The organism is Sphingomonas sp. CCH21-G11, assembly GCF_001555965.1.
In the GTDB taxonomy this organism is placed as follows: domain Bacteria; phylum Pseudomonadota; class Alphaproteobacteria; order Sphingomonadales; family Sphingomonadaceae; genus Sphingomonas.
The window spans coordinates 114,858-172,528 of record NZ_LSHX01000024.1 but is presented as its reverse complement, the minus strand read 5'-3'; the positions used below and the strand labels follow the sequence as shown (position 1 = coordinate 172,528).

General features: G+C 66.7%; 48 protein-coding genes (2 of these 48 cut by a window edge). 29 read left to right on the top strand and 19 right to left on the bottom strand.

The genetic code is table 11. From position 1 onward, the window contains the following. The 3 genes from rfbA to rfbB form a co-directional block, all read left to right on the top strand. Positions 1-39: the 3' portion of a glucose-1-phosphate thymidylyltransferase RfbA gene (rfbA, locus tag AX676_RS05835; RefSeq protein WP_066480583.1), read on the top strand. Its footprint begins 846 nt before the window's first position; the window shows 39 of its 885 coding nt (coding positions 847-885); the start codon falls outside the window, past its left edge; its stop codon occupies positions 37-39. Further along, positions 36-581, top strand: a complete 546-nt coding sequence (rfbC, locus tag AX676_RS05830; protein WP_066480286.1) for a dTDP-4-dehydrorhamnose 3,5-epimerase — start codon at positions 36-38, stop codon at positions 579-581. Before rfbA ends, rfbC begins: the two co-directional genes overlap by 4 nt. Positions 582-681: 100 nt before the next feature. Next, entirely contained in the window at positions 682-1,749 is a 1,068-nt protein-coding gene (gene rfbB, locus AX676_RS05825) for a dTDP-glucose 4,6-dehydratase (protein ID WP_066480288.1), read from the top strand. A 30-nt stretch (positions 1,750-1,779) separates the two neighbouring features. Here the strand turns inward: rfbB and AX676_RS05820 are convergent, their stop codons facing one another. After that, positions 1,780-3,015: a cell wall hydrolase gene (locus AX676_RS05820; protein ID WP_066480289.1), complete on the bottom strand. Its 1,236-nt coding sequence runs from the start codon at positions 3,013-3,015 to the stop codon at positions 1,780-1,782. Continuing rightward, positions 2,955-3,449 (bottom strand): Rap1a/Tai family immunity protein, encoded by a 495-nt coding sequence (locus AX676_RS17690; RefSeq protein WP_066480290.1) that lies wholly within the window; start codon positions 3,447-3,449, stop codon positions 2,955-2,957. Before AX676_RS17690 ends, AX676_RS05820 begins: the two co-directional genes overlap by 61 nt. Positions 3,450-3,924: 475 nt before the next feature. On the opposite strand from AX676_RS17690, the gene AX676_RS05810 reads away from it, so the two are divergent. Then, positions 3,925-4,614, top strand: coding sequence for a sugar transferase (locus AX676_RS05810; protein ID WP_066544194.1), 690 nt, complete (start codon positions 3,925-3,927; stop codon positions 4,612-4,614). A 409-nt stretch (positions 4,615-5,023) separates the two neighbouring features. Here the strand turns inward: AX676_RS05810 and AX676_RS05805 are convergent, their stop codons facing one another. Next, positions 5,024-6,556 carry a hypothetical protein gene (locus AX676_RS05805; protein WP_066480291.1) on the bottom strand — a complete coding sequence of 511 codons (1,533 nt, stop codon included), beginning with the start codon at positions 6,554-6,556 and terminating at the stop codon, positions 5,024-5,026. Continuing rightward, entirely contained in the window at positions 6,553-6,993 is a 441-nt protein-coding gene (locus AX676_RS05800; protein ID WP_066480292.1) for a hypothetical protein, read from the bottom strand. The genes AX676_RS05805 and AX676_RS05800 overlap by 4 nt, the downstream gene beginning before the upstream one ends. Before the next feature lie 383 nt (positions 6,994-7,376). On the opposite strand from AX676_RS05800, the gene AX676_RS05795 reads away from it, so the two are divergent. From AX676_RS05795 to AX676_RS05785, 3 genes are all read left to right on the top strand, one after another. Further along, complete coding sequence (locus AX676_RS05795) at positions 7,377-11,048, top strand: glycosyl hydrolase (protein ID WP_066544179.1); 3,672 nt, start codon at positions 7,377-7,379, stop codon at positions 11,046-11,048. Between the two features lie 186 nt (positions 11,049-11,234). Beyond that, the gene (locus AX676_RS05790) at positions 11,235-12,500 is read left to right on the top strand and encodes a lipopolysaccharide biosynthesis protein (RefSeq protein ID WP_066480296.1); all 1,266 of its coding nucleotides are present in this window, start codon (positions 11,235-11,237) and stop codon (positions 12,498-12,500) included. Then, positions 12,497-13,735, top strand: a complete 1,239-nt coding sequence (locus AX676_RS05785; RefSeq protein ID WP_066480298.1) for a hypothetical protein — start codon at positions 12,497-12,499, stop codon at positions 13,733-13,735. The genes AX676_RS05790 and AX676_RS05785 overlap by 4 nt, the downstream gene beginning before the upstream one ends. Here the strand turns inward: AX676_RS05785 and AX676_RS05780 are convergent. Together AX676_RS05780 and AX676_RS05775 are read right to left on the bottom strand one after the other, a co-directional pair. Continuing rightward, positions 13,716-14,774 (bottom strand): acyltransferase family protein, encoded by a 1,059-nt coding sequence (locus AX676_RS05780; RefSeq protein WP_066480300.1) that lies wholly within the window; start codon positions 14,772-14,774, stop codon positions 13,716-13,718. The two genes, AX676_RS05785 and AX676_RS05780, sit on opposite strands and share 20 nt — an antisense overlap. A 210-nt stretch (positions 14,775-14,984) precedes the next feature. After that, on the bottom strand, positions 14,985-16,349 hold the full coding sequence (locus tag AX676_RS05775) for a hypothetical protein (RefSeq protein ID WP_066644515.1): 1,365 nt from the start codon (positions 16,347-16,349) through the stop codon (positions 14,985-14,987). A gap of 184 nt (positions 16,350-16,533) precedes the next feature. Here AX676_RS05775 and AX676_RS05770 point away from each other — a divergent pair, with 184 nt between their 5' ends. Together AX676_RS05770 and AX676_RS05765 are read left to right on the top strand one after the other, a co-directional pair. Beyond that, positions 16,534-17,622 (top strand): alginate lyase family protein, encoded by a 1,089-nt coding sequence (locus AX676_RS05770; protein WP_066480304.1) that lies wholly within the window; start codon positions 16,534-16,536, stop codon positions 17,620-17,622. 2 nt (positions 17,623-17,624) lie between these two features. Continuing rightward, on the top strand, positions 17,625-19,346 hold the full coding sequence (locus AX676_RS05765; protein ID WP_082730925.1) for a heparinase II/III family protein: 1,722 nt from the start codon (positions 17,625-17,627) through the stop codon (positions 19,344-19,346). A gap of 29 nt (positions 19,347-19,375) precedes the next feature. Here AX676_RS05765 and AX676_RS05760 read toward each other — a convergent pair whose 3' ends face one another. Next, positions 19,376-20,476: an acyltransferase family protein gene (locus AX676_RS05760; RefSeq protein ID WP_066480307.1), complete on the bottom strand. Its 1,101-nt coding sequence runs from the start codon at positions 20,474-20,476 to the stop codon at positions 19,376-19,378. Positions 20,477-20,595: 119 nt separating this feature from the next. On the opposite strand from AX676_RS05760, the gene AX676_RS05755 reads away from it, so the two are divergent. From AX676_RS05755 to AX676_RS05715, 9 genes are read left to right on the top strand one after another with little or no spacing between them, the layout of a single operon-like run. After that, the gene (locus AX676_RS05755; RefSeq protein WP_066480308.1) at positions 20,596-21,489 is read left to right on the top strand and encodes a glycosyltransferase family 2 protein; all 894 of its coding nucleotides are present in this window, start codon (positions 20,596-20,598) and stop codon (positions 21,487-21,489) included. Positions 21,490-21,511: 22 nt separating this feature from the next. Then, entirely contained in the window at positions 21,512-22,705 is a 1,194-nt protein-coding gene (locus tag AX676_RS05750) for a hypothetical protein (RefSeq protein ID WP_066480309.1), read from the top strand. A 10-nt stretch (positions 22,706-22,715) separates the two neighbouring features. Then, complete coding sequence (locus tag AX676_RS05745) at positions 22,716-23,588, top strand: hypothetical protein (protein ID WP_066544175.1); 873 nt, start codon at positions 22,716-22,718, stop codon at positions 23,586-23,588. Continuing rightward, positions 23,585-24,811 carry a glycosyltransferase gene (locus tag AX676_RS05740; RefSeq protein WP_066480311.1) on the top strand — a complete coding sequence of 409 codons (1,227 nt, stop codon included), beginning with the start codon at positions 23,585-23,587 and terminating at the stop codon, positions 24,809-24,811. Before AX676_RS05745 ends, AX676_RS05740 begins: the two co-directional genes overlap by 4 nt. Next, positions 24,808-25,695 (top strand): glycoside hydrolase family 16 protein, encoded by an 888-nt coding sequence (locus AX676_RS05735; RefSeq protein WP_066480312.1) that lies wholly within the window; start codon positions 24,808-24,810, stop codon positions 25,693-25,695. Before AX676_RS05740 ends, AX676_RS05735 begins: the two co-directional genes overlap by 4 nt. A gap of 21 nt (positions 25,696-25,716) precedes the next feature. Next, on the top strand, positions 25,717-26,928 hold the full coding sequence (locus AX676_RS05730; protein ID WP_197417058.1) for an acyltransferase family protein: 1,212 nt from the start codon (positions 25,717-25,719) through the stop codon (positions 26,926-26,928). Between the two features lies 1 nt (position 26,929). Then, positions 26,930-28,216 carry an O-antigen ligase family protein gene (locus tag AX676_RS05725; RefSeq protein ID WP_066480315.1) on the top strand — a complete coding sequence of 429 codons (1,287 nt, stop codon included), beginning with the start codon at positions 26,930-26,932 and terminating at the stop codon, positions 28,214-28,216. A 58-nt stretch (positions 28,217-28,274) separates the two neighbouring features. Further along, positions 28,275-29,114, top strand: coding sequence for an aldo/keto reductase (locus AX676_RS05720; RefSeq protein WP_066480317.1), 840 nt, complete (start codon positions 28,275-28,277; stop codon positions 29,112-29,114). 24 nt (positions 29,115-29,138) lie between these two features. Next, a complete protein-coding gene (locus AX676_RS05715; protein ID WP_066480319.1) occupies positions 29,139-30,818 on the top strand; it encodes an FAD-dependent oxidoreductase in 1,680 nt (559 codons plus the stop codon). A 37-nt stretch (positions 30,819-30,855) separates the two neighbouring features. Here the strand turns inward: AX676_RS05715 and AX676_RS05710 are convergent, their stop codons facing one another. Further along, entirely contained in the window at positions 30,856-31,986 is a 1,131-nt protein-coding gene (locus AX676_RS05710) for a glycosyltransferase (RefSeq protein WP_066480320.1), read from the bottom strand. Between the two features lie 314 nt (positions 31,987-32,300). Here AX676_RS05710 and AX676_RS05705 point away from each other — a divergent pair, with 314 nt between their 5' ends. From AX676_RS05705 to AX676_RS17685, 6 genes are all read left to right on the top strand, one after another. Next, positions 32,301-32,879, top strand: coding sequence for a transglutaminase-like cysteine peptidase (locus tag AX676_RS05705; protein ID WP_066480323.1), 579 nt, complete (start codon positions 32,301-32,303; stop codon positions 32,877-32,879). A gap of 86 nt (positions 32,880-32,965) precedes the next feature. Further along, entirely contained in the window at positions 32,966-33,514 is a 549-nt protein-coding gene (locus tag AX676_RS05700; RefSeq protein ID WP_231726019.1) for a polysaccharide biosynthesis/export family protein, read from the top strand. A gap of 90 nt (positions 33,515-33,604) precedes the next feature. Further along, positions 33,605-34,027, top strand: a complete 423-nt coding sequence (locus AX676_RS18025) for a hypothetical protein (RefSeq protein WP_066480327.1) — start codon at positions 33,605-33,607, stop codon at positions 34,025-34,027. Positions 34,028-34,079: 52 nt separating this feature from the next. Further along, positions 34,080-35,408 carry an outer membrane beta-barrel protein gene (locus AX676_RS05690; protein ID WP_066666985.1) on the top strand — a complete coding sequence of 443 codons (1,329 nt, stop codon included), beginning with the start codon at positions 34,080-34,082 and terminating at the stop codon, positions 35,406-35,408. A gap of 41 nt (positions 35,409-35,449) precedes the next feature. Continuing rightward, positions 35,450-37,597 carry a GumC family protein gene (locus AX676_RS05685; protein WP_066480329.1) on the top strand — a complete coding sequence of 716 codons (2,148 nt, stop codon included), beginning with the start codon at positions 35,450-35,452 and terminating at the stop codon, positions 37,595-37,597. A 68-nt stretch (positions 37,598-37,665) separates the two neighbouring features. Further along, the gene (locus tag AX676_RS17685) at positions 37,666-38,397 is read left to right on the top strand and encodes a hypothetical protein (RefSeq protein WP_082731329.1); all 732 of its coding nucleotides are present in this window, start codon (positions 37,666-37,668) and stop codon (positions 38,395-38,397) included. Here AX676_RS17685 and AX676_RS05680 read toward each other — a convergent pair. Next, a complete protein-coding gene (locus tag AX676_RS05680) occupies positions 38,303-39,697 on the bottom strand; it encodes an O-antigen ligase family protein (RefSeq protein WP_082730921.1) in 1,395 nt (464 codons plus the stop codon). The two genes, AX676_RS17685 and AX676_RS05680, sit on opposite strands and share 95 nt — an antisense overlap. 345 nt (positions 39,698-40,042) lie before the next feature. Between AX676_RS05680 and AX676_RS05675 the strand changes: the two genes are divergently transcribed. Then, positions 40,043-41,197 (top strand): glycosyltransferase, encoded by a 1,155-nt coding sequence (locus AX676_RS05675; protein ID WP_066480332.1) that lies wholly within the window; start codon positions 40,043-40,045, stop codon positions 41,195-41,197. 18 nt (positions 41,198-41,215) lie between these two features. On the opposite strand, the gene AX676_RS05670 is transcribed toward AX676_RS05675, so the two are convergent. Continuing rightward, positions 41,216-41,689 (bottom strand): hypothetical protein, encoded by a 474-nt coding sequence (locus AX676_RS05670; RefSeq protein ID WP_156437748.1) that lies wholly within the window; start codon positions 41,687-41,689, stop codon positions 41,216-41,218. A gap of 254 nt (positions 41,690-41,943) precedes the next feature. On the opposite strand from AX676_RS05670, the gene AX676_RS05665 reads away from it, so the two are divergent. After that, complete coding sequence (locus AX676_RS05665; protein WP_066480335.1) at positions 41,944-43,245, top strand: UDP-glucose dehydrogenase family protein; 1,302 nt, start codon at positions 41,944-41,946, stop codon at positions 43,243-43,245. Then, on the top strand, positions 43,242-44,228 hold the full coding sequence (locus AX676_RS05660) for an NAD-dependent epimerase/dehydratase family protein (RefSeq protein WP_066480336.1): 987 nt from the start codon (positions 43,242-43,244) through the stop codon (positions 44,226-44,228). Before AX676_RS05665 ends, AX676_RS05660 begins: the two co-directional genes overlap by 4 nt. 433 nt (positions 44,229-44,661) lie before the next feature. On the opposite strand, the gene AX676_RS05655 is transcribed toward AX676_RS05660, so the two are convergent. Continuing rightward, on the bottom strand, positions 44,662-45,828 hold the full coding sequence (locus AX676_RS05655) for a saccharopine dehydrogenase family protein (protein WP_066480337.1): 1,167 nt from the start codon (positions 45,826-45,828) through the stop codon (positions 44,662-44,664). 10 nt (positions 45,829-45,838) lie between these two features. Next, positions 45,839-47,707, bottom strand: a complete 1,869-nt coding sequence (locus tag AX676_RS05650) for an ABC transporter transmembrane domain-containing protein (protein WP_082730929.1) — start codon at positions 47,705-47,707, stop codon at positions 45,839-45,841. A gap of 166 nt (positions 47,708-47,873) precedes the next feature. On the opposite strand from AX676_RS05650, the gene AX676_RS05645 reads away from it, so the two are divergent. Beyond that, on the top strand, positions 47,874-49,106 hold the full coding sequence (locus AX676_RS05645) for a polyhydroxyalkanoate depolymerase (RefSeq protein WP_066480339.1): 1,233 nt from the start codon (positions 47,874-47,876) through the stop codon (positions 49,104-49,106). A gap of 30 nt (positions 49,107-49,136) precedes the next feature. On the opposite strand, the gene AX676_RS05640 is transcribed toward AX676_RS05645, so the two are convergent. The 5 genes from AX676_RS05640 to AX676_RS05620 form a co-directional block, all read right to left on the bottom strand. Further along, entirely contained in the window at positions 49,137-49,505 is a 369-nt protein-coding gene (locus tag AX676_RS05640) for a YkvA family protein (protein ID WP_066480341.1), read from the bottom strand. Positions 49,506-49,573: 68 nt separating this feature from the next. Continuing rightward, the gene (locus tag AX676_RS05635) at positions 49,574-50,059 is read right to left on the bottom strand and encodes a pyridoxamine 5'-phosphate oxidase family protein (protein ID WP_082730928.1); all 486 of its coding nucleotides are present in this window, start codon (positions 50,057-50,059) and stop codon (positions 49,574-49,576) included. Positions 50,060-50,224: 165 nt separating this feature from the next. Further along, entirely contained in the window at positions 50,225-51,403 is a 1,179-nt protein-coding gene (locus tag AX676_RS05630) for an acetyl-CoA C-acyltransferase (protein ID WP_066480342.1), read from the bottom strand. An 11-nt stretch (positions 51,404-51,414) separates the two neighbouring features. Next, the gene (locus AX676_RS05625; protein ID WP_066480343.1) at positions 51,415-51,960 is read right to left on the bottom strand and encodes a carboxymuconolactone decarboxylase family protein; all 546 of its coding nucleotides are present in this window, start codon (positions 51,958-51,960) and stop codon (positions 51,415-51,417) included. A 13-nt stretch (positions 51,961-51,973) separates the two neighbouring features. Further along, positions 51,974-52,429: a MaoC family dehydratase gene (locus AX676_RS05620; protein WP_197417056.1), complete on the bottom strand. Its 456-nt coding sequence runs from the start codon at positions 52,427-52,429 to the stop codon at positions 51,974-51,976. Between the two features lie 134 nt (positions 52,430-52,563). On the opposite strand from AX676_RS05620, the gene putA reads away from it, so the two are divergent. Continuing rightward, entirely contained in the window at positions 52,564-55,674 is a 3,111-nt protein-coding gene (putA, locus tag AX676_RS05615; RefSeq protein WP_231726467.1) for a bifunctional proline dehydrogenase/L-glutamate gamma-semialdehyde dehydrogenase PutA, read from the top strand. Between the two features lie 6 nt (positions 55,675-55,680). Here the strand turns inward: putA and AX676_RS05610 are convergent, their stop codons facing one another. Both AX676_RS05610 and AX676_RS05605 read right to left on the bottom strand, forming a co-directional pair. Next, positions 55,681-56,622, bottom strand: coding sequence for a phosphatase PAP2 family protein (locus AX676_RS05610; RefSeq protein ID WP_066480349.1), 942 nt, complete (start codon positions 56,620-56,622; stop codon positions 55,681-55,683). Between the two features lie 63 nt (positions 56,623-56,685). Then, positions 56,686-57,671, bottom strand: the 3' portion of a protein-coding gene (locus AX676_RS05605) for a mechanosensitive ion channel family protein (RefSeq protein ID WP_066480350.1). Its footprint extends 202 nt past the window's final position; only the last 986 of its 1,188 coding nucleotides appear in the window; the start codon falls outside the window, past its right edge; its stop codon occupies positions 56,686-56,688.

Genomic DNA, 57,671 nt, shown 5'->3' with positions numbered 1-57,671 from the left:
CTGATGGGCCTGTTGCAGGGCAAGGCCGCGCGCGCATGAAGCGGATCGACACCGAGATCGAGGGGCTGGTGATCCTCGAGCCGAAGGTGTTCGGCGACGATCGCGGCTTCTTCATGGAAAGCTGGAACGCGCGCAGCTTTGCCGAACTCGGTCTCGATCTCGACTTCGTGCAGGACAATCACAGCCGATCGGCGCGCGGCGTGCTGCGCGGCCTGCACTTTCAGAACCCCAATCCGCAGGGCAAGCTGGTTCGTGTCGTCAACGGTTGCGTGTGGGACGTGGCGGTCGATCTGCGGCGCAGCTCGCCCACCTATGGCCGCTGGGTCGGCGTCGAGCTGTCGGCGGCGAACAAGCGCATGTTCTGGGTCCCGCCGGGCTTTGCGCACGGCTTTCTCAGCCTCGCCGACGACACCGACTTCCTCTACAAATGCACCGGCTATTACGATGCCGCGCACGAGCATTCGCTCGCCTGGGACGATCCGGACATCGCGATCGACTGGCCGCTGGGCGATATCGCGCCGCAGATTTCGGCCAAGGACCGCGCCGGGCAGCGCTTTGCCGACATCGCCGCATTCGACTGAGGCCGCGCTTGCGCACCGCCGTCGAAGCGCATTGTTTCCCGGCGTCGCCGTCCGTAAAGCAGCGGTTTCGATTGCAGGACGGCAGTAAAGGATCCGAACAATGGCCAATCTGATCGTGACGGGGGGCGCCGGTTTCATCGGGGCGAACTTCGTCCACCACTGGCGGCGGGTGTCGCCGGCGGACACGATCGTGGTGCTCGATGCGCTGACTTATGCCGGCAATCCCGCGAACATCGCCGGGCTCGACGGGGTCGAGCTGGTCCGGGGCGACATCTGCGACACCGAACTGGTCGGTCGCCTGATCGCCGATCATGCCATCGACACGATCGTGCATTTTGCCGCCGAAAGCCATGTCGACCGCTCGATCAGCGGCCCGGATGCGTTCGTCACCACCAATGTCGTGGGGACGCATAGCCTGCTCAAGGCGGCCAAGGCGGCTTGGCTCGACACCGGCACCGGGAGACCGCACCGCTTCCATCACGTCTCCACCGATGAGGTCTATGGCTCGCTCGGGCCCGACGACGCGGCGTTCAGCGAAACGACGCCCTATGCGCCCAACTCGCCCTATTCGGCGTCGAAGGCGGGCAGCGACCATTTGGTCCGCGCCTATCACCACACCTACGGGCTGGAGACGACGACCAGCAACTGTTCGAACAATTACGGCCCGTTCCAGTTTCCCGAAAAGCTCATTCCGCTATTCACGCTCAATGCGCTCGCCGGCCGCGCGCTGCCGATCTATGGCGACGGGATGAACGTGCGCGACTGGCTGCACGTCGAGGATCATTGTCGCGGGATCGAGCTGATCCTGAAGCACGGCCGGATCGGCGAGACCTACAATGTCGGTGGCGGCCAGGAACTGCCCAATCTGACGGTCGTCGAGGAAATCTGTCGCGGCATCGACGCGGCGTTCGCGGCGGATCCGTCGCTCGCGCGGCGCTTTCCCGGCGCCCCCGCCGCCCAGGGTCGCGCAACCGCCGAGCTCAAGCGGTATGTCGAGGATCGCAAGGGCCATGACCGCCGCTATGCGATCGACGAAACCAAGATCAGGTCGGAACTCGGATATGCCCCCGCGCGCGACTTTGCGCAGGGCTTTGCCGAAACCCTCGCCTGGTATCTCGGCCACGAGGACTGGTGGCAGCCGCTGGTCGCTGCCCGCGTCGCCGCCTGACGATTGCGCGCCGCTCCGGGTGCGTCCGGGTCAGGGTGCCGGCGCGGTGGACTCCGCCGTACGGTCCGCGCGTTCGTCGCGTGCGGCCTCATTCATGCCGATGACGAAGCGCCGGCCCGCAGGCTTGCGCACCGCGGGTGGCCCGGGCGCGGCGGCAGCGGCAGCGCTCGTTCCCGCTGCGCCGGGGGCGGGGCCGTCCGTCGCCACCGCCGCAGCGTCGACCGGCCCGGCCGCGCGCGATGCGGCGTCGCGATAGGCCAGGATCGGCCGGTCCGCGATCGTCGCCACCGTCGGCGTTTCCGGGGTCTCAACGGGCGCGGCCGCGGACATCGCGCTGTCGGGCATGACGCCGATCATCGGTTCGCCGCCCGCATAACGCTGGGTAAAGGCCGTCGGAGTGCCCCAAAAGCCGTTCCAGCGATAGAAGATGTGCCGACCGATGCGGATCGTCTTGGCGAGCGATGACGCCCAATAGGGCACGACATAATCGGCATGATAATGCGTCGCCAGACCGACCGGGGCGTAGACCTGGCCACGCAGCGCCGATTCGGCAACGAAGCGCGCCTGTTCCCATCGGCGCGGATCCGGCGCCCGCGCGGTCGATCCGTCACAGGTGAAGGTGAACTGGCAACCGGTCGGACGATTCGCGCCCTCATAGACGACGCCGCAGACGGTCGAGGGATAGGTTGGGTGCCGCACCCGGTTCAGCACGACCTGCGCGACCGCCTGCTGCCCGCCCAGCGGCTCGTTCCCCGCCTCGTAATAGATCGCCGCGGTCAGGCATCCGACCGACCGGTCCCAATCCGGGCTGCCCGACGCGACGACGAGCGCTGGGGCGGACGGGTTCGGGCCCTTGGCGAACGGGATGCGGGCATTCTCGTCCAACGCTTCCTCGACCGTCAGCTTGCGTAGCGCGGCGGGATCGGACGGCGGCGCCACGGGCGCGATCGGCGGCACGTCGATCACGGTACCGGGTCGCTGCCTGGGCAGGGCCGATGATTCCAGCGCGCGCATGACGAAATAGACATCGGCCGCCGCGAAAATGAGCAGGGCGGCGAGCGCAACGGCCAGAATGAGGTTGCGCCGGTTCCGCCGGCGACGATGCGCCGCGATGTCGATCGCGGGCAAGGGGCGCGGCGACCGGATCGCGGCTGCGTCGCGCCCGCCATCGTGGGGGGCAAGGTCGATTCCGGGCTGCACGATCGTCATCGCGATGCCGGTGCCGGTTGCGCGACGACCGGCGGTGATGGCGTGACGGGCACGCATGGATAGGCGGTCTTCAGCGCGACGAGGATCGCCGAAGCCGCCTGACCAGCGCGGATCTGTTCGTTTCGTGCCGCATAGGCGAGAAAGATGTTGCGCAATTCCGCCTGCGTCGTCGCGGGCGGGATGCAGAATTCACGCTGCTCCAGCCACACTTCGTACGCCCGCGCCATGTCGTGCACTGCAGCGATATAGGCAAAGCAATAGGATGCGCTGGTCTGCGCCGGCTCGCGGCATCGGTCGACCAACTGGCCGGCGGACAGGAACCCCGAACTCTGCGGCGAATCGGACGTCTGGGGGCGCGGCAAATTTTGCGGTGCACCAGACGGCGTTGCAGGCGCGGGTGCAGGCGCGGCTTGCGTCACGGCCGGGCTGCCGACTGCCGCAGCGCCGGTCTGTGATCCCAGGATGGCGAGGGTGAGGAGTGCGTAAAACATCGGGTGGTAAGTCAGCCTCGTGTCGCCATTTGGCAAGGTCGGGTCGATAGCAGGCACCTGCCGCTCAAGCCATCGGTGACGGTCGCGCGTGCCTCTACCACTTATTCGGCCGTTCTCGCTACGCCTGTACGGGGTCGCAGGCACCTTGTCCTTGAACGGGACAAGCGCGTCCGTCGGGCCGTCGCATTATCAGGCCGTTCAACCGACAAATCCTGTCTGCCGCGGTTGCGGCGCCTTCGCAATTGCGTCATTTCCTGCCCTGACTCGCACGCTAGGGAACTTCAAAAGGGGATCGACCTTCCGAACGCGTCAATTTCCGTTGCCCGGCATCTCAAGGCTCGGCCGGCACGGCTTCGGAATTATGTTGCATTGCAGCGATTGTGTTGCACGCGCAAAACCCTTAAGTAACGCTCGATTAACTTGAATGACTCAACGCGACCGTGAGCCAGGCGCGTCATAAAGAAAGGGAGCTTTCATGGACGTAGCGATTTCGGCCACCCAATCAGCCAATCGAGCGTCTGGAAAGTCGACCGGTTCCGAATCGGCCGCAGGTCTTACCTCCGCCCTCGTCCGGGCGGCGGACATCACGCTGGCGATGGCGGCCTTGATCTTCCTGGCACCGTTGCTGCTCCTGGTCATGCTGGCGATCTACCTGTCCGATCGCGGGCCGGTGATTTTCGCGCATCGTCGGCTTGGCCGCGATGGCCGCGAGTTCGGCTGTCTCAAGTTTCGCAGCATGGTGACCGACTCGCAGGAGCGTCTCCGCCACATTCTGGAAACCGATCCGGTCGCCCGTGAAGAGTGGATGCGCGACTGCAAGCTGCGCAACGACCCGCGGATCACCAAGGTCGGGAGCTTCATCCGCAAGACGAGCATCGACGAACTGCCCCAGCTCTGGAACGTGATCCGTGGCGAGATGAGCATCGTCGGGCCGCGGCCGATCATCGCGGCCGAGCGCGAGCGCTATGGCCGCTATTTCGCGCACTATGCGGCGGTTCGCCCCGGCCTGACGGGGCTTTGGCAGGTCAGCGGGCGCAACGACACCACCTATCGCCGCCGCGTGGCATGCGACGTCGTCTATGCCCGCCGCTTTTCCTTTTCGTTCAATGTCGCGATCATCGCGAAGACGATCCCCGCTGTTGTCATGAGCCGCGGCAGCTACTGATCGCCTGCGGCGACGACGCCGCTTTCCGACATTAGACCATGTGCCCGCCGACAGGGCGGGCTCCGTCCCGACTGTGACCTATTTATGGCGCAGTTGGGACTATCAATTGTGCGCGGACCGTCTATATTTGACACATAATCGTAATGACTTTTCTCAGGAGAGAGTCCGTGCGTGCACACGCGAGCTACAGAGTGAGTGGAAATCTCGCTCGCGCCATGGCGGTGGCGTTGCCCCTGTCGCTGATGCTTTGGCTGCTGATCGGCAGCGCGCTGCTCGCGGTGCTCCCGAACGCGGGATAAGCTTCCGCCATTCCGGCGTGTTACTGGCAACCAAGGGGCGGTGGTCCCTTGCGTCCCACCGCCCCGAAGGCGTTGCGCGGATGTAACATGGGCGTCTTTGCCGCGCGCGCTTAATCCCGCCCGAACAAACCTGCCTTGCGCACCGCCGCGCGTGCCGCGACCCATGCCGCCAGCTCGCTCGACGGGTGCAGCCCGTCATTCACCGCCACGCCGCGCACTGGCACGCCCGATGCCATCGCCCCGGTGATCGCCGGGAACACGGTGCAGGTGACGTTGCCGACCCCGCTCACCGCGGTGACCGTCGTCACCGCTGCGCCGGCCTGGCCCGCGTTGATGGCGATCGCCGCGCCGACCGGGATCGGCCCGCGCACCGTGATCGACGTGGCACCCGCCAGCGTCGCCGCCTGCAGCGTCGTGTTGATGGTCGAGAAATCCGCGCGCCACTTGCCTTCCGCCGCCGCGCCCAGCGTCTCGCGCCCGTCGAACAGGTGCCCGATGAACTCGAACGCATCGACCCCGGCGGGCAGGCCCGCCAGCGCGTTCTGCACCTGCTGGGTGAACCCGCTCGGCCAGTCATGCGACGTGACGAACGCCTGCCCGGCGGCGGTGGTGAACTGGCTCGTGTCCGTCGTCGTGTAGGGCGTGAAGCCCAGCTGCAGCAGCGGCACCGGCCAGATCGCCTTGGCCAGGTTGTTGCTCACCGTGATGCGGTCGCGCCAGGTGTTGAGCGATCCGGTCGCATCGTTCAGACCCATCTGGTTGATGATGCGCGTGAAGGGCAGGTTGGGCAGCGCCGCCATCATCTCGCCGCGCCGCGTGAAATGCGACGCCAGCGTGTTCTGGCGACATGCGGCCGATGGCGCGGCCAGCTTGCCATAGGCGATGCGCCGCGCGCCGCCTTCGGTGCTGTCCAGCCAGCGCGCGACCCAGCCGCGATTGTTGCGCGCATCGGCAGTGTTGCTCGCTTCGCCCGTGCCGAACGCGATGCTGTCGCCCAGCACCAGCACTACGTCGCGCCCGTCGCCGCCCTGCGCTACGGCGGCGTTCGGGCCATAGGCATAAAGGTCCGACGGCGCATTGTTGGGGATGGTGCCGCCCGTCAGGAATGATGCGCGCGACGTGCTGGCGACCGACCACGCATCGCCATTGGCGGTGACGGGGAAAAAGCTGCCGATCATCGCAGCCGATCCCACCACGGCGCGCCACGCGGTGACGATGCCGATGCGCGATCGCGGCGGCACGAGCAGGTCGATGGGATCGCTCCAGACCCCCGCACCGGGTGCCAGGGTGGTTCCGGGCTGACCCGAAAAGCTCAATTGCCGTCGCACCCCGCCCGTGATGATCGCCGCTCCCTCGATCACGACCGGCTGGTTGCCGTCGACCTCCTGGGTCAACGATCCGGCGTTGCCCCTCAGCACCCAGTTGCTGAAATAGAAGCGATATCCGGTGACGGGGTAGTCGGGCGACCAGGCGTTCTTGATCGACGCGCCGTATTCGTGGGACGAATTGGTCGTGTAGATCGACAGATGCTGGTTCGCCTCCAGCCCCGACGCCGCAAACAGCCAGGGGGCGCTCTCCGGGATCGACGGCACCCCCCGGGTGCGGGCTACGGCCAGGCCGCGCGCCACGACGTCGAGGCTCATTGTGCCACCCGATAGCTGACGGTGCCGGACGACAGCGTCATCGACAGCGCATAGGTCGCTGCCGCGTCCCCTTCCTCAGTCACCGGCTCGTTGCAATTGGCGGTGAACTGGCCCCAGCTGCCGCCGGCGACCGTCAATGGCGACCAGGTCGCGCCACCATCGGTCGATCGCACCACCCGCACCGTGCCGGTCCAGGTGCCGGTCAGCGTGACCCAGATCGGGCGGCCCAGCTCCGGGTCGAACGACGGCGTCGTGCCGCTCGCGCTCGCCGATCCGGTCAGCGGCGTCGACGTGGCTGCACTGGTCCTGCCCGCGACGGGCAGGGGATTTGTGCCGCTCACATGAACGCCGTCGCCGTCAATGTTCGCAAACGCAGCAAGCTGCGCCGTGATGTACCCGGCGGGCGCCTCGACCCGAAGCGGGGGTGGTGCATTCATCCGACATCTCCTCATTGTTCATGATATGTTCCATATCCATTTGACGCGCTGTAGGACAGCGTGCCGAGGCGACGCATGACGACGCGAAAAAAACACCGCCCGGCGTTTGTGCAATGACTTGGATAATTGTCGATCTACTGCAGGTTTATGGGCCGTTCACCATTGCATTTACACGCAATTTAACGGGCACGGGGCAATGACCGGGCCAGTGAGCAGGGGTTGTGCTCGCTGGGGAGTTTTTCATGGCAATCGCGACATCCATGGCTGCCTTGCAGGCAGTCAACATTCAAGCTGCGACCAAAATCCATAGTAGTGTAGCTCAGATCGTCGAGCTTTCTGCTGTTGAATCGAAAACCTATTTTCGGTTCAGTTCATCGCATGATGTGACATTCTTTCAGGATGATGGTCGTACGCTGGAGCGGTTGCATGTCGAGGGTGGATATGATGTTCGGCTGATCGGTGCGAACTTTCAACCCGTCGCTGAAAGTTCTTCCGCCACACTGCTGTTCAAGACCGTCTCAAATTCGGTCAATGTGATCGGTACCCGGATCGACCTGGGCGATGCGTCGGCGCGCGACGGCATTGCGGTTGATGGCGGCCCGTTCCGTCCGGACGTGACCATCGAACGGTCGATGGTCCTCGACGTATCGGGTACGCATGCGGGCGTTCATGGCGACATCTTCCAGGCCTATGGCGGGATCGGTGCCCTGACGATTTCGGATTTCGTCGGGACCACCAACTATCAGGGCATATTTCTGGGCGGCACGTCGGGCCAGATCCCGAGCCGGGTCACGCTGGACAATGTGCATCTGGGCTATGCGGCCGGCCCCAACGCCTATCCGGTCCTGCTCTGGCTTGGCGGGGGCAGCGACACCCGGTTCTCGACGACCCTGCGTGACGTGACGCTCGACACCCAGGCCGCATCGCGCGGCACCGATTATGCGACGATGGTCCATCAGGGTGATGCGCTGGTCCGGACCAGCCTGACCGGTGGCCGGGTCAGCTTTGCGACCGCCGACGTCACGGGCGGCTTGTCCTTCGGGAACGGCGATGCGGTTCGCAGCTCGATCGGTGCGGTCGGGGCGGGTTTCGACAGCGTCGGTGAACTGGCGCGCAGCTTCGGCGTGGACCGCGTCGTCGACGGCACCGACGGCGCCGATCGCCTAGTTTCGCCGCACGCCGCGATCCTGCTTGCCGGCAGCGGCAACGACACCCTCGTCGGTGGGGCCGGCCGCGACTATCTCAGCGGCGGCTGGGGCGCCGACGTGATGAGCGGCGGCGGCGGCGATGACGTCTACGTCGTCGACAACAGCTGGGACCAGGTGATCGAGGGCGCGGGGGAAGGCAATGACACCGTCCTCAGCACGATCAGCTACACGCTCGGCGCACATGTCGAAAATCTGACGCTGGCCGGTACCGGCGCGATCAACGGCACCGGCAATGCCGCAGCGAACGTCATCGTCGGCGGCCTGGGTGCCAACCGCCTGTCCGGTGGCGGCGGCAACGACCAGCTTCAGGGAGCGGAAGGAAATGACGTCCTGAACGGCGACGCGGGCGACGATACGCTCGACGGCGGGACGGGGCAGGACACGCTCACCGGGGGTGACGGCAACGACGTCTATGTGGTCGATGATCGCGCGGACGTGGTGGTTGAAAGCAGTGCCGCGGCGTCCGGGATCGACACGGTGATCAGCTCGGTGACCTACACGCTGGGCAACAACGTCGAAAATCTGGTGCTGACGGGCACGGCGTCGCTGTCGGGGACGGGCAACGCGCTCGACAACGCCATGCGCGGCAATGATGGGGCGAATGTCCTGAACGGCCTGGCCGGCGATGATGCCCTGTTGGGTGGTGCGGGCAACGACACCTTGTCCGGTGGTGACGGCAATGACCGGCTCGACGGCGGCGCGGGCGTCGACCGACTGGCGGGCGGTGCCGGCAACGACATCTTCGTCTTCCGGCCCGGTGAGGCGAATGGGGATCGGGTGACCGATTTCGCGGCGGGCGACCGCCTGAGTCTCGAAGGCTATGGCCGTGGAGCCACGGTCAGCGTCAGCGGCAACGTCCTGACCGTGCGCCATGCCGGCGGCGAGGACCGGATCACCGTCGATGGTGCGCCGCTCAAGTCCTCCGACTGGTCGCTGGTCGATGCCGCCGCGACCCCTGTCGCCGCACCGGACCTCTCGACGCTGATCAAGGCACCGGTCGATGTCGTCTCGAAACCACTGGTCGATAACGTTGCGACCGTGATCGATACGGGCCCGCGAACCTCGGTCTACATCAACAACAATTCGGCCGATGTCGCCGTGGCCGAACAGTTTCTCGGCCGCAAACTCGACGCGATCCAGCTGCACGGCGGCGTCGCCAGCTGGGACGACTGGCTGAGCTCGCCGGCATGGATCGCCGATCAGGTCGCGAACGTCGCGGCCGATAAGATGTGGTCGATCGGCCTGATCCCGTGGGGGGCGTCGCTCGCCCAGGCCGCGGCGGGTGCCTATGACGACAAATATGTCGCGCTCGCGCGCCAGTTCGTCGAAAAATCCGCCGGGGACGCCCAGATTTACATCCGCGTCGGATGGGAGATGAACACGACGGGCTGGAACCCGTGGTCGGCGATCGGTCAGGAAGATCAGTATGTCGGCGCGTTTCGCAACTTCGTCGACGCCTTCCGCTCGGTTTCTGACAAGTTCGTGTTCGAATGGGCACCCAATATCAACACCGGGGTCAATACCGAGCGCTTCTATCCGGGCGACGACTATGTCGACGTGATCGGCTTCGACTTTTACTATGACATCCGGTGGGATCCAAAGGACCCGGTCGAAGCCTGGAATTACTTCGTCAGCCAGCCGTTCGGCCTGCAGTGGCAACAGGATTTCGCCCGCGCGCATGGCAAGCCGACCGCCGCGTCGGAATGGGGCGTTAATAGCGACACTGCCGGGCCGTTCATCGCGCTGGCGGCGCAATGGTTCAAGGACCATGGCTTTCTGTACCAGAACTATTGGAACTCCGACCTCGCGTTCAGCGGCAGCCTCACCGACGGCAGCTATCCGGACGCGGCCAAGGTTTTTCAGGACGTTTTCGGTGCCCAATCCTATGCCGGCCCCGTCACCGTGGGGCCGGCACCCGCGTCGGATGCCGTCGAGGCCAGCCGGGGGCCGCGGGCCGACTTCATGCTTGCGACGACGGGCGATGATGTTTTCGCCGTCGATCACGCCGGCGACGTGGTCAGCCCCGACCTGGGCGGGGTCGACCTGGTCAAGAGCACGGTGTCCTACACCCTGGGCGCCGGACTTGAGAACCTGAAGCTCGACGGCGCGTCGGCCATCGACGGTCATGGCAACAGCCTCGACAACGTGCTTGGCGGCAATGATGCGGCCAACCGGCTTTTTGGCAATGCCGGGAACGACACGCTGCGCGGCTTTGGCGGCGACGACTATCTCGACGGCGGCTGGGGCAATGATCTGCTCGACGGCGGGTCGGGCGCGGATACCATGTCCGGCGGTGACGGCAACGACGTGTTCGTGGTCAATCACGCGGGCGATACCGTGGTCGAATGGATCAATGCGGGCAAGGGCGGGACGGATACGGTCGTCAGCGCGGTCGATTACACGCTGGGGTCGGCGCTCGAGAATCTGGTGCTCAACGGCAGCGCACCGACGAGCGCGCGGGGCAATGCGCTCGCCAATATCCTGATCGGCAATCGCGGCAACAACGTGCTGCGTGGCGAGGGCGGCGACGATGTCCTCAACGGCGGCCGCGGCGCGGACATGCTCTACGGCGGCACGGGCAACGACGTTTTCGTGTTTCGCGCGGGCGAAGCGAACGGCGATCGGATCATGGACTTCGCGCGCGGGGATCGCATCCGGCTCGAAGGCTACGGGTCGGGGGCTTATGCGACGGTCAGCGGGACGCAGCTCACCATCCATCATGGTGGGGGCCGCGAGGTCGTCGACGTCGCCGGCGTGCCCGTCCAGCCGGGCGAGTGGTCCTTCGGCGCGATCACGCCGAATGCGGCGGAAGCGGCACTGACGTCGGTCGGCATGACGGTGGCCTGATCCGTCCGGTGCGGTGAGCCGGGACCATCCGTGCTTGTCGATACAATGGTGCACCTGCTAACGCCGCCACGCGCTTAGGGGGCGCGCGAACCGTCGCGTCCCGCATGTGGAGACGCAATGCAGGGCTTTGACGAGTGGATTAATCGGAACCTGCGGCGCTTTCCCGGCGGTGGGAAGATTGCTGCGATGCAGAATCGCCTGGCGTCCTTCGCCGAGCAGGGGATTCAGGGTGTCGCCAATGTCGCGGTCAACATCCTGCTCGCGCGCGCACTCGTCCCCGACGATTTCGCCGCGATCGGCACGATGCTGGGCGTCCACTATTTCGTCCTCGGCATGCACCGGACCGCGATCGTGCTGCCCTTCATCCTCGACGCGTCGGGCACCGACGATGCCGTTGCGGTCGAGGGCCGCTGGTGGTGGTTCAACCTGCTGTCACTGGTCGTCATCGCGGCGATTCTCGCGGTCATCGCGGCGGCGACCGCACAGGTTGCGGGGGACAGCCCCTGGCTGGTTCAGGGGATTGCGCTGACCGTTCTCGTCAGCCCGCCGCTGCTGTTGTTCGAATTCGGCCGGCGGGTGCTCTATCAGCGTCGGCTGCCCGCGACCGCGGCGCTGGCGTCCACCGTCTACCTCCTCCTCAACCTGGGCGTCGCCGCCGCGGTGCTGGCATCGCGCGGCGGGGCGACGCCGCTGCTCGGGGCGATGGCCTGGGTGGTCGCGGGGATCGGCGGCGCGGCGACCGCGACGTGGGCAGCACCCCCCGGCCGATTCGATGTCGCGGCGGGCTTCAGGCTCTGGTGGGCGAACCGCAGCTTCGCCTTCTGGCAGGCGATGACCAACATCCCTTACGCCGTCTACAACAGTTCGGTGGTCGTCTTCGTCGGCATTTTCGGCGGTGCGGGTGCGGCCGCGGCATTCACCGCGGCGCGGACGCTGACCAACCCGGCGATCAGCATGGTCACCGCGGTCGACTCGCTCGACAAGCCGCGCGCGGCGCGCGCGCTGGCGAGCGAGGGTTTGCCCGGCCTGTTCCGCTCGATTGGCCAGACCCGCAAATTGCTCGCACTGATCACCGGCACCTATCTCGGCGCGCTGATCCTGTTTGCGGAGCCGCTGCTGACGCTCGCCTTCGGCGACCGCTATGTCGGACAGGCGAATGCGGTGCGCGGGCTGGCGCTCGTCTTTTTCCTGATCTGCATGAACCAGCCTTCGGAGACGCTGTTGATCGTGCTGCGCGCAAGCCGGACCCTGCTCGTCACGCGGATCATCGCCGCCGTCGTCGCCATCGCCAGCCTGGCGCTGGCCCAGCCATGGGGCCTGATCGGTGCGTGCGTCGCGCTGCTCGCGACCCATGCGCTGAACCTTGCCAACCTGCGCGTCGCCGAACGCATTGCTGCCGGGCGTTGGCGGACGCAGACGGGCGACGCCGCTTCATCGGAGGATCGCGCATGATGGGTCCCGGTTCCACCGACGCTTCCGGCACACGAAAGCCGCGTCTGCTCTATCTCACCCGCACTTATCCCTATCTGCCCGCGACCGGCGGCGACATGGTCTATTCGGCCGGCGTCATCGAATCGCTGGGTCAGGCCGCCGATGTGACGGTGCTCGCGGCGAGCAACGGTGCCGTCGAGCCGGGATCGTTCGACGCGCACGGCGTGCACTGGCGCATCGTACCGCGCGCTCGCGCGGCGTCGGCGCGATCGCTCGCTTCGGCCATGCCGAACATCGTGTGGCGCGGCGCGACGCCGGCCTATCGGGCCACGCTCGATCGGCTGCTGCGCGAAGCGTGGGACGGGGTCGTGCTCGATCATCTCGGCAGTGCGCACGCGCTCGCCGCGATCGATGGGCAGCGCCGCGCGGGTCGCAGGCTGCCGGTGCTCTATCTGTCGCACGAGTTCGAGGCGGAGGCGCGTGCCGAGAAGTACCGCGCCTATGGCGGCGGGGCGCTGCGTCAGGCGGCGCTGCGCGTCGACGGTGCGAAAGTCGCCCGTTGGGAACAGCGCGTGGTGGCGGCAAGCGACGCGATCAGTGTCATCAACCCTTCCGAAGCCGCGCTCTATGCCCGTCAGGCACCCGACAAGCGCTTCGTCACGACCACGCCCGGCTATGCCGGGCCGCGCGTCGCCGCGCGTGTCATCGACGCATCGGTCCCGCGCCGCATCGCGTTGCTGGGCGGGCGCGGATCTCAGCAGAAGCAACAGGTGCTGCTGCGGTGGCTGGCGGAATCGGCGGCGATCATCGCGGCGGCCGGGGTCGAGATGGAAGTCATCGGCGCGCTCGACGCGGGCCTGCGCGACGATATCGCGCAGCGTTTTCCCGAAGTCACGATCCGCGGCTATGTCGACGATCTCGTGGCGCATCTCCAGACCTGCCGGCTGGGCGTCATCCCCGATTTCGTCGGGCGCGGAGTCAAGCTCCGCCTGCTCGATCTCGTCTTCGCGCGCGTGCCGCTGGCGGGACTTGACGGCGCGATCGACGGCCTGCCGCTGGCGGCCGATCGCGACTTCGCCGAAGCGCCGACGCTCCCCGAACTCGCGCGACTGGCGGTGGCGCTTGTCGATGACCTGCCGCGCCTGAATGCGTTTCAGGAAAGCGCCTTCGCGGCATGCGACGGTGCCTTCGACTGGCGCGATCGCGGCCGCGTGATCGTCGACCTGTTTGCGACGATCAACGCGCGGTCAGGCTGACTGGTGCAACGTGCGGCGGGGCGCTTTCCGGCGCGGGGCGCCTGCGTCGACGATTGAGCACGCGGTGGAGCGGGCGCTCGATCGCATGGTGCGCGATCAGCCCGATCACGATTGCGCCACCCAGGCTGCCGAGGACCATCGCCGCGAACTGCACCGGACCGGTAAGCGGCAACAGCCGGAGCACGCGTCCCATTCCAGCGACCACGATGATCTGAAACAGGTAGATCGAATAGCTCGCGTCGCCCAGATGTGACAGCAGCGGCACGCGCGGCAGCCGGTGATTGGCCTCGACCGCCAGCGCGCCCGCCACGATTGCGAATGCAGGCAGTCCCCAGGACAGGACGCGCGGGCCCATCACGGCGGCGCTTGCCGCCAGTGCCGCGATCCCGACCGGCAACAGCAGCATCGCCGGCGGATGCGCCAGCTTTTCGCGATAGCGCGCCAACAGGATCCCCATCAAAAACTCGGCGATCAGCGGATCGGTATAGGTCAGCAGGATGGGGTTCTCGAACCGGAATGCGAGCCCGGCCGCGACAAGCGCGCAAAGCGTCGCGCTGATCGAGACGAGCAGCCGGCGGGTCGCGATCGCGATCGCGAACAGCAGATAGAAGAACATCTCGAAATTGAGCGTCCAGCCGGGGATCAGCACCGGCCAGATCCGATCGGGATGCTCCAGATTGTAATGCGGGATGAACAGCAGCGACTGGACGAGATCGCCGAGGATCCTTCCGTCCCAGGTCAGCGGGGAGCCCGCCGCGACCAGCAACGTCAGGAGGGTCGCGATCCAGTAGAGCGGCACCACGCGGACGATCCGTCGCCGTACGAATTCCGCCGGTGCCTCGCCGCGCGCCGATTCATACATGATGAACCCGCTGATGATGAAGAAGATGTCCACGCCCGCCTGGCCGATGCCCAGGTCGGGCACCGGGTTGAACAGCCACGGCCGGGGGTTCCGCGCGTGGTGCAGGATGACGATGATCGCCGCCAGTGCGCGGAGATACTGGACCGACACGAATTGCTTCGGTTTGGACTGGGTCATCTACGCCGACCTCTCAACCCTGTTCAGGCGAACGCGCCTGGGCAACCGCGCGATGTTCGGCTGCCATCTCGCGGGCAATAGCGGATCGCCGGGGGGATGGCAGCCGCTCGGGCCGCACCGCGCGGGCTTCCCGACCTGAACCCGACACCGTTCACCGCGAAGCGGGCGAGCGCCGACCCGTTCCGATGAAACGGAACCCCGCGCCCCGCGCTAGCCGGTTGCGCTGCGCTGCGGAATCGACCCGCGCGCCACGCCGTCCTGGTCGTAGCGTCTAGGGTCGAATGCGGTGGCCCACAGGCCGCCCGGATTGAGGCGCCGGATCGAAAGGTCGGGGCGCAGCAGCCCGGCGAGCAGGTAACAGATGAAGCCGTTGACCGGCACCGCCAACGACCCGTTGAGGAACACGAACGACACCAGCAACCCGAGCGCAAGCCGTCGCGTCGGCGTTCGCGAGAACAGCATGTGGATCAGGAAGATGTGGAACAGCACCGTCGAGATCAGGCCATATTCGACGCTGACCTTGGCGAGCGACCACCACACGATGTCCGGGTTCTGAAGGATGTTGCCCGCACCCTTCCCCGAATAGATCGCTTCCGGTCGCTTGTAGAATTCGCGCATTTCGATGACGGGGGCGACGAACCGCTGGTTGCCGCTGGTATTCGGTCGGTTCAGTTCGGTGATGCGATGCTGGACCGCCTCGTACCAGCCCGACAGAAAGACCGCCGGGGGCAGGATCAGCAGTGCCGCCGCCAGCAGGCCCGCGACCCGCGGCGACGTGCGGAGCAGGACCAGCGGCATCGCCGACAGGACGAGCAACAGCCCGGTGCCGGCAAATGCCGACAGCATGACCACGCTGTACAGCGCCAGGCGCCACAGCCGCTGGAACCAGATTACCTCGATAAGCAGCGCCATCCCGACGAATTGCGAGAGGATCGACACTTCCAGAAAGAAATAGGCGTTGGGCTTGTAGAACCTCGAACCCCATTCAAGCGGCTGAAGATAGACGAACTGCACGTATCGAAAGGATGGCGGAATAAGCTCGTCCAGATTGATCCAGTAATCCGCCGACCATACGATCTGGATGGCGTGCTGGAGCAGCGTCAGGCCGCATACCCCGACGATCGCGTTCTGGAACATCGAGAGGCATTTTAGATAGGTTTCCCTGCTGCACTGAATCTCGAAACAGCAAATGAAATAGATCAGCGCGACCAGCAACAGGCTGGGGAACGACGGCGGCAGCGTCGCGAAGAACTGGCTGACGATCGCGCTCACCAGAAACAGCGAATACAGGATCAGGCGGACCGGATTGAGCTTCAATACCCCCCGGAAGACCAGATAGAGATGCGACAGCGAAAAGCCGATCAGGCTGAAGCTCGCAACCGTGCCGGCGGCCGGAACCCCGAATTTCTGCAGGACGATGAGCGTGAAGAGCATCGCGGCGAACGCATAGAGCGTCGCGCGCTGTGCCGCCGTTCCCGCGCCCTCGCCGCGCCGTGCCGATCCGCCGTGCAACACGAGCGCCGTCGACGGCCGCGCCGGACGCGGTGCTCCTGGACCAGCAGTCGAAACGATCATTTCGTCACTTCCGTCATCATTCCGGACCGGTCCCTTCGGGCAGTGAAGCGCCCGTACGGCATTGACCGGCGTCCATCGGGTTTATCCCACATCCTTTCGCACTTGCACAAGATCGGTCGTGACCCGGGCGATCTCCTTGGCTAATGAGGCCGGGCATTGGGTCTCCAGCGAGGGGAACGGGAGTATGGCGTTGCATCTGAGTACCCGCATGGTCGTAGCGGGGCTGTCGGCCGTATTGGCCGCACCTACCGCAGAAGCGGCCGTCGCGCCATCACCGGCCGGCCGCATTCTCGCACACCATGTCGCATGCGCCGCCGCGCCAGAACCCCTGATCGCGCTGGCCAATCAGACCAGTTACCAGACGGGCGACGCGACCTTTTCCAAGGTGGACGACGCACGCGAGGCGATCCGGCGCGCGCAGATTGCCCCGCTGGTCGATCTGACCCGTCGCACTGCGACCTATGCCAACCGCTACGTCCGCAGCCAGGGGCGCGACACGGCATCGGGCGCGTGCGTGCTGCGCTGGCTCGACCAATGGGCGCGCGCCGACGCCATGCAGCGAATGCTGACCCATGACGCGCAGTTCGTGCGCGCGGTCAATCTGTCGGGCTGGGCGCTCGCCTATGCGCAGGTGGCCCGGCTGGAGATCGCGGGGGACGATCCGCGTCCGCGCATCCTCGCCTGGTTCGCGCGGATGGCTGACGATCTGCGCCGCCATCACGACGGACTGACCAACACGACCGCGCGCAACAATCACCGCTACTGGGCCGGACTCGCGGCCATGGCGGTCGGGCGGGTGACGCAGGATCGCGGCCTGCGCGACTGGGCGCTGGCGTCGGCGCGGATCGGGCTGGCACAGGTCAATGCAGAGGGCGCGCTGCCGCTCGAACTGGCACGCGGCGAACGCGCTCGCCACTATCATCTCTACGCGGCGACCCCGCTGGTGATGACCGCAGAACTGGCGTTGATCGATCGCGTCGATCTGTATCGCGATCATGGCGGTGCGTTGCGGCGGCTGGTGCGCTTTGCGACCGGAAGCATCGGCGATCCGTCGCGCATGGCGTCGCTGTCGGGCGCGAAGCAGCTGCCCTTTGTCGACCCGCGCGGGGCATTTTTTGGCCAGATGGTCGCGTGGTACGAATATTACGGTCGGCGGTTTCCGGGCGAGCCGGGTGGCGGCGCGATCCTGACGCATCGCCCCTTGGTAAACGCGGAAATCGGTGGCGACATCACGCTGCTCGCCTCGCACACGACGGCGACGCCGCGACCTTGACCATGAACCGCTCGCGATTCGACCGCCTTACCATTGCGGCACGCGCCATCGCGTACGTACCGCCACACATGCTGCTCGGGCATTTGCGCCGGCGCGTGCGCGACCGGTGGGTTCCGCGACGCGCGACGGCCTATCGGGCGGTTCTGGCGCGCGAGGCGGCGGCACTGCCCGCGATCGCCGCTGCACCGTCGCCGGCGGCGCGGGCGGCCGCTGCGACGGTCGCGACCTTTTTCGGTGCCAAGCACGCGAAGAATGTGCCGCAGTGCCTGGCCGGGCGATTCACTTTCCTCAATCGCACGCATGATTTCGGCGGGGTCGGGGCGATCGACTGGCGGATCGCGATGGATGAGGGAAACCATCAACTGTGGCGGTCCAACCTGGCGTTCATGGGCTATGTCTGCGCGGTCGCCGACGCCCAGCCGGCCGAGGGGCTGGCATTCGCCGCCGAACTCGTCACGGGCTTTGATGCAGCCGCACGCTTCGAAAGCCGCGCGGACTTCGGCGAATTGTGGCACCCCTATGCCGTGTCGCAGCGCACGCTGGCGCTGGCCGCGACGTTGATCCGGCTGCCCCGCGCACTGGTCGGCACCCCGGCATGGCAGGTGGTCGAGCGGTTTCTGCGCGTGCAGGTCGCCTATCTGCTGCGCAACCTCGAGACCGAGCTCGGCTGCAATCATCTTGAGCGCAACCTGTCGGCGCTGGCGCTCTATGCGCTGGCGGCGGGCCAGATGCCCGACGGGGTCGCACGCGCATTGCGCGGCCAGTTCGATGCGATCGTGCGGGATTCCTTTGGTGATGACGGCGTCCAGCGAGAGCGCTGTCCGATGTATCAGGGATTGTGCGTCCAGAGTCTGCGGGTGCTGTCCGCTGTCGATCTGTGGACGCCGGCCCAGCGCGCGCTGCTTGCGGACCGGCTCGCCGCGGTCGAAACCGCCTTCGCCGCGTTGTGCCTGGGCGACGGCCATCCGTCGATGATGAACGATGGCTGGTTCGACGAGGTGCCGCCCGCGCCGGTGGTCGTGCCCGCCATCGCGCCGCCCGCTTTTCATGCGATGCGCGATGCCGGTTATGTCCGGCTGGCCTCCGGCGCGGCTGTCGTCCTGTTCGATGCCGGGCCGATCGGCATCGACAGCAATCCGGGGCATGGTCACGCCGATTTCCTGAGCGTCGAGGTCAGCCTGGGCAGCGAGCGGTTGATCGTCGACCCCGGAACCTACCGCTATTCCGCCGGGGCGGAGCGCGACCGGTTGCGCGCCTGGGATCGGCACAATGGCCCGATGATCGTCGGCGAAAAGCCGGTCGAATATCTCGGCTCGTTCAAGGTCGGCCGGCGCGCGGCGGCGCGGCTGCTCGCCACCGACGGCGCGATGCAATCGGCATCGGGCGCGCTGGAATTTGCCGGAATCGGTGTCGCGCGCGAGGTCGTGCTGACTCCGGACGGGCTGTCGCTGCGCGACCGCTGGGATCGCGGCGCGGGCGAACGGATGACGCGGCTGCTGGTCCCCGACGCCTGGCGGATCGGTGCGCACGGTGCCGATGGTGTCGAACTGGTCGGCACCGCACATCGCGTGCGGATGACCGTCATCGGCGGCACGCTCGAAATCGTGCCCGGCCAATGGTCGCGCCGCTACAATGTGGTGGAAGACGCGCACGAGCTTCGCTGCCGCCCACAGGGCGACCACATGGAAATCCGCTTCGAGTTCGAACCGATCGCGCGCACCTAGCTCGCGGTTGCGGGCGTCCGTCGGTGCGCTTAGCTTCCCGCTGCTTCGGTGCGTGCGCGCGACGCGGGCGCGGGAGGGTCGCGGAGCGCGCGTGCGCGCAGCCCCTGCGTCAACGGCTTTTCGATTGCCAGGTGGACCGCGATCCCCACCGCCGCGACGAGCGCGTAGACGCCGAGCAGGATCAATACCGACGGCCCCCACGACATCGTTGCGAGGCCGGCCAGGCCCAGTGCGATACTGACCGCCTTGATGACGAAGGCGTGTGTCAGATAAACCGCGTAGCTCGCCTCGCCCATCAGCATCAGCGCGCGCGAACGCGCGGTCGCGCCGCCATGTTCGAGCGCCAGCGCGCCGCCGACGATCATCATCGCGGGCACCCCCCACTTCACTTCGCGGACCAGCCCGGGCCAGAAATAATCGCCCGCGATCAACAGCGCCATGCCGGCGATGCACAGGGCCATGCTGGCCAGTCGGTAACCGCGCCCGCTCGCGCGCATCGGCGTGCGGCGAAAGGCCAGGTTCAGCCACATGCCGATGGCGAATTCGATCATCAGCAGGTCGGTATAGGTCGCGAGGATCGCGCCTTCCGGACGCAGGACGAAGCCGGCAAGAACGAGCGCCCCCAACACCGCGCTGATCGCGGCGATCCGGGCGATTTCGCGCCGCAACATCAACGCTGCGCCGCCGAGCAGGTAGAAGAAGATTTCGTAGTTGAGCGTCCAGCCCATGAACAAGATGGGGTGCCGCTCGCCGCTCGCATCGACATAGGGGACGAACAGCAGCGATTTCGCCAGCTCGACGACGCCCGGCTTGCCGCCACTGCCGGCCAGCTGCGGCGCCACCTGGGCAGCCGCGAACAGCGCGAGCGTCAGCAGCCAGTAGAGCGGGATGACGCGGATCGCCCGCTTCAGCAGAAAGACGAAACCGCTTTCGGGTGCATCGCCACGCGTCACGTGCGCGATGATGAAGCCGCTGATCAGGAAGAAGATGTCGACGCCTGCATTGCCGAAATCGAACGACACCCGCTGACCGAACGGGGTGAGCAGGCGCGCATGATACAGCACGACCATGAACGCGGCGACCGCGCGCAATGCCTGGAGGTTGCGGATCGTGCGGTCGGCGGCTGGCATGGCGGTCGGCAGAATCCCTCTATCCCGGCCTCTGATGCGCCGGGGTGGCACAATTGCGTTCGCAGTTGCAACAAGCTAGGGCTCGCGCGCAGTGAGCAGGCAGAGGCCGGTCATTGTCGATGACTCCGCGTTTTTCAATCGTTATCCTGACCTTCGCGCGCGACCCGGTGCTCGCGGAGACGCTGGCGCGACTCCGCGAAAAGGTGGCGGCGCGGGCCGATTACGAAGTCCTGCTGGTCGACAACAACCCGGATCGCGCCGACCGTGAACGGCTGCTCGAAGGTTTCGCGGCGACCCGGTATTTCTGGGACGGCGTGAACAAGGGTGTGTCAGCGCGGAACATCGGCATCGCTGCGGCACAAGGTGACATCGTCATCGTGCTCGACGATGATGTTCTGGTGGAAAGCAGTGATCCGCTGGCGGTGTTTGGCGCCCTGTTCGACGCCGATCCCCGGCTTGGCGCGGTCACGATCGCCAAGCATGTCCGCGGCGCGGATACGCGCCGGGTCGACCTGATCCCGCACACCCGCAAGGACGTCGACCTGGATCGCGAATTCATGACCTTTCGATTCGTCGGCGGTTGTGTCGGTTTTCGCACCGCCGCAATCCGGGCGGTGGGCGGGTTTTCGGACCAGTTCTTCTATGGGCTGGAGGAAATCGAGCTTTCCTACCGGCTGATCAATGCCGGCTGGACCATCCGCTATTCGCCCGCCGTGGTGGTCGAGGAGCTTGAACATCCGTCCGGGCGGCGGCCGACGCGCGCGGTGCAGACCGACCGGCTGGTCAACAAGTACATCATGTCCTGGCTGCACATGCCGTTCCCGCACATCCTGGCCAACTATCTTCTGTTCACGCCCTACATCGCCTACCGCGTGAAGGGACAGGTGAGTATCGGCACGGCGATCGCACGGTTCGTCCGATGGCTGGCCCGTTCCGACCGGCCACGGCGAAATCCGCTGTCGCCGCGCGCCGTCGCCTATATTCGCGACTGCGGGGGGGCATTATGGCGGTGATCATGTTTGAAACAGGTGCAGGTTGAGCGGCGCGACCCCCGCCCTTGTCATTGTCGGCTATGATCGCCCGGATGCGCTTGCCGGCCTGCTGACCGCGTTGCGCGCGGGCACCTATCCCGACGGCGTTCCGCTGGTCATCAGCCTGGACCTGTCGGGCGATCCCCGACCCGGTGAGGTCGCCGACGCTTTTGAATGGCCGCATGGTCCGAAACGGGTCATCCGGCATCCGCAGCGGCTTGGTTTACGTAATCATATCCTGAGTTGCGGCGATCTGAGCGAGGAATATGGCGCGGTCATTGTGCTTGAGGACGACCTGCTCGCCGCGCCGCACCTGTACGCCTATGTCGAGCGCGCGATCGACCGGTTCGGCGCGGACGACCGGATCGCGGGCATCTCGCTTTATCATTACCGGATCAACGAGTTCAACAACATGGACTTCGAGCCGATCGACGACGGCAGCGACGTCTATTTCATGCAGGTCGCCGCATCCTGGGGCCAGGCGTGGACCGCGTCGCAATGGCGACTCTTCCGGCAATGGTATGCCCGGTACGGGCGCGATCCGATCCGCGTCACCGACGGCGTCCCGCGCCAGCTCGAGGCGTGGCGGGACAATAGCTGGAAGCGCTTCTACATGAAGTATCTGGCCATGACCGGCCGCTACTTCGTGTACCCGCGCGCGTCGCTGACGACCAACCGTGCGCGCCCCGGCACCAACACCAAGCGTGCGGTCAGCATCTATCAGACCGCGATGGACGTGGGCGCGCGCGACTGGCGGCTGCCCGCGCTCGACCAGTCGCTGGCACGCTACGACATCTTCTACGAGCCCGAACCCGATACGCTGCGCGCGCTGCAGCCGGCGCTGGCGGACGCGGATTTCGACGTCGATCTCTATGGGGTCAAACCTGCGGCGGCGCTGACGCGTCCCGACCTGTTGTCGTCGCGGCCCGCCCGGCGGGGGAGGCTGCGCTTCGGGCTCGTTTCCGATGCGCCGGCGGTGGCATCGATCATCGCGGGTGTGCCCGGCAGTTTCTTCACCCTGGCGCCGCGCGATCACTTTTCCGCCATGTCCTTGGGACGCCGCTGGGCGCTCGCCCGCGCGACCCAGGTCGGACGGCCAGGCAACGCAATGATGTTTCAGATGTTGAAGCCGGTTCAGACCGAAATTCTGATCCGCAAACTGGCGCGCGCGCGCCGGCAGGCCGCAATTGGGGAGTGAACTGAAGATCATGACGCGCGGTCAATGCCCGCGACGTGCGGTGGCGGCCGGGGACTGGCACCGCGCGCTCGATGAAGTCGCGGGCAGCACCACGCCGGTGCTGCTGCACGCGCCCGACGCGGTGTTCGCGCTTCATCTGTCTTCCTATCTCGACGCCGTGCTGGCGATTGCCGACGCGCCGGGCGTGGCGGGGGCGACGCTGGGGCTTCCGCGCTGGCGGTCGGCGGACCGCGTGCCGTTCACGCCCGTTCCCGACGGCGCTGACACGCTCTACCTTCGGTCGGGGCGTCAGGTCGCGCTTCTGGTGACCCCGTCACAGGCCGCTCGTGCGCGCGACGGCGGCGTGACGGGGGAGGATTGGTCCGACTATCTGACGGCTTCCGGCCAGTATCTGATCGCGCCAACAAGTCCGCTTGCCTTTGCGACGGGTCGCGGGCTTCACGCGATGCTCGCCGTCGGCGACCGGGCCTGGCGCCTTCACGCGCTCGATGGCGCGGTTGCATGTTATGATGCGTCGTACGAGCTTGCGCCGGCGGCTGCGGCGCGGCTCGATCCGGCACTCGCGGGGCTGGCGGTGCGGATCGACCTGTGGGGCCGCACCGGGGCGGAGGCGATCGACCCCGACCTGCACCTCGTTTCGTCGCGACCCTGTCGTCGCCCGATCGCGGGCTATCCGCTCGAACTCGCGCCGGTCGAGGCGAATCTGGCGCTTCGGGGGGACGGGGGTTTTTTCAGTCTGGGGCGGGCGGCGGACTTTGCCGAGATGACGCTTCCGCGGCGCGAGATGCTGTATCGCCACGCCACGCGCTACAATGCGATGGGTGACTATGCGGCGCAGTTTCTGGGGCCGCTGGCAAGGATCGCCGCGAGGGTGAAACGATGAGCCGCGCCGCGCGCGCCCGCCCGATCGTCCAGATGATCTGGACCCGCCCGATCGACGGCCAGGCAATGGCGGGCCGGCTGCGCGTGGCGATCGCCGTGCGTGCCGCCGTGCGCGAGGTCGCCGACGTGCGCGAACATCTGTTGCCCCCCGCGATCGGCAGCGCGACCGCGATGCTTGGGATTGCGTGGGCGTGGTTCTGCAGCCTGTTCCGCCACCCTGTCCTGCCGCTGCAGTGCGTGCTTTATGCCAGTCCCGGCGCCGTCCGGCGCGCGATCGCGGCGATCGATCCGGAGGCCACGACCATCTATCTGGATGGCGTGCGTACCTTCGCGCTGCTGCGCCGGCTGCGGAAAGTTTATCCCGACAAGCGGATCGTCGTCGACCTGGACGACCTGATGTCGCGGCGTGTCCGGCTGTTGCGCGAGGGCCGCTTTCCTCTTTCCGCCGGCTATCTGACCGCGGCACTGCCGCCGACCTTCGTGCGCTGGCTGACCGGCGGGGTCGGGCGGATGATCCTGCGCTATGAGGAGCGGACCCTGCCGGGGGTCGAGGCGGCGATCACGCATCTGGCCGACGCGGTCGTGCTTGTTTCGTCGGAAGACCTGACCGAAATGCGCGGCGACGGGCCGGCAACGCGCGTCAGCATCCTGCCGATGGTGACGCCGACCGGCCGAAACCCGACGCTTGAACCCGGTCCGGTCCGGTTCATCTTTGCCGGTACGGACACGCTCACCCAGAACCGGTTGACCATCGACTATCTGACCGATCTGTGGGCGCGCGAGCGGCCACCGGTCGAACTGGTGCTGATCGGCCGGCGCCAGCGGACCACCCCGCTGCCCGACGGGGTGCGTGCGCTGGGCTATATCGACGACATCGCCGATGCCTATGACGGGCGCAGCGTGCTGCTGACGCCGTCGCTGCTGCGCGGCGGCATCAAGACCAAGGTGCTCGAGGCCTTTGCCCATGGCGCGCCGGTGATTGGCAATGCGATCACGTTCGAGGCGATGCCGATCGGGGATTATCCGCTGGTCTGCGACGGCGAGGACGAACTGATCGCGATCATCCGGAACCCGGAGGCGTTTCGCGATCGCTTCGCCGTCGCCGCGCGGTTCGGCTTTGATTATGTGCAGCACGTCCATGCACCGGATGTGTTCGCGCGCAAATGGCGTAGGGTCCTCGGGCTGGAAGAGGAAAGGGCCGACGTGATGGCACAATCGGCATGAAGGGGCGCATCGCGCTCGCGGTTGCCGGGCTGTTCCTGAGCGACAGCGGCGCTTCCGGCGCGCCCGGCCCCATGCTCGACCGCAGTCAGCTTGTCCTGCGGTTCGAGGAGACCTTCGACACGCCGCCCGATTTCTATCATCCGGTGCGGCGGCCGGCGGGACGGTGGAAAACCAACTTCTTCTTCAGCATCCAGGACAGCGCTTCGCCCAAGGGCTGGGAAAGCCGCACGCTGCGTCCCAATCGCGAGCTGCAATATTATGGCGATCCCTACGACAATCTTGGCGCGTTCGAATGGAGCAGGGGCAGTCTGACCATCGCCGGACGTCCCAATCCGCATCGGTCAGACCCGCGCACCCATGCGCTGCCCTATCTGTCCGGCCTGATCACCACCGAGCGTTCGTTCCGCCAGCGTTACGGCTATTTCGAGGCCCGCGTGACCATGCCGGTCGGCCAGGGTCTGTGGTCGGCATTCTGGCTGCTTCCTGAACCGCGCGTCGAACGGGGCTGGCCGGTCGCCGATGGCCAGCAGGAGCTCGATATCTTCGAGAATATCGGCAAGAACAACGAAATCTATGCGACGGTCCACCGCGATGTCGGGGGCAAGAAGGTTGCCGACGGGGCGCGTATCGACACCGCGCCTGTTGATCAGCCGCACGATTACGGCGTGCTCGTCACCCCGACACAGATCGTCTGGTACGTCGATTCGCGCGAGGTGCGCCGCACCGCCAACACCGATTTTCATCGCCCCGCCTATATGCTGCTCAATCTGGCGATCGGCGGCGACTGGCCCGGCGCGCCCGATGCCCGCACCCGGTTTCCGGCGCGGATGAAGATCGATTGGGTTCGTGCCTATGCGCTGCGCGACGCCGGAGCGGCGCGGTGATGCACGCGGGGGAGGGGCCTGGTGGCCAGTGATGCAGCAGGGTTGCCGCGCGCCGTCCGTTTCGACGAAATCGAAGGGTTGCGCGCGTGGCTGGCCTTTGCGGTCGTCGGCTGGCACGTCGTCCAGTATACCGGGCTCAACGCCCGCTTTGCCCTGCTCGCGTCCAGCGGTGGCGTCGCGCATCTGGCGGTCGAGCTGTTCATCATCGTCAGCGGGTTCGTCGTAACCCATCTGCTCGCGATGCGGCGCGAACCCTATTCGGGCTATCTGGTCCGGCGCGCCTTTCGGCTGTTTCCGCTTTATCTGGCATTGGTGCTGCCGGGGATAGCGACGACCGCACTCGGCGCGCAGGCGGTGATGGCGGTGCCATGGGCCGATGACCCCGGCTTCGCCTATCGCGACACGCTGGTCGCCACCTATCAGAGCCAGCAGGATGCGTTCCCGGTCCATCTCCTCCTCCACCTGCTGCTGTTCCAGGGGATCGTGCCCGATTCGGTGCTGCCCTATTCCTCGGCGGTCATGCTCGGCCCGGCGTGGAGCCTCAGCCTCGAATGGCAATTCTATCTGATCGCGCCGGTGGTGATCGGCTGGCTGGCCGACCGGCGTCGCGCGGCGATCATGGTCGCGCTGCTGTTGGGCGCGGTCGTCGTCGAGCAGGTGGGCCTGTTGGGCGACTACCGCCTGATGAGCGTCTTCTCGGCCGCCGCGCATCTCTTCCTCGCCGGGATCGCCAGCCGGCTGTTGTTCGAGCGCGCCGTCCGGATCCGCTTTTCGCCGGTTGCCGCCGCCCTCGTCGGCGTAGCCTTGGCCGCGGCGGTGCCGGCACTCGCGGCTATCGGGCTGTGGGTCGCCTTCTATGCATTTCTGGCTGGCCGTGGTGCGGTCGAGCGGACCACCGCCGTCGATCGCGCGGCGGCGCGCATCTGGTCGGCGATGTTCGGATCGGCGGCGGCGCGCTGGGTCGGCGCGCGCTCCTACGGCATCTATCTGGCGCATTGGCCGGTGCTCCAGGTCACGTTGTTCCTGCTGCGGGACACGATCAGCGCCGATACCGCGCTGGCCGCGCTGACCCTTGCGGCGATCGTCGTTCCGGCCTCGCTGGCGTTGGCTGCGATCCTGCACATCGCCCTCGAACGGCCGATGATCCGGCTGGGCGCGCAGATCGCCGGACGCCGGGCGCGACAGGGCATGGTGCCGGCAACCGCAGGTCGCGATGCCGGGAAGGCGGGTTGACGTGCGCCGCCGTGTCGCCATCGATCCGCGGCAAAGCGTCGCGCGCGGGGCCGGCATAGCCCTCGGCCTGCTGCTCGGCCTCTTCGTTCTCGTCGATCTTCTGTTCCGGCCGTCGTTCGTCGCGGTAAATCCGGGTTCGGAAGCGTCGACGCATGAAGTGCCGGTGCTGGTGTCCGTCCTTCATTTCGCGATCAACCTGCTGCTGATCGTCCCGCCGGCACTGGCGGCGTTCATGGCCCGTCGACAGCTTGAGGCCCGGCGTCTCGCGCCATTCGCCCTGCTCGCCTTCGGGCTGGCGGCCGCGGTGATCGCAAGCCTGCTGGCCAACCCCGACCCGCGCGCCATCGCCTATGCGCTGATCCTGATGCTCACGCTGCTGGCGGGCGCACTCTTCGCCGCGCTCCCGCATGGCCGCACTATCGGCTTCAACAGCTTCATGGCGACCGTCGCGCTCAGCTGCGCGGCGTGCCTCGTCATGGCGGTCGCGTTCAATGAATATAGCTGGGGCCGGCTCGCGTCGCGGGCGGGGCCGACCTATTGGGGCATGGTGGCGATCATCGCGGTGGCGTGCAGCGCGGCGGTGCGCCAGATGTGGCTGCGCGTCGCGATTATCGCCGTGGCGGTGCTGACGATGGTGCTCGCGTCGGCGCGCGGCGCGATGGTCGCCAGCATCGTCGCTGTCGGGGTGATGGTCCTGATCGCCTTTGCACGCGCGCCCGAGCGCCGGCGCGGATGGTATCTGGTTGCCATGGTCGGGCTGGTACTGCTCGTCCCGCTGGTCGCGGACCAGTTCGCGGATATCCTCCTCAAGCTCAACGATCCGCGCCGCGGCATCGGATCCGGGGCGACCGGCCGCGCGCTCGCGTGGAGCGAGGCGTGGGCGCTGTTCGCCAACGATCCGCTGCTCGGCATCGGCTATCGCCAGCACGAACGCTACATCACTGCGGCAACCTCGGCGCATCAGGCGTATCTGGCGGTGCTGGCCGAAATCGGCATCATCGGCTTCGTCTTCTATGTGCTGCTCGTCATCGGGGGGGCCGTGCGCCTGACCATCGAAGCGGCGCGCACGCGCGATCTCGGCACCTCGGCGGGGGCGAGCTTTCTGTGGAGCTATGCGGTGATCGGCTTCTCCGAAAATCTCGCGCTGGCGACGGGCCTCGTCATGCCGCTGGTGATGATGTTCGTCGTCGCGCGCGCATGGGCATCGGTCGCACCGGCACGGCGCGCGCCGCGCGGTGCCGCGAGCGCGAGCACGCGTGCAAGACCCGCGGCCAACCACGGCGGATAGAGGCTTGCGCTCGCTCTTGCTGCAGCGCAATAGGAACGCGGTGACCAGGAGCCCGATCATGCCCGTCGAACGCGATATCCGGACACCGTCGCAGATCGGGCTGGGTTGCGCGCGGGTCGGATCGTTCAACAATCCGCAGACCCTGGCTGAAAGCCGTGCGCTGATCGCCCATGCGCTCGAGCTTGGCGTGACGGTGCTCGACACGTCGAACATCTATGGCCAGGGTGACAGCGAGCAGCAGATCGGCAAGGCGATCCGCGGACGCCGCGCGCGCGCGTTCGTCGTGACCAAGGCAGGGCGGGGCTTCTCGCCGCGCATGAAATTGCTCCGCCCGTTGAAGCCGGTGCTGCGTCCGCTTCTGGCGATGCGGCGCGGGTCGACCGGAGCGACCGCCGGCACCGGCGCGGTGACCGCGCGACGCGAGGGCGAATTGCGCATGGACTGGAGCCCCGCGGCGATCCGCGAGAGCCTGCACGGCTCGCTGCGCCGCTTGGGCATCGAACAGGTCGACGGGTTCTTGCTGCACAGTCCGCCGGCATCGGTCGCGGGCGACGCGGCGCTCGGATCGGCGCTCGCCGCGCTCAAGGCGGAGGGCAAGGTCGCGCATTTCGGCGTGTCGTGCGACGATATCGCATGCCTGCGGGCCGCATTGACCCTGCCGGGCCTGTCGCTGCTTCAGCTGCCATGGGATGTCGTGGCCGCCATCCGCGACACGGCCGAAGGCGCCGCGATCCGCGATCGGGGGATACAGGTGATGGCGCGCGAGGTGATCCGGCTTCAGCCCGACGTCGCGCCGCTCGATGCGGTGCGCCATGCCATCGCCGAGCCGCTCGTCACGACGGCGCTGGTCGGCACGACATCACCAAAGCATCTGGCGGCGATCGCCGCGCTCGCCTGAATCACATCCGGGAGGCGACACGTCTTGATTACCGATATTCGTAGCGCCGGGCTGCCCGACAGCATCGAATGCGACGTCGCCATCGTCGGCGCGGGGGCGGCGGGCATCGTTCTCGCGCTTGAACTCGCCAGGGCCGGACGCGACGTCATCGTTCTGGAAGCGGGCGGCGACAAGTTCGATCCGCTGAGCCAGGCCTTCTATCATGCCGAAGCGATCGCGCCGGACACGCATGGGCCGGTGCACATGTTCCGGCGGCGCGTGCTGGGCGGCTCGACTTCGGTGTGGGGCGGGCGGTGCATCCCGTTCGATCCGATCGATTTCGAGACGCGGCCGTGGATGCCCTATGCCAAATGGCCGATAGGCTATGACGATGTCGCGAAATATTATCCGCGCGCGACCGAATACACGCATTCGGGCCCGGCAATCTTCGATGCCGGCGCGGCGTTGCCGGGCGAACCTGCACCAATGGTCGGCGGGGTCGACTCGCCCGATGTCGTACTCGATCGAATCGAGCGGTTCAGCCACCCGACGCATTTCGGCGTCGAATATCGCGCGATGCTGGAACGCGACCCGCATATCCGGCTGTTCCTGCACGCGCCGGTCGAACGGATCCTGACCCGCGATGTCGGCGCGACCGCGGCGGGCGTGCGCGTCCATGCCGGCGGGGACCGTCGGATCGACGTCATGGCACCGTGCGTCATCCTGGCGACGGGCGGCCTGGAAATTCCGCGCCTGCTGCTTGCTTCGGATCAGGACCGGCCAAAGGGGCTCGGCAATGAACACGATCTGGTCGGCCGCTTCTATCAGGGTCATATCGAGGGCGAGTTCGGTACGATCGCCTTTACCAAGCCCACCCGCTCGGTCCGGCTGGACTATCAGCAGTCGCCCGAGGGCATCTACTGCCGTCGCTACATCTGGCTGTCCCCCGATGCGCAGCGGCAGCACCAGCTCGCCGGTATCGTGTTGCGGCCTGCGCATCCCAACATCGTCGATCCGGGGCATCGCCATCCGGTCCTGTCGGCGATGTATCTGGTCAAGAACTACATCGTCCCCGAATATGCGCGAAAGCTGACTGCGCTCGAATATCAGGAAGCGATGGGGCTCAGCGGCTCACGCCTCGGCTTCTGGGCCGCGCACGCGCGCAACATGGTGCTCGGTGCGCCCAAGCTGATGATGTTTTCCCAGATGTGGACGCGCAAGCGCATCCTGTCGAAACGCAAGCTGCCGTCGGTGGTTCTGCGCGATCCGCGCGAAGTCTATCCGGTCGACCTCAACGCGGAGCAGGAGCCGAATCCCGACAGCCGGATCACGCTCGGCGATGCGCGCGACGACAACGGGATGCGCCGCATCCGGATCGACTGGCGCACGACCGAGGGCGACCATCGCCGGCTCGCGGCGGGGCTGAGGGTAATGGCCGCCGCGTTCGCGGACAGCCATACCGCCAGGCTCAACTTCTCCGATCGCGACTATGCGGCGGCGGCGGCGCGACTGGTGCCCATCGGCGGCCATCACATCGGCACCGCACGCATGGCGGAAACGCCGCAAACGGGCGTGTGCGACGCGAATTGCGAGCTGTTCGAGACGCGCGGAGTCTACATCGCCGGGGCGGCGGCGTTCAGCACGTCGGGCTTCGCGAACCCGACACTGACCCTGATCGCACTGGCGCTGCGCCTCGCCGATCATCTCAAGGCGCAGCCGCGCTAGCGGCCGGCCGGACGGCACCCGTGCAAATGGTCGCCGGTCAGTCCCGCGACTTGGCCGGCGCCCAGGTCTGGTACGTCAGGCCGCGCAGAGAATCGACGATCCCGTAAAAGGTCGCGACGATCGACTTCAGCACTTCGGTCAGCGTGACGAACGGCTGCAGCTTCACTTCGCCGAGCGCGATGGCGATCCCGCCCAGCAGCGCAAACAGGCCGATCAGCGCCCATTGGCCCGCCAGCGCCAGCGCCAGGCCGCCGAACGTAACGAAGATCGTCAGCCACAACAGGCCGAACCAGCGCAACAGCTTGTGCGCGACATATTTGTAGACGTCGGCAACGCCGAACCGCGCGCTGATCATCGGCCACAAATAGCGGTGGGTGTTGAAGGCGCGGCAGGCGATCCGGCGCTTGCGGCGGAATTCGTCCGACGACGACGTCGCGTTCCGCTCATAGGCGATGACATCCGCGGCCTGCACCAGCCGCTTGCCGTTCAACGGCACTGCCATCGACACCGTCATGTCGTCCAACAGGTGGGGCGGCACTTCGGGATACAGGTTGCGACGGGTCGCGAAGATCGATCCGTCCGCGCCCATCAGCGATCCGCAGCGGGATTCGAGCCGCTTCAGCCACTCTTCCAGCCGCCAGTAGAGGCCGCCGACCCTTGCCGTCGCGCTGGCATCCTCGTTGGTGTAATGGAGCGTGCCGGCGACGCCGCCGACTTCGGGATCGGCGAAATAGGTCGCCAGCGCCGGGATCGCATCGGGCTCGAGGATCACGTTCGCATCGGTGAAGATGCAGATGTCGCCGCGCGCGACGGCGGCCATCCGCGCCATGCCGACCGCCTTTCCAGTCCGCTTTTCCGCCGCGATCAGCGAGATGATGTCGCTCGCTTCCTCGATGAGCTCGCGCGTGCGGTCGGTGCTCAGGTCGCAATAGGCGATGATCTCGATCTGGGGGTGGCGCTGCTTGATCTCACGCAGATTGGCGATTTTCGCGGGAAGCGCGCGCTCCTCGTTATACGCTGCGAACACCAGGGTCGCCGAGAGCGGCTGGGTCGAGTCCATGCGCCGCACCGGCCGCTCCGCGAAGAGATAGAGGGTCAGCGGGTAGAAAATGTAGGGATAGAGGAACAGCAACAGCGCGGCGAAGGCAGTCAGCGCAAAAACCGTCATTCCCGAACCCCGTCGAACATTGTCCAAATTTTCGTCAGCGGCTGCACGGCCGCCATCGAGATCCACGCAGGCGTGCGCACCGCCAACGAGGATAGGGATTTATTGCTGCACCTGCGAGCAAAAACGTCGGTCATCTGGCACGACCCCGCATTTTGTCCGACACACTCGCCCCCCGTCTTGTCCAAGTTCCTGTCAAGTTTCCGGAAAATGGCTCGGGCGCGACATCGAAGCTTGATTGCGCCTTAACCACATCCTCCAACTCGACGCTAAATTCGCACTGTTAGCCCGTCATCACCCTTGCGGTGGAGACTGGTATGCGCGTGACGATCCGAGTGGCGACGGCGCTGGCAGCAGTGTTTGCGGGCAGCGTCGCACATGCCGCAGAACGCGGTTACATGGCGAGCGGCGACGCGGTCGCCGCGCCGACGGGCTATGCCGAAATGTGCGCGCGTGCGCCGGCGCGCTGCCGTACGGCGCTGTCCGCAGACACTGGATCCGCCCCCATCGATGCGGATCAGATGCGGCTGGTGCGCCGGATCAATCGCCAGGTCAATCGACGCGTCGTGGCGCGAGCGGACGTCGGCGAGCGGTGGCAGTCGGCGCTGAACGAGGGCGGCGGGATCGGCGATTGCGAGGATTTTGCGATCGACAAGCGCAACCAGCTGCTGCGTGCAGGGGTGCGCGCCGACCAGATGTTCTTTGCGACCGCCTACATCCCCAGCGTCGGTCTTCACGCCGTCCTCGTTGTGCGCACGCACAAGGGCGACATGGTGCTCGACAACCGCAGCGACTGGGTCCGTCTGTGGTCGAAAACCGGCTATGTCTGGCTCGCACGACAATCGCTGAATGATCCGCTGACTTGGTTCATCGTGACACAGCCCCGACGCGCCTGACTTGCACAAATTTGCGTTCTGCAGCATAGCCTGCCCGGTTTCACGAGTTCCGGGATCATGCTGTGAGTGTATTGAGATGGATTGCCGTGTTCGCGCTTGCACTCACGGGTTGTGCAGCGCAGCAGGCATACGCCCCCGGTAGCGCGGACGTCGCCGCGCAGCCCGAGGTGCGTCCGTCCGAATATGTCCTGCGGCCGGCGGACAAGGTGCGGATCACCGTATTCAACGAACCGACGCTGAGCGGCGAGTTCGTCGTCGATCAGGCCGGGACGCTCGCGTTGCCGCTGATCGGCGTCGTCAATGCGCGTGGCGTGTCGGTCGCCGATCTCGACAAGACGATCGAGGCGCGGCTGAGCGAGGGGTATCTGCGCGATCCGAATGTGTCGGTCGAAGTGCTCACTTACCGGCCCTTCTACATCCTGGGCGAAGTCAATCGGGCGGGCGAATATCCGTTTACGGACCGCATCACGGTGCTTCAGGCCATCGCCACGGCGCAGGGCTTCACCTATCGCGCCGATCGCAAGCGGGTGTTCATCAAGCGCGCGGGCCAGGACAATGAAGAGGTGGTTCCGCTGACCTCGACGCTGATGGTCGGCCCGGGCGACACGATCCGGGTGGGCGAACGCTATTTCTAGTAACGGACCGCCGCCGCTTCGCGGTGGTCCCGGCGTGCAGGAAGTGAACGACGGCGCCCGCCTGCGGGCGATCAACACAGGGGGCTTGGGATGTTCAGCGCACGCACTTCACGATTCGGCTTACGGTCTGCGGGCGTCGCAGCCGCTTTCCTGACCTTCGCCGCGCTGCCCGTGCAGGCGGGCGAGCAGGCCGCCGGCGACGCAAGGCAGGAACTGGTCGAGGAAATCCTGGTGCTTGCGCGGTCGCTGCCGGTCGACACGCCTGCGCGCGTGTTCGAGGCGCGCTTTGCGCAGGTGGTCGATGCGCGGCGCGACCAGTGCGACCTCGTCCTGGGGGCGTTGCTCGACGCGCGCGGCCGCGTCCAGGTGCCTGCGGCCAGTGCGGCGCTGCGTGATCTCTACTCGGTTCTTCGCGGGTGCAGCGTGGGGACCGGGGCGACGGCAACCGGTTCGTCGGGGCTCGCGCCCATTCCGTCGTTCAGCGTTGGCGGCGGCAGCGATTATCGCGATTGAGTGGCGGCGCGTGCGTCCGTCGATGCTCTGTCCCAGAATTTATGAGGAAGCCGTGAGCGCGAACACCAAATATCTGCTGTCGGCCGGCGCGGCGCTCGTCGCCATCGTGTCGGGGAACAGCGCGCTTGCCCAGTCGCAGGCGCGAACGGAGAACGAGATTTTCGGTCCGTTCCTGGGCACGAACATCCCCTTTCAGGTCAATCGCGGCCGCAACGAGGGCGTGCTCGATCGGGCACGCCCCGAATATCAGCCGATCGGCCTGCCGGTCAGTACGCTGACCCTCTATCCGTCGCTGACCACGGGCATCGGGGTGTCCGACAATATCGACGGGGCGACCGTCGATCGGCAGAGCAGCGTGTTCTTCGCGATCGACCCGACCGTGCGCGTCGAAAGCAACTGGAACCGCCACGCGATCACGGTCAACGCGGGCGGTGCCTTTCGTTTCTTTACCGAGCGGTCGGCACGGGATGAGGAAAATCTCTTCCTGAACGCCGATGCGCGTTACGATCTGGGGGGGGACAGCAACGCCGTCACCTCGTTCCGGGTCCGCCGCGGATATGAGGCGCAGTTTTCGGGTACCTTCCCCGCCGACTCGGTACGACCGATCGAATATGTGACCGCCACCGCGCTTGCCCGCGGCGTGTATCAGGCGAACCGGTTCCGGTTCACTGTCGCGGCGGACGCGACCAGTTTCGACTTCAAGGATGTCGAGGGCGCGCGCAACACGATCATCGATCAGGACTTCCGGGACCGGAATGTCTATCGTGGCAGCGGTCGCGTCGAATACGCCTTCAATCCCGATGCAGCCGCCTTCGTCCAGGCCTCCTATGGCACGACGTCGTATCAGCGGCCGATCATCGGCTTTGCCGACAATCGTGACGGCGACAGTTTCGAAGTGCTGGCGGGGACCACGTTCGACCTGGCGGCGCTGGTGCGCGCGACGGTCGGCTTCGGCTATATCGAGCGGTCGTTCGATTCCCCGCGGTTCAGGGATTTCTCCGGCTTCGCCTATGACGTCCGGCTGGAATATTTCCTGTCCCCGCTCACCACGATCACCGCCGTGGCCAATCGGACGGTGCAGGATTCGATCGTGGCGCAATCCAGCGGCTTCTTTGCCAACACCTTCCGGCTGCGCGCGGACCATGAGCTGCTGCGCAACGCCCTGCTGTTCGGGCAGGTGAATTACCAGATCAACGATTTCGTCGCGCTCGACCGCACCGACAATCTGCTCGAGGCGAGCGCGGGCGGGCGCTATCTCGTCAACCGCAAGCTCAGCCTGGGCGCAAGCGTGTCCTATCTCGACCGCGACAGCACCGGCACGGCGATCGGACAGCGGTTTAACGAGTATCGCGGCGTTGTTTCGGCCACGGTGCATTATTGATCGGCAGCAGGCCCCCCGGCGTATTGAGGGATGAAGGACGTATGAATCGAATCGATGCGACATTTGCCGAATCGGGTGAAATGGTGGATTCGGGAACGGATGGCGCAAGCCTGGGAATTCGGCAGCTTTTCGACATTCTGGTCCGCCGCTGGCTGCTGATCGCCGGGATCACCGTCGTCGTGCTGGCGGCCGCGATTGCCGGAACCTTCTTCGTCACGCCGCAGTTCGACGCCACCGGGCGGATGCGGATCGACCCGACCGAGCGGTTGATCACCGGCGAGAACGAACAGCGCAGCAATTCGCCCCAGGCCGACCAGTCGCGGCTGGACACCGAAGTCCAGATCATTCGCTCGCGCGGCGTCGCCGAGCAGGTGGTGCGCAACCTCAACCTGGCCAACAACGAGGATTTCGTCGATCGCGCCACCTATGCGCGCGGACCCGAAGCCGTCGTCGAGGAAGCGATCACCAGCCTGCGCAACCGCGTCGACGTGTCGCGCGAGGACACGAACTACATCGTCAACGTGACCACCCGGCTGTCCGACCCGGAACTGGCGGCGGCGGTCACCAACGAGCTGATGCAGCAGTATATCGACACCAGCGTGCGCCGGCGGACCGGGGCGGCCGCACAGCAATCGCGTTTCCTGGACGATCGGCTCAACACGCTGGCGAGCGAGCTCCGTCAGCTCGAAGCCCAGATCGCCAGCTATCGTGGCCGCTCCGGCATAGTCGAGGGCGGGTTGGCCGGCACGGTCACCGATCAGCAGATCGCGCCCTTGTCGACTCAGCTCGCGCAGGCCGAAGCGCAGGCGGCGGCGGCGCGTGCCAATCTTGCGGCCGCGCGCGAACAGACGGATCGCGGCGCGATCGGCGCGGTGTCGAGCGTGCTCAGTTCGAACGTCATCGCCGACCTCCAGCGTCAACGCGCCGAGGCATTGCGCGAAAAGGCCGAGATCGACGCCCGCTACGGCGATCGCCATCCGGAATCGATCCGGGTAACCCAGCAATTGACCTCGATCGACCAGTCGCTGCGCGAGGAAGCGCGTCGCATCGTCGCCGGACTCGAATCGACAGCGCGTTCGGCCGAGGCGAGCGCGGCGAGCCTGCGCAACCAGCTTGCCCAACTGCGCGGCCAGCAGGCGGCGGACAATCGCGCGAGCGTGACCGCGGAGTCGCTGGAGCGCGAGGCAAAGGCGAAGCAGGCACTGTATGAACAGCTGTCGCTGACCGCGCAGCGCACCGGCGAAGAGCAGCGAAATCGCGAATCCTCCGCCGTCATCATCGAACAGGCCGTTCCGCCCCTGGAACCCAGCGTACCGAACAAGCCGTTGTTCGCGGTCCTGGGTGCGATCATGGGGATCATCCTCGGCCTGGCGGCGGCGCTTGTCGTCGAGTTCATGACGTCGGTGATTCGCACGGCGGACGATATCGAATATCATCTGCGCATCCCGTTCATCACCTCGGTGCCCTATCTGAACCGGCGCGCCTTGCGCGGGGCCCCCGACGCGGTCGGCTATGTGGTCGACAATCCGATGTCGAGCTTTGCCGAAGCGATGCGCGCGATCCGCAACTCGCTGATGCTCGACGCGCGCGAGCCGCGCGTCATCGCGGTGCTGTCGTCGCTGCCCGGCGAGGGCAAGACCACGACGTCGGTCGGGCTCGGCCGCATCATGGCGATCAGCGGGGACAGCGTCATCCTGGTCGATTGCGACGAACGGCGCGGCGGGCTGAAGGGCATCGGCGTCGAGGGTGGCCATGGCGGGGTCGGCGCAGTGTTGCGCGGCGAAGCGCGCGCCGCCGACGAGATCATTCAGGACGACCGTACCGGCATGCACATCCTGCCGATGCGCACCGCGCCTTCGGGGACGGTGGATCTGTTCAGCGGTGCCGCGATGCGCAAGTTGATCGACGAGCTCCGCACGCGATACCGCTTCGTCATCCTGGATAATGCGCCCACGTTGGCGGTCGCGGATTCGCGGATCGTCGCCGCGCTCGCCGACACCTCGATCTTCGTGATCAAGGCGGAGCAGACCGCCGTTCACGCCGCCCGCGCGGCATTGGGCCTGCTGCGTCAGGACGGGAGCGACGTGATGGGCGCGGTGCTGTCGATGGCGTCGGTCGGGCGCCGCCGGCTGGGCAAGCGCGATCCATCCTATTACTACCACCGGTATCGCGAATATCGCGATGACTGATGCGAGGGCGCGGCGCGCGCCGTCGTGATGCGACCGGGGGAGACGCATCGGTGAGGGGAGCGTCGCCATTGAGCGTGCCCGACGAAGCGGGTGCCGCGACCATGTCTGCGTCTCGGGCTGCGATTTTCCTGCGCTATGCGATGATCGGCATCCTGCTCCTGTGCCTGGGCGTCGCGGCCTTCGCCGTCATGCGGCAGGTCGAGCTCGATCGCTTTCGCGAAGCCAGCGGCATGGCAGCGGTGGCGGCGGTGCCCGACGACCGCCGCCGGGCAGCCGCCGCGCTGGCGGGATGCGGGGGGGCACAACCGGCCGAGATCATGCTCGCTTGCGCGACCGGGTATGCGGCGCTCGCCGCAAAGGCGGGGGAGCCGCGGGCGCGTGCGCAGGCGCTGGCGACTGGTCGCGCCTCGGTCCGGATCTTGTTGCGCGACGCGCCTCGCCGTGCCGATTTGTGGGTGCTGGCCGCCTACTTTGCGGCGCTGTCGGACCGGCGGCGCGAAGCCGTGTCCGACCTTTGCCAAAGCTATCGCCACGCCCCATTCCTGCGCGCGCAGGCGGAATGGCGGCTGTGGTTCGGCGCGCACGCATGGCCGATGCTGTCGAAGCCCTGCCGCGCCGCGCTCGTCGACGAAGCTTTGTGGTATCAGGAACTGGGCTATGAACGGCGCATGGCGACGCAGGCCGCGCTGGCGGGCACGCCGCCCTTCATCCTCGTGGCGCTGAGGGCACCAGGACGGGGTGGCGCGGGGCTCGCGGTGCGGGATGACGCATCGACTGGCCGATCGCCAGCCCGGCCATAGCTGCCGCCAGGGCCGCGACCGCGGGTACGTCGAGCGCAATGTCGATCAGCGAACATGCGATGATCCCGCCGCTGGCAAGCAGCATCCCGACGGCGGCGCCGCCGGGCGGACGGTGCCGCCACGTGCGGGTGACCATGGTCGCGGCGGTCGCGATGCTGACGGTCAGCAAGCCGACAAATGGCCAGCCATATTGAATCGCGGCGCTGATCGGCGATGAGTGCGCGGCACCGAAATTCCAGAACAGGCGCGCGGTGACCGGGTCGAGATGCGCGGCGTTGAGCGCGTCGAACGCACCATAGCCATAGCCGAACCATGGCGAGCCGGCGGTCAGGGCACCGAAGTGACGGATCGCCTCGACCCGGAGCCTCAGGTCGTCGCCGGTCATCGCGATTTTCGCGAACGATGGTCCCGTGACGATCAGGGCCGCGAACATGATGGCGACAAGAGCTGCGACGGTGCCCATCAGCGGCCAGCGCAGACGGTGGGTGCGCGCGCCGAGCTTGCGCACGATCAGGATCGCGACGCCGACGGCCAGCATCGCTGCGGCGGCGCGCGACTGCGTCATCGCCGTCAGTAGCGCAGCGAGCAGCAAAGCGGCACCGTTGAACGCCAGCGCCGGCAAGGGCGGGTCGATCCAATATCGCTCGGCCGCATGCTGGATGTTGGCGATCAGGCGACCGGCGGCGAGGATGCCGATCGCGGCGAGCACGCTTCCCGCGGCGTTCGGATTGAGCAGCGTTGCCGAAAATCGACCGGCTTGCAGGCCTTTGTCGACGCCCCAAACATGTCCGGGTTCCGTCAGGTGCAGCCCCAGCGACAGCACCATCCACGCCGCGCCGACAACCAGGAACGCGCGGCAGAGCGGGTCGAGCGAGCGGCTGCATCCGCCCACGATCAACCCGGTCGTCGCGGCACCCATCGCGCCCGCGAGCAGCACCAGCCCGACCAGTGCCGGCCGGACGCCGAGCGACAGCCCGCCGACACCCTGGTTGGCGACGCTGGCGATCGCCGCCCAGGCGAAGGCGGCGATTGCCGGCACGATGACCGCCGATGCCGGTTGCCACCAGCCCGGCGGGGGTTTGAGCCAGATCAGCGCAACCAGCGCGACGATCATGTTGGCCGTCGCCGCCTGGAGCCCGAGCATCTCGGTATTGGCCCCGAGGGCCGTGAGCTGGAGGAACAGGGCGACGATCAACGCCGCGCCGGTCAGCACGTCCGCACCCGGCCGGCGCACGTTGTTCGCACCGTCACCGCGGTCATGCGTTGGAATGCGAGCACGCACCATGCGCGAACGTCGCATTTCAACTGTCCCGAATCGAGCGCATGATCCGTCTATCGCCCGCGCCGTGCGGCAAGTCACGCGCTACACGTCGCCACTTGCTTCTCGATTTGGGATGGTGTCCGGGTAAAGCTCCGTTTTGGTCTAAAGCGATGCATCCATCCGGACAAAGCGTGCGTAAATTTGTGGTAGGGTCGATGGCAAATCGATCGTCTTGGGGGTAAGGCGTTGTCGCCTGATCAGGTTAGTGAGTAGCATGACGATGAGCGGCGGCAGGGCGGGCCGGAATGTCGTATCGGCAACGGTCCGTGCTTCGGCCGGATCGACGGCGTCCCGCGCGATCAGCGAAAGGCGAAACCGGCCTTGATGAGCTTGATCGCACTCGGGGTCGTGCTGCTCGGCTTCGCGCTCCACCCCTTCGTGACCTATCCGCTGTCGCTCCTGGTCCTCCGCCCTCGATCGCGGCGTGCCGCGCCGCGACAACCGGCCGCCACGCGGCCGTCGGTCGCCATCTGCATGTCGGTGTACAACGAGCAGGACGTGGTCGTCGAAAAGGTGCGGCGCCTGATCGAACAGGCCGAGGCCTATGGCCCAGCGACGATCCATGTGTATGCGGATGGCTGCACCGACGACACGGTCGAGCTGCTCGCGCCTTTTGCCGATCGCGTGAACCTGATCGCGTCCGCCACGCGTTCGGGCAAGACAGCGGGGATGGGGGCACTGCTGGCGGCGAGCGACAGCGAACTCGTCATGTTCACCGACGCCAATGTCCGTGCCCCCGTTTCGGCGCTCATCGACCTTGTCGAGCCGCTCCGCGACCCGACGGTCGGCTGCGTCACCGCGCGGCTGGTCTACAGCAACGAAGGGGAGACCGCGACGAGCGCGCTCGGCGCGCGCTACTGGCAGCTCGAGGAGTGGATCAAGCGCCTGGAGGACGAAGCCTATGGCCTGATCGGGGTCGACGGCGCGATGTTCGTCATCCGGCGGGAAAATTATCACCTGCCCCCGCCCAACCTGATCGACGACCTCTTTGTCTCGCTCAAGGTCCTCATCGACGGCAAGCGCGTGACGCGCGTGCCCCAGGTGACGATCACCGAACGCAGCGCGACTGCGTCGGTCGAGGAACATCGGCGCAAGGCACGGATTGCGTGCCAGGGGATGAACGTGCACCGCGCGCTGTGGCCGGCGCTCCGCCAAATGCATCCGGTGCTGGTGTACGGCTATCTTTCGCACCGCCTGATCAAATGGCTGATGCCGTTCTTCCTGCTGGGTGCCGTCCTCTGCTTCGCGGCGGCGCTGGCGATCTATACCAGCCTGATGGCGGTCGCGGCCGGGCTGATCGGCCTTGCGCTTGTGTTGCTGATCGGAAATCTGGTGCGTGTCCGCATCGCGGAATTCGCGTGGAGCAGCATCGCCAGCCTTGCCGGCGTGGCGCGCGGGGTCGTGCAATCGCTGCTGATGCGCCAGACCTATACGGTATGGGAACCCGCCGCCTCGGTCCGCCAGCGAATCAACGACTGATCGGCCGGGTCGTCGGGTTCAGAACAGCCCGCGGACGGTCGCGATGATCGCGCCCCACAGCAGCACCGAACCACCGGCAATGACGCCGATCCGCGCGACGCCGGGCCAACGGTCTTCGTGAACATGCACGTCGCCCGCATTGGCGACCATGATCTGGGCCTGGAGCGCGTGGACGGGGGACTGCCGGAAGGCAGTGTCGAGGTCGGTCGGCGACAGGGGATGGAGAAACTCGACCCCGATTGCGCCGGGCACGATCCGTACGACCCTGGCCTGTGCGACACCAACGCCGGGCAATCCGATCGTGACCTGGCTGTTCGGCTGGACCGCGAACTCGCCGGCAATCTTGCACCCGAGCCTGGAAAGATCCTCGACCATCACATTCTGCGGTGCGCCGTGCTGATCGCGAAACGTCGACGGACGATCGACGGGCTGGCGATCGTCGGCGCGGCGGCCGTCGGACGGCGCGACGTTCTGGGCGGCGCTGGTCAACATGCTCATTACTCCAACAGCGGCCCTCGCCATAGGGTGGCAAGTCTTGAGAAAGGGTGAAGCATCGCGGCGGCGAGCGCAGTCGGCAGCGACGATCGGCGGGCCGACACGACCAACCGGCCTTGTCATCCGACGAGTATGCCCGCGGCGTCGGACGATCCGGGTTGTAATTGCGATCAATATTTCGCAGGGGTGCGGCGCGTTGCTGCTGTGCAGCAAAAGCTGGGCGGACTTCGCGGCACAAGGGAGCTCTGAGAATGCGGATTGCAATGATCGGGACCGGCTATGTCGGGCTGGTATCGGGGGCCTGCTTTTCGGACTTCGGTCACGACGTCGTTTGCGTCGACAAGGACGAGAGCAAGATCGCCGCGCTGCATCAGGGCAGGATGCCGATCTACGAACCCGGGCTCGACGCGCTCGTCGCCAGCAACGTCGCCGGCGACCGGCTGCACTTCACGACCGACCTCGCCGAAGGCGTTGCCGGCGCGGACGCAGTGTTCATCGCGGTCGGCACCCCGTCACGGCGCGGGGACGGTCATGCCGACCTGAGCTATGTCCACGCCGCCGCGGCGGAAATCGCGCGCGCGATCACCGGCTTCACCGTCATCGTCACCAAATCGACCGTGCCGGTCGGCACCGGGGATGAGGTCGAACGAATCATCCGCGAAGCCAACCCCGACGCCGAGTTCGCGGTCGTGTCCAACCCCGAATTTCTGCGGGAAGGCGCGGCGATCGACGATTTCAAGCGGCCCGACCGCATCGTCATTGGCGGGCATGACGAACGCGGGATGCAGGTGATGCGCGACATCTACCGCCCGCTCAGCCTCAACCGCGCGCCGATCATCGAAATGTCGCGGCGCGGTGCGGAGCTGACCAAATATGCCGGCAACGCGTTTCTCGCGACCAAGATCACCTTCATCAACGAAATCGCCGATCTGTGTGAAAAGGTCGGCGCCGACGTTCAGGAGGTCGCCCGCGGCATCGGGCTCGACAACCGCATCGGCGGCAAATTTCTCCACGCCGGGCCAGGCTATGGCGGATCCTGCTTCCCCAAGGATACGCTGGCGCTGCTCAAGACCAGCCAGGATTACGATGCCCCGCAGCGCATCGTCGAGGCGGTGGTCATGGTCAACGACAACCGCAAGCGCGCGATGGGGCGCAAGGTGATCGCCGCGATGAACGGCGATGTCCGGGGCAAGACCGTCGCCATTCTCGGGCTGACGTTCAAGCCCAACACCGACGACATGCGCGACAGCCCGGCAATCGCGGTGATCCAGACGCTGCAGGACGCGGGCGCGACGATCCGCGCCTATGATCCCGAGGGGATGGAACAGGCGCGCGCGGTTCTGGACGACGTCGTCTATTGCGCCAACGCCTATGAGGCCATCGACGGTGCCGACGCGCTCGCGATCGTGACCGAATGGGATGCCTTCCGCGCGCTCGACCTCAGCCGCGTCAAGTCGCTGCTGAGCCAGCCGATCCTGGTCGACCTGCGCAACATCTATCCGCGCGCGATGGTCGAGGAGGCGGGCTTCACCTATCACGCGGTCGGTCGGTGACCGACCAGGCGGGTCCCGTCCTGGTGACGGGCGCGGCCGGATTCATCGGCCATGCGGTCGCGCACCGGCTGCTCGATCGCGGCGAGCGCGTGATCGGCGTCGATATCCTCAACGACTATTACGACCCGGCGCTGAAGGCGGCGCGGTTGGCCAATCTGACGGCGCGCGAGGGGTTCGCGTTTCATCGGCTCGACATTGCCGAGGCGGAGGCGATCGCGGCTCTGGTCGGCGACCATGGCGTCGTCCGGGTCGTCCATCTCGCCGCGCAGGCGGGGGTGCGCTACAGCATCGACAATCCGTTCGCCTATCAACGATCCAACCTTGCCGGCCATCTCGCCATCCTCGAGGCGTGTCGGCATGCGCCGGGCTTCGTCCACCTGGTCTACGCGTCGTCCAGCTCGGTCTATGGCGATCGCCCGCTCGAGGGTCACGGGTTCAGCGAAACGGACGCGGCGGTCGATCCGGTATCGCTCTACGCCGCGACCAAGCGGGCGGGCGAACTGATGAGCCAGGCCTATGCCGCGCTTTACGGTTTTCCCCAGACGGGGCTGCGCTTCTTTACCGTTTATGGCCCGTGGGGCCGGCCGGACATGGCCTATTTCTCGTTCACGCGCCGCATTCTGGCGGGCGAGCCGATCGAGGTGTTCGGCGAAGGACGGATGGCGCGCGACTTCACCTATGTCGACGATATCGTCGACGGGATCGTCGGTGCGCTCGATCGCCCGCCGGCCGCGGGCGGGCATCGCGTGCTCAACATCGGCGACAGCCATCCCGTCGGGCTGATGGACATGATCGCGACGCTCGAACATGCGCTCGGACGCGAAGCGATCAAGGTGATGCGGCCGATGCAGGCGGGCGACGTGACCGCCACCTATGCCGATGTCAGCCGGCTGAACGCGCTGACCGGCTATCGCCCCAGGGTCATGCTGGGCGAGGGGATCGAGCGGTTCGTCGCCTGGTACCGCGATTATTATCGGGTGTGAGCGGGGTATTCGCGCCCACATCAGGGCATGATGACCTTGCTCGGAATAAACTTCCGTCACCCCGGCCTTGTGCCGGGGGCCACGGTGCCACAGGTCACAACCGCCGGAACTGCGCGGCCCGGTAGACCCCGGCACAAGGCCGGGGTGACGAGGAAGTCATTGGAGAGCGAGTGACTCCAACGTCATCAGGCTCCATTGCGTGATCCACTTTGGTTGAAGCGGATCACGCTCTTTTGTCTTTTATTTTCCTCATTTTCCGCGTCGCCAGGTGATTCCACCTGACTTGAAAATGCTCTCGCCTACCTCTCGCCTGACTTCCGTTCGCTTCGAGCGAAGTCGAGAAGCGTCTGCCCATGCGGTGCGGCGCATCTCGACTGCGCTCGATACGAACGGCTTACGTGAGACGCGCGCACGCAAACGTGCCGTCACGGCCTCACCCCGCGACGAACGTCAGCCCGGCATGCGCGCGCAGCCGCTCACGCAGCGGTTCGGCCATCAGTCCGCCTGGGGTCCAGATGCCGCCCTTGCCCTCGGCCGGCACGTCGCGAACCAGGCAGATCGCACTTTCGGCGATCATCTTGCTGGTCGAACCATAGCCGGGGTCGCGGTCACCGGTGACGACGGCCTCGACACGCGCGCCGTCGGGCATCTCGCCGATGAACAGCAGGTCGTAATGGCCGCTGTCGCGCTCTTCCTTCGACGGGCCTTCGCCGGGCTTCGGTCCCTTGTCGCCGGCCATCGGATTTAGCTTCGCCAGCGCCTCGGCCGCGGCCTTGCCCATCTCGCCCAGCCCGGCGATGACCATTTCGTCATAGACGAAATCGGTGCCGTACGGGTGGCCGAGCAGCGCATTGGTGCGGTGAACATTCTTGGTGTTGATCGGCGCCATGACGAACGGCGCGACCCAGCCGCCGACCGCCGCATCATATTCGGGCAACAGCCCCTTAGGCTGCGACGGCCCTTCGAAACCCGGGGTCAGCGCGAACGGATCGATCAGCAGCTTGAAGATCGACGGGTCTTTCGCGGCCGCGACCATCGTCGCCTTGGCGCTGGCAAAGGTGCCGCCCGAAAACGTGCCCTTCATCGTGCGGATGCGGCATTTGACGCGTGGGGCGGGCGCACCGAACTTGTCGCGCGCGGCCTCCTGAAGCGTGTAGACGCCCAGGTCGAACGGGATCGAATCGAAGCCGCAGGAGAACACAATGCGCGCGCCGCTCGTTTGCGCCGTCGCCGCATGGCGGTCGATCATGTGGCGCATCCACGCGGGTTCGCCGCACAGGTCGACATAGGCCGTGCCCGCGGCCGCGCACGCCGCGACCAGATCGTTGCCATAGAGCTGATAGGGGCCGACGGTGGTGAGCAGCACGGTCGCGCGCGCAACCATCTGTGCCAGCGACGCGGGGTCGTCGGCATTGGCGGTGAGCATCGGGATATCGGCGGGCGCGCCGATTTCGTCGCGGACTTCCTGCAGCTTGGTCAGCGAGCGGCCCGCCATCGCCCAGCGCAGCGACCCGTCGCCATATTCGCGCGCCAGATATTCGGCGACCAGCCGCCCGGTGAACCCGGTCGCGCCATAGACGATGATATCGAACTCGGCCATTTCCCTCTCCTCAGGCGGCTTCGTTGAATTGCAGCGCCGCCAGCCGCGCATAAAGGCCGCCTGCGGCGATCAGCTCGGCATGGCTGCCGGTCTCGACGATGCGTCCCTCGTTCATCACCACGATTCGCTGGGCGGCGCGCACCGTCGCCAGCCGGTGCGCGATGACCAGCGTCGTGCGCCCGGTCATCAGCCGCTCGAGCGCATCCTGGACCAGCCGCTCGCTCTCCGCATCGAGTGCCGACGTCGCCTCGTCGAGCAGCAGCACGGGCGCGTCGCGCAACAGCGCGCGCGCGATCGCGATGCGCTGGCGCTGGCCGCCGGACAACCGCGCGCCGCCCTCGCCCAGAAAGGTGTCGAGCCCGCCCGGCAGCGCCTTCAGGAACTGCTCGGCATTGGCGGCGGCGGCGGCGGTCCACAGCTCCTCGTCGCTCGCGTCCCACCGGCCGTAGCGCAGATTGTCGCGTGCCGATGCGGCAAAGATCACCGTGTCCTGAGGCACCATCGCGATGCGGCCGCGCACCTCGGCCGGGTCGGCCAGGTGGATCGGCACGCCGTCGATGCGGATCTCGCCGCCCTCGGGATCGTAGAAGCGCTGGATCAGCTGGAACAGCGTCGACTTGCCCGCACCCGACGGGCCGACCACCGCCACCGTCTCGCCCGCGGCGATGTTCAGGCTGAACTGGTCGAGTGCCAGCACTTCGCGGCGGGTGGGATAGCGAAAGCTCACCCGGTCGAAGGTGACGGCGCCGGCGGGCGGTCGCGGCAGCGGAATCGGGTTGGCCGGTGCCCTGATCTCGGGCTCCTGCGCCAGCAGTTCCGCCAGCCGCCCCGCCGCACCCGATGCGCGCAACAGATCGCCATAGACCTCCGTCAACGCGCCGAACGACCCGGTGACCAGGCCCGCGGTGATCACGAATGCGGTGATCGCGCCGCCGCTGACCCGGCCGGCCGCGACATCGGACACCGCGTCCCACATGATCAGCGTGACCGCGCTGAACAGGATCGCGATGACCAGCGCCGTCATGATCGCGCGCGTCGCGAAACGCTGCTGCGCGGCGGCGAAACCGCGACTGACCGCGCCTTCGAAGCGGTCGGCCTCGCGCCCTTCCTGGCCAAAGGCCTGGACGATTTTCATCGCGCCCAGCGTTTCGGCTGCCATCGCACCGATGTCGGCAACCCGGTCCTGGCTTGAGCGCGAGAATTTGCGCACGCGGCCGCCCAGCCAGACGATCGGCAGGACGATCACCGGAATGCCGACGATCAGGTAGAGCGCGAGCTTGGGTGCGAGCGTGAAGAGATAGATGACCCCGCCCACGCCCACCAACAGGTTGCGCAGCGCCACCGACACCGTCGTGCCGACGACCTGTTCGACGATCGCGGTGTCGGCGGTCAGGCGCGACGCGATTTCCGACGGGCGGTTCTCCTCGAACCAGCCCGGCGGCATGCGCAGCAGGTTGCGGTGTACCGCGGCGCGCATGTCGGCCACCGTCTTCTCGCCCAGCCACGACACGAAATAGAACCGCATCGCAGTCGCGCAGGCGAGCACGACGACGACCATCAACAGCCCCTGGAAATAGGGCGCGATGCTCGCCGGGTCGGAACCGGCGGCGAACCCGTTGTCGACGACCTGCTGAAAGGTGCGCGGCACCCACAATGTCGCGCCCGCCGCAATCAACAGCGCGACGATCGCCAATGTCAGTTGTACCGGATAGCGCAGGGTATAGCCCCACACGATCCGAAGGTTGCTGATCCGTCGGCCGGCTGCCGCGGCGGGGTCGCCATTGGCGCCTTCCGGACCGTTCGCCGACGCGGTGGGAAGCTGGACACCGGCGTCGGGATCGACGGCGCGCGCGGCGGGGGGCGGAACTTGATCTGCCATGGTGCCTTCCCGCCTAGCGTCATTGGCGGCGGCGGGAAACACCGTGCGCGCATTAAAACGCCAAATCATTCGGGGCAAAGACGATCATTGCGGGTTAATGCCTTTGCTCTATAGCGGTCGGGATCGTGCGCATGGGGCAGATGCGACGTGGGGAATTGGAAATCTGATGCTGTACGAAGGTTATGAACTGCAACGCTCGATGCTGGCCGGCGCAAGCGCACTCGCCAATTTCAGCGCCGGTTGGTTGCACAACCCCGCCAATCCCTTCGCTTATTTCGGCGGTGGCCCGGTGCTCGCCTCCGCGCTCGAGGTGTTCGCGCATGCTTCCGCGCCGCGCGGCAAGCCGCCCTTTGGCCTGAGTCACACGGTCGTCGACGGCTGCAGCGTCGCAGTGCACGAGGAAATCGTCCTCCAAAAACCGTTCGGCCAGCTCAAGCGGTTCGTGCGCGAAGGCGTGACCGGGGGTCCGAAATTGCTGATCGTCGCGCCGATGTCGGGGCATTATGCCACGCTGCTGCGCGGTACGGTCGAGCGGATGCTGCCGGTCGCCGACGTCTACATCACCGACTGGCGCGATGCCAAGCTGGTGTCGCTGGCCGACGGCAGCTTCGACCTCGACGACTATATCGACTATGTCATCGAATTCCTGAGCGTGATCGGGGCCGAAGGCGATCCGCGCGCGCACATGCTGGCAGTGTGCCAGCCGTCGGTGCCCTGCTATGCCGCGACCGCGATCATGGCGGCGGAGGATCATCCCCACCGCCCGCGCACCGTCACCCTGATGGGCGGGCCGATCGACACGCGCGAAGCGCCGACCGCCGTCAACACGCTGGCGACCGAGCGTCCGCACGCGTGGTTCGAGCAGAATGTGATCGCGACCGTGCCGATGACCTATCCGGGCGCGGGGCGGCGGGTCTATCCGGGCTTCCTTCAGCTCGCCGGCTTCATGACGATGAACCTGGGCAACCATCTGATCAGCCATTGGGAGATGTTCAAGCATCTGGTCGAGGGCGACGACGAGAATGCCGAGGCGACGATGGCGTTCTACGACGAATACCGGGCGGTCTGCGACATGACCGCGGAATTCTATCTCCAGACGGTGCGCGTGGTGTTTCAGGAGCACGCGCTGCCGAAGGGCGAGATGCTTCATCGCGGCAAACGGGTCGATCCGGGCGCCATTCGCGACATCGCGCTGCTCGCGATCGAGGGTGAGCGCGATGACATTTCGGGGCTGGGCCAGACCAAGGCGGCATTGTCGCTTGCGACGTCACTGCCCGCCGCGCTCAAGCACTATCACATGGCCCCCAATGTCGGGCATTACGGCATTTTCAACGGATCGAAGTGGCGGACCCGGATTGCCCCGATCGTCGAAAAGTGGATGGCCGCGCACGCAGGCTGACGACGCTTCGCGGACAGGCGCGGGCGGGATCTAGTCGTAGCGCGTGCGCACGAACGCATAGCCGGCCGCAATTGCCAGCGCCCATATCCCAAGTACGATCGCAATCCCCGCGCGGCTGACGGGTCGTGTCGACGCGCGTTCGGCCTCCGCGCGATGCTCGGCGAGCTGCGCGCGCGGAATCATGCGCTCGAACAGCCAGACGCCCAGCGGGATGATCACCGCCTCGTCGAGCAGGCCGAGCACCGGAATGAAATCGGGTATCAGGTCGATCGGCGAGAGGGCATAGGCAGCGATCAGCAGGCCGACCAGCTTCGCTGCTATCGGCGTGCGCGGATCGCGCGCGGCCAGCCACACCGCGTGCGCCTCGACCCGGATGCGATATGCAAAGCTCGGCCCCATGGCCGACGCATTGCGCGCGCGCTCGCCGGGGTCAAGCGGCCGGGACGCATGGCCCCGGCCACGCCATCTCAAAGCGCGGTTTCGACGTGACGACCCGCTTCGCTCGGCTTGATCTTCATGCCCGTCAGCATCTTGAACTTGCCGGCCAGCGATTCATCGCCTTCCCAGATTTCGGCGTCGATCAGGTCAAAGCGCATCATGCGCAGCGCCGGGTCCTGGCGACCGCCGTCGAACCACGCCTCGACCATGTTCGACCAGTATTTGTCGATCACCGCCGGGTCGGTTTCCTGGGTCAGCGTGCCGTGAATGCACGCGAAGATCGTATGGTCCTTCGCGACGAACTGCGCCATCGCCGGGCCACCGGGCGCGATGCGGTTGTCGTGGCGGGTGTAGAACCAGAAAGCGCTGTCGGCGTCCGGATCGAGCTGCGCAGTCATCGGCTCGGCATGATCCTCGCTCGCCATCAGCTTGATCATCACGAACGGGCTCGACGCCATCTTCTTCCACATCCGCTCTCGGACGGCGGCGGCATCGCCATTCTGCATCTGGTCCATCGTCATGCTCCTGTCGTTGGGGGACAGGAGGGCAACGATCAAAGCGCGCGGCGTATCCCAACGGCACGCCTGAAACGAAGAACCCCGACCGCATGGACGATCGGGGTTCCGTTGAATCGTGTCAGATCGTGCGGTGCCGGACAGCGACCGGCGATGCCGGTGGCGTTACAGCACCTCGAAAAGCCCCGCCGCGCCCATGCCGCCGCCGACGCACATCGTCACGACGACATATTTGGCGCCGCGGCGCTTGCCCTCGATCAGTGCGTGACCGGTCATCCGGGCGCCCGACATGCCATAGGGGTGGCCGATCGAGATCGCCCCGCCATCGACGTTGAGCAGGTCGTTCGGAATGCCCAGCTTGTCCTGGCAATAGAGCACCTGAACCGCGAACGCCTCGTTCAGCTCCCACAGGCCGATATCGTCCATCTTGAGGTTGAAGCGTTCGAGCAGCGCCGGGATCGCATAGACCGGGCCGATACCCATCTCGTCGGGCTTGGTGCCCGCCACCGCCATGCCGACATAGCGCCCCAGCGGGGTCAGGCCGCGCTGTTCGGCGAGCTTTTCCTCCATCAGCACGGCGGCCGAGCTGCCGTCGGACAGCTGGCTGGCATTGCCGGCGGTGATGAACGCGTCGGGTCCCATCACCGGCTGCAGGCCGTTGAGGCCGGCGAGCGTGGTTTCGGGACGATTGCCCTCGTCCTTGGTCACCGTGACTTCGTGGTGGGTGACCTCCTTGGTTTCCTTGTTGGTCATCGCCATCGTCGCGGTGACCGGGACAATCTCGTCATCGAACTTGCCCGCTGCCTGGGCGGCGGCGGTACGCTGCTGCGACTGGAGCGCATATTCGTCCTGGCGCTCGCGGCTGATGCCGTACCGCTTGGCGACGATTTCGGCGGTCTGCAGCATCGGCATGTAGATGTCGTTGTGCATCGCCAGCAGCTCGGGATCGGGCTGGACGCGCATCTGCGGCGTCTGGACCAGGCTGATCGATTCGACGCCGCCGCCGATGGTGATGTCCATGTTGTCCACGATGATCTGCTTGGCGGCGGTGGCGATCGCCATCAGGCCCGAAGCGCATTGGCGATCGAGCGACATGCCCGCGACCGAGATCGGCAGGCCCGATCGCAGCGCGGCGTTACGGGCGATATTGCCGGCCTGCGTGCCCTGTTGCAGCGCCGCGCCGAACACGACGTCCTTCACCTCGCCGGGATCGATGCCGGCGCGTTCCACCGCCGCCTTGATCGAATGGCTGGCGAGCGTGGGGGCGGGCAGATTGTTGAACCCGCCACGATAGGCGCGCCCGATCGGGGTGCGGGCAGTGGAAACGATGACGGCTGAACGCATGGTGATTCTCCTTAGGCAGCGGGGAAGCGAACGGCAGTCGCCTCGAGGGGAAGGTCGAGCGCACCGCAGATCAGCGCCACGCCATGATAAAAGCCAACAAGCTGGATGATTTCGATCACTTGTGCTTCGTCGAATACCGCGCGCGCCGCCTCCCATTCGGCATCGGTGAGCTTTTTGTGGTCCAGCAGCGCATCCACGGTGGCGATCAACACCTGCTCGTCCGCCGGCCACGCGGGATCGGTGGCGCCGCCATGGACCGTCGCGAAAATCTGTTCCGGCGTCAGGCCCACATGCGCGGCGAAACCGGCGATATGCACGCCCCACTCATATTCGCATCCACAGCGTGCGGTCGTCCGGTCGATCACGATCTCACGCGCGCGCATCGACAACGGGGAATTGCGGTCGAGCAGCGAGCCGCCGCCGAACTTCTCCCACGCCCGCGCATGCTTTGCGAGCGTCGTGAACAGGACCAGCGGCTCGGCGCCGCGCATGAGCACCTTCATCCGCGCGTCGAACTCCGGCGGGTACGGGCGTTGCAGCGGTTCGACGCGGCTCATGCGGGGCGCTCCGTCATACGAAAATCTGGCTGATCCATTCGGCGATCAGCGCGGGCTTGTCTTCGCCTTCGATCTCGACCGTCACTTCATTCATCTGCTGCCATTGTCCGGGGCGCTTTTCTTCCAGAGAAACGAGCTTGAAATGGCCGCGCACGCGCTTGCCCGATCGGACGGGCGACAGGAATCGCACCTTGTCGCTGCCATAGTTGACGCCCATCCGCACGCCGGCGATCGCCGGCTGGTCGGTCGTCTGGCTCATCTGCGACAGCAGCGAAAGCGTCAGGAAACCATGCGCGATCGTGCCGCCGAACGGCGTCTGCGCGGCGCGGACGGAGTCGACATGGATGAACTGGTGATCGCCGGTCGCGTCCGCGAACTTGTCGATCATCGCCTGGTCGACGGTGATCCAGTCGGAAACCCGCAGGCTGCCGATCCGCGCGCCAAGCTGCTCGATCGTGATCGTCTCCACGGCATTCCCCTCGCGGCGCTTTCGTTCCATAGCGCTCGCGAACGCAAATAGGCGGTCAGGGGCCAGTCCCGCAAGCCCGCCCAACCGGAAACAGGAAAATGTCGGAAGTCGTACCGTCATCCACCCGCAATTCCATGGCACAGCTGCATCGGGCGAGCGAACCCGACGTTCTAAAACCGCTGATCGACCGCGCGCGGCTGACGCATGATTCGCGTGAGCGGGTGATCGATCACGCCGGCGGGCTGATCGCTGATCTGCGCGCGGCGCAGAATCGCGGCTGGGTGAACCAGTTCCTGCAGGAATATCGCCTCAATTCGTCCGAGGGCGTCGCGCTGCTCAGCCTGGCGGAGGCGTTCCTGCGCGTGCCCGACCCCGAAACCGCCGACCTGCTGATCGCCGACAAGCTGGGCGACGCAGACTGGCGCGCGCATGCGGGCAAGTCGAACAGCGCGCTGGTCAATTCCGCCACCTGGGGTCTGGTCGTCGGCCGCGCGCTGGTGGGCGAGGGCGAGGCGGGGCCGTTGAAGCGCCTGCTCAGTCGCGCGGGCGAGCCGTTCGTCCGCCAGGCGGTCGGTGCCGCGATGAAAATGATGGGCGAGGTCTTCGTGATGGGCCGCACCATCGACGAGGCGATGCGCCGCATGAAGAAGCCCGAACATGCCGGCTTCACCGCCAGCTTCGACATGCTGGGTGAGGCGGCACGGACGAAGGCAGACGCCGAACGCTATTTCGAATCCTATTTCCGCGCGATCCGCGCGGTCGGCGGCGACCCGCGCGCCGGGCATTCGGTGTCGGTCAAGCTGTCGGCGCTTCACCCGCGCTACGAGGTTGCCAACTGGGATCGCTGCGTCCCCGAACTCGCCGACATGCTGGCGCAGCTGGCGTCGGAAAGTGCGGCGCAGGGCATCGCGCTGACCGTCGATGCCGAGGAGAGCGAGCGCCTGGCGATGAGCCTGGAGATCATCGGCCATGTTGCGCGCCGTCCCGAGCTGAAGGGCTGGGACGGTTATGGCATGGCGGTCCAGGCCTATGGCAAGCGCGCACGAGCGGTGATCGACTGGGCCAACGGGCTGGGCCGGGTGATGAACGTGCGGCTGGTCAAGGGTGCCTATTGGGACAGCGAGATCAAGAAGACCCAGGTCGAAGGCTTGAGCGACTATCCGCTGTTCACGCGCAAGGCGGCGACCGACGTCTCCTACCTCGCCTGCGCGCGCGACATGCTTGACGCGCCGAACATCGCGCCCGCGTTCGCGAGCCACAATGCGCTGACGGTCGCCACGATCATCGAATGGGCGGGCAATGCGCGCGATTTCGAGTTTCAGCGGCTGCACGGCATGGGCGAGGGCCTGTATGAGCGGCTGGTGCGCGAGCATGGCTATAAATGCCGCATCTATGCGCCGGTCGGCGGGCACCGCGACCTGCTCGCCTATCTCGTCCGGCGGCTGCTGGAAAATGGCGCGAACTCGAGCTTCGTCCACCAGCTCGCGGATGCGGGGCTGAGCGACACGGAACTGCTCGCCGATCCGGTCGAGAAGGTCGCTGCGGTGGGTGGATCGCGGCACCCGAGCATTCCCTTGCCGCGCGACCTGTATGGCGATTGGCGCAACAGCGAAGGCGTGGACCTGGCCGAGCGCGACGTGCTGGCGAAGGTGGCGAGCGAGATTGCCGCTAAGCCCCTGACCTTGAGGGGAGGGGATGGGGGTAGGGCCGTGCCGCAAGCACCGCGCGGGGTGGATGGTTCCCACCCCAACGCCTCCCCTGAGCCGCAGGCGAGCGAAGCTCAACGGGAGGGGCTAGCGCAGTCATCCTCCACTCCGTCCGTGTCGAGCGAAGTCGAGACACGTTCCCCCACCGGCGCAGGTTTCTCGACTTCGCTCGAAACGAACGGGGTCGGAAGCGCAATTGGGCGCGCCGACACTGCTTTCCCCGCCTGGTCCGCCACCCCGCTGGACACCCGCGCCGCGATCCTCGAACGCTATGCCGATCTGATCGAGGCAAACCGCACCGAACTCATGGCGCTGTGCGTCCATGAAGCGTTCAAGACGATCCCCGACGCGCTGGGCGAGATTCGCGAGGCGGCCGATTTCTGCCGCTATTATGCCCTGCAGGCGCGCCGTCGCCTCGCCCCGCTGACGCTCCCCGGGCCGACGGGCGAGCGCAACGTGCTGCGCATGGAGGGGCGCGGGGTGTGGGCGACGATCGCGCCGTGGAACTTCCCCCTGGCCATCTTCACCGGCCAGAACACCGCCGCGCTGGTCGCGGGCAACACGGTCGTCGCCAAACCCGCACCGCAGACGCCGCGCATCGCCGCGCGTGCGGTCGAGCTGGCGCACCAGGCCGGCGTGCCGCGCGATGCGCTGGTGCTGTTGCCCGGCGGGGCGGAGGCCGGCGCAGCGCTGGTCGCCGACCATCGTGTGGCTGGGGTCGCCTTCACTGGGTCGACCGCCACCGCCAAGCGCATCGCGCGCAGCCTGCTCGCCGATGATGACCGGCCGATCGTGCCGCTGATCGCGGAGACCGGCGGCATCAATGCGATGATCGTCGATTCGACCGCGCTGCCCGAACAGGTGGTTCAGGACGTCATCACCTCGGCCTTCCGCTCCGCGGGTCAGCGTTGTTCGGCGCTGCGCCTCCTCGTTCTTCAAGAGGAAGTGGCCGAGCCGATTATCGAGATGCTGCGCGGCGCGATGGAGCTTCTGGTGGTCGGCGATCCGGGTGATCCGCGCACCGATGTCGGCCCGGTCATCGACCGGGCGGCCTATGACCGGCTGATGGCCTATCGTGAGCAACGCAAGCGTGAGTGGCTGAAGACCGTGCCGGTGCCCGGCGAAGGGCATTTCGTGCCGCCGACGCTGATCCGGCTGCACGCGATCGAGGATCTGACCGCCGAGTGGTTCGGGCCGCTGCTGCATGTCGCCACCTGGCCGGCGGGCGAGCTGACCCGCACGATCGATCGGGTCAACGCCAAGGGCTTCGGCCTGACCATGGGCCTGCACAGCCGCATCGCGCGGTCGGCCGAGATTGCGGAGGCGCGCGCGGAAGTCGGCAACCTCTATATCAACCGGTCGATGATCGGGGCGGTGGTCGGTGTCCAGCCGTTCGGGGGCGAGGGGCTGTCGGGCACCGGGCCAAAGGCGGGCGGCCCCAATTACCTGCCGCGTTTCTGTGCCGAGCGTGCGGTGTCGGTCGACACGACCAGCGCGGGCGGCAATGCGTCGCTGCTCAGCCTCGACGAGGGCGGCTGAGCCGCGTCAGGCCGGACGGGGGACGGCCATGGCGGGTGCGGCCTGTCCGCCCGCGCGGACGGTGGTCAGCCGCTTGACCGCCGCGATCGTCACCACCGCGACCGCAAGGCCGGCCAGCACGTCGACCAGATAATGGGCCCCGTTCGTCAGCGCGGAGAACGCCATCAGCAGGTTGAGCACGAGCAGCGGAGCCCGCAGCAGCCGTGAGTCCCACGCCGCCCACGCGCACAACGCCGCGATGCCGGCGTGGATCGAGGGGAAGGTGACGATGCCGGCGGTGTTGTCGGCGGACAGCACGAAATCGGGGGCGCTGCGCAACGCGTGGAAGGTCTCCAGGAAGAAAAAGCCGAACCAGCTGTCGACATGCTGCAGCCGGCGCGGATCGAATCCATGGCCTTCATAGGCCCCGAGTGCGGGAAAGAAGGTGCCGATCGCGGTCGCGATCGCACATAGCAGGACATAGCCGAGCACGAAGCGATAGGCGCGCGCGCGATGCCCCAGCAGCGCGAGCAGCATCGGCAGGAACAGCAGCTGGAAGCCGAAGGAGGAATAGGCATAGGTCAACAGCCGCGCGAGCATCGGCAGTCTGTCGACCGCGATGACCGTCGCCACCCAGTCGAAGCCGATGGCGCGATCCGCCGCGATCAGCGTCGCGTCCGCCAGCGGAAAGGCCAGCCGCATCGCGGCGAAGGAAAGGACCACCACCGGCAGCCCCATGATCAGCGTCAGCGCGCCGCATTCGAGTGCGGTGCAAAGCCGCGCCATGCCGCGCCAGCGGCTATAGGGGAGAAAGAGCGCGAGGACCGCGGCCAGGATCATTGGCGCCCGGAAGGACAGCAGGTCGACGCGAAAGCCGGTCAGTATCGGCGCGGCGATCATTACCGCCAGCGCCACGATCGCGCTCAGCAATGTCGCCTGGCGGCAGCGCCGAAGTTCCGCGTCGTCCATGCTGCCCCGCCCGCCGATCCGTGGGCAGGGTCTAGGCGCGCTATGGTAAACGCCGGGTGAAGATCACGCGCCCTCGGCGCTGATGTCCTTGACCGGCTGAACGCTCGCATAGGGGAGCACCATCGTCCCGTCGGGCGCCGCGGTGAAGGTCGTCTGCGTGGGATAGGCGAAGTCGAGCCCTTCGTCGTTGAACCGGCGCAGGATGGCCAGCCCGATCGCCGAGCGCGCGGCATAGAAACTGTCGAAGTCTGCGCCGGGTGTATCGAACTCAAGCTCGAAGTCGAGGCTCGATGCGCCGAACCCGACAAAGCCGGCACGCACGAACACCCCACCCTCCGCCTCGACAACTTCGCGCAGCAGGCCGGGAACGGCCGCACAGCGATCCGCCGGGGTCTGGTAGATCAGGCCAAGCGTCCATTTCTGGCGGCGATGGGTGCGCAGCGTGTTGTTGCCGATCTGCTTGTCGAGCAGGTTCTTGTTGGCGATCACCACTTCCTCGCCGGTCAGTGCGCGGATGCGGGTCGATTTCAGGCCGATCGCCTCGATCGAGCCGCTCGTGGTGTCCAGCGTGACCGCATCGCCGCGCCGGAACGGCTTGTCGAAGATGATCGACAGCGCCGCGAACAGGTCGGCGAAGATGCCCTGCGCGGCAAGGCCGATCGCGATGCCGCCGACACCCAGACCCGCGACGAGGCCGGTCACGTTGACCCCCAGATTGTCGAGCACGACGATCAGCGCGATCGCGAACAGCGCCACCGTCACCAGCAGCCGGATGATCCCGATCGCGCTGGCCAGCGATTCGTGCGTGTAGGTCTCGCTCTCCGTCCTGCGCTCGATCACGCCAAGGATCAGCTCGCGTGCCCAGATCGCCGCCTGGAACACCGCGGCGACGGTGAACAGGAAATCGATCGTGCGCGCGACCGCGTCGGGGGCATAGGCATAGCCCGAGACGATCTTTGCGGCGACCATGACGATGAAGAAGCGCCCGGTCCGCGACACGACGCGTCCCAGCACCTTGCCCCAGCCGAGCATCTTCTGGTCGCGCTCGC

Coding starts and splice junctions, on each gene's coding strand:
- rfbC (WP_066480286.1), top strand. CDS start 36: ATGAAGCGGATCGACACCGAGATCGAGGGGCTGGTGATCCTCGAGCCG.
- rfbB (WP_066480288.1), top strand. CDS start 682: ATGGCCAATCTGATCGTGACGGGGGGCGCCGGTTTCATCGGGGCGAAC.
- AX676_RS05820 (WP_066480289.1), bottom strand. CDS start 3,015: ATGCGTGCCCGTCACGCCATCACCGCCGGTCGTCGCGCAACCGGCACC.
- AX676_RS17690 (WP_066480290.1), bottom strand. CDS start 3,449: ATGTTTTACGCACTCCTCACCCTCGCCATCCTGGGATCACAGACCGGC.
- AX676_RS05810 (WP_066544194.1), top strand. CDS start 3,925: ATGGACGTAGCGATTTCGGCCACCCAATCAGCCAATCGAGCGTCTGGA.
- AX676_RS05805 (WP_066480291.1), bottom strand. CDS start 6,556: ATGAGCCTCGACGTCGTGGCGCGCGGCCTGGCCGTAGCCCGCACCCGG.
- AX676_RS05800 (WP_066480292.1), bottom strand. CDS start 6,993: ATGAATGCACCACCCCCGCTTCGGGTCGAGGCGCCCGCCGGGTACATC.
- AX676_RS05790 (WP_066480296.1), top strand. CDS start 11,235: ATGCAGAATCGCCTGGCGTCCTTCGCCGAGCAGGGGATTCAGGGTGTC.
- AX676_RS05785 (WP_066480298.1), top strand. CDS start 12,497: ATGATGGGTCCCGGTTCCACCGACGCTTCCGGCACACGAAAGCCGCGT.
- AX676_RS05780 (WP_066480300.1), bottom strand. CDS start 14,774: ATGACCCAGTCCAAACCGAAGCAATTCGTGTCGGTCCAGTATCTCCGC.
- AX676_RS05775 (WP_066644515.1), bottom strand. CDS start 16,349: ATGATCGTTTCGACTGCTGGTCCAGGAGCACCGCGTCCGGCGCGGCCG.
- AX676_RS05770 (WP_066480304.1), top strand. CDS start 16,534: ATGGCGTTGCATCTGAGTACCCGCATGGTCGTAGCGGGGCTGTCGGCC.
- AX676_RS05765 (WP_082730925.1), top strand. CDS start 17,625: ATGAACCGCTCGCGATTCGACCGCCTTACCATTGCGGCACGCGCCATC.
- AX676_RS05760 (WP_066480307.1), bottom strand. CDS start 20,476: ATGCCAGCCGCCGACCGCACGATCCGCAACCTCCAGGCATTGCGCGCG.
- AX676_RS05755 (WP_066480308.1), top strand. CDS start 20,596: ATGACTCCGCGTTTTTCAATCGTTATCCTGACCTTCGCGCGCGACCCG.
- AX676_RS05745 (WP_066544175.1), top strand. CDS start 22,716: ATGACGCGCGGTCAATGCCCGCGACGTGCGGTGGCGGCCGGGGACTGG.
- AX676_RS05740 (WP_066480311.1), top strand. CDS start 23,585: ATGAGCCGCGCCGCGCGCGCCCGCCCGATCGTCCAGATGATCTGGACC.
- AX676_RS05735 (WP_066480312.1), top strand. CDS start 24,808: ATGAAGGGGCGCATCGCGCTCGCGGTTGCCGGGCTGTTCCTGAGCGAC.
- AX676_RS05720 (WP_066480317.1), top strand. CDS start 28,275: ATGCCCGTCGAACGCGATATCCGGACACCGTCGCAGATCGGGCTGGGT.
- AX676_RS05710 (WP_066480320.1), bottom strand. CDS start 31,986: ATGACGGTTTTTGCGCTGACTGCCTTCGCCGCGCTGTTGCTGTTCCTC.
- AX676_RS05705 (WP_066480323.1), top strand. CDS start 32,301: ATGCGCGTGACGATCCGAGTGGCGACGGCGCTGGCAGCAGTGTTTGCG.
- AX676_RS18025 (WP_066480327.1), top strand. CDS start 33,605: ATGTTCAGCGCACGCACTTCACGATTCGGCTTACGGTCTGCGGGCGTC.
- AX676_RS05685 (WP_066480329.1), top strand. CDS start 35,450: ATGAATCGAATCGATGCGACATTTGCCGAATCGGGTGAAATGGTGGAT.
- AX676_RS05680 (WP_082730921.1), bottom strand. CDS start 39,697: ATGCGACGTTCGCGCATGGTGCGTGCTCGCATTCCAACGCATGACCGC.
- AX676_RS05675 (WP_066480332.1), top strand. CDS start 40,043: ATGAGCTTGATCGCACTCGGGGTCGTGCTGCTCGGCTTCGCGCTCCAC.
- AX676_RS05670 (WP_156437748.1), bottom strand. CDS start 41,689: ATGTTGACCAGCGCCGCCCAGAACGTCGCGCCGTCCGACGGCCGCCGC.
- AX676_RS05665 (WP_066480335.1), top strand. CDS start 41,944: ATGCGGATTGCAATGATCGGGACCGGCTATGTCGGGCTGGTATCGGGG.
- AX676_RS05655 (WP_066480337.1), bottom strand. CDS start 45,828: ATGGCCGAGTTCGATATCATCGTCTATGGCGCGACCGGGTTCACCGGG.
- AX676_RS05650 (WP_082730929.1), bottom strand. CDS start 47,707: ATGGCAGATCAAGTTCCGCCCCCCGCCGCGCGCGCCGTCGATCCCGAC.
- AX676_RS05645 (WP_066480339.1), top strand. CDS start 47,874: ATGCTGTACGAAGGTTATGAACTGCAACGCTCGATGCTGGCCGGCGCA.
- AX676_RS05640 (WP_066480341.1), bottom strand. CDS start 49,505: ATGGGGCCGAGCTTTGCATATCGCATCCGGGTCGAGGCGCACGCGGTG.
- AX676_RS05635 (WP_082730928.1), bottom strand. CDS start 50,059: ATGGACCAGATGCAGAATGGCGATGCCGCCGCCGTCCGAGAGCGGATG.
- AX676_RS05630 (WP_066480342.1), bottom strand. CDS start 51,403: ATGCGTTCAGCCGTCATCGTTTCCACTGCCCGCACCCCGATCGGGCGC.
- AX676_RS05625 (WP_066480343.1), bottom strand. CDS start 51,960: ATGAGCCGCGTCGAACCGCTGCAACGCCCGTACCCGCCGGAGTTCGAC.
- putA (WP_231726467.1), top strand. CDS start 52,564: ATGGCACAGCTGCATCGGGCGAGCGAACCCGACGTTCTAAAACCGCTG.
- AX676_RS05610 (WP_066480349.1), bottom strand. CDS start 56,622: ATGGACGACGCGGAACTTCGGCGCTGCCGCCAGGCGACATTGCTGAGC.